This window comes from Paenibacillus sp. GD4, assembly GCF_030846225.1.
Taxonomy (GTDB): domain Bacteria; phylum Bacillota; class Bacilli; order Paenibacillales; family NBRC-103111; genus Paenibacillus_G; species Paenibacillus_G silviterrae.
In genome coordinates this window covers 2,185,989-2,241,475 of record NZ_JAVCYK010000001.1, presented here as the reverse complement: position 1 = coordinate 2,241,475, position 55,487 = coordinate 2,185,989, and the positions used below count along the sequence as shown (strand labels likewise).

Sequence of the window (55,487 nt, the reverse complement as noted above, 5' to 3'; positions counted from 1 at the left end):
CGACATTCACGGCGGCGGACAGGATTTGACGTTCCCGCATCATGAATGCGAGATTGCCCAGTCGGAATGTACGACCGGCCATCCGTTGGCCAACTACTGGATGCATAACGGCTTCGTCAACATCAACAATGAGAAAATGTCGAAGTCGCTGGGCAACGGGGTGAACGTAAACCAGCTGCTGAAGACGATTAGCCCTCAGATCATTCGTTATTTCATGTTATCCGGTCATTATCGGAATCCGCTGAACTTCAGCGACGACGCTGTTGAGCAGGCGAAGGGAAGTCTGCAGCGCATTGAGAACTGTTTAGCCGGGCTGAAGCATCGCTTGGCGGGAGCTGAAGCGGGAGAGGCGGAGCCCGCGGTGCAGGCTGCCGTTACAGGGGTCAAAGAGCAATTCGAACAGAAGATGAACGACGATTTCAATACGCCGGATGCGATTACGGCCGTGTTCGAGCTTGTGAATGCGGCAAACCAATACATGGCGCAAGACACCGTGACTGCAGGCTCTCTGCAGCTGCTGCTTGATCAGTTTGCTGCGATGGATCGGGTATTGGGCATACTAGCGCAAGAAGAGCCAGCGCTCTTGGACGAAGAAATCGAGCAGCTGATAATCGAACGTACGGAGGCACGAAAATCCAAAAACTGGGCTCGTGCGGACGAAATTCGGGATTTGCTTACCGAAAAGGGAATACTGCTGGAGGATACTCCTCAAGGCATTCGTTGGCGGAGAAAATAATGAAAAGTGATAACACGGCATTTCCGCCGCTGGACGGCAATCTGTTTGCTTTTCCCCCTTCCAAGGACCCAAAGCTTCTGAACCCGATCGTTCTAGCCTACTTGGGGGACGCCATCTATGAAGTGTTTGTTCGCCAATACGTCATCGGGCAGCCCAATCACCGCCCGAATCATCTGCACCGCGAGTCTACGCAGTTCGTCTCTGCAAAGGCGCAGGCTCGCGCTTTGGCCGAGTGGCTCCCAAGGCTCACTGAGGAGGAGCTTGACATCGTGAAGCGGGGGCGCAACGCCAAATCCGGCACGACCGCCAAGAATGCGGATGTGCTGGAATACCGGCATAGCACGGCCTTTGAATGCTTGCTGGGCTACTTATACTACACAAAGCAATGGGAGCGGCTCCAAGGGCTGATGCTGCTTTCCCTAGAAAAGCACAATTCGAAAGAAAATCAATGAATCTATAAAGGAGGAGTGTTGTTTCATGGATGAGCAAGAAGTGCTGGCTGGAAAGCACTCCGTGCTGGAAGCGCTGCGTTCCGGACGGAGCATCAACAAGATATGGATTGCCGAGCAGGCTCAGAAGCAGCTGACCCAGCCTATTATCGCCGAGGCCAAGCAGAACGGAGTCATCGTTCAGTTCGCCGATAAAAGGAAGCTGGATCAGATGGCTGCAGGCGTCCAGCATCAGGGCGTGGTTGCCCAAGTGGCGCCGCAAGCGTACGTGGAAGTGGACGACATTCTTGCCCGCGCCGCGGAGCGGGGAGAACAGCCGTTTATTCTCATTCTCGACGAGATCGAAGATCCGCACAACCTGGGATCCATTCTCCGGTCGGCCGATTGCACGGGAGTTCACGGCGTGATTATCCCGAAGCGGCGCTCGGTCGGATTAACGGCTACGGTATCCAAAACGTCGGCTGGGGCCGTCGAATATGTCCCTGTTGCCAGGGTGACGAATATTTCCCAGACCATAGAAGAGCTGAAAGAAAAGGGTGTATGGGTAGCCGGAGCGGATGTTGGGGCAACGCAGCCGATTTATGAGACGAATCTGAATTTGCCGCTCGCCATCGTTATCGGCAATGAGGCGAAAGGAATGGGGCGATTGATCAAGGAAAGATGCGACTTTCTGCTCAAGCTGCCCATGTTCGGGAAGATTAACTCCCTGAACGCTTCCGTTGCCGCATCCGTATTTATGTACGAGGTCGTGCGACAACGAATGGCCGCCCGATAGGGCGGCAGATTCCCTCGATGATTCAGGAAATTCTAATCGTAGACGGCTATAACATTATCGGCGCGTGGCCCGAGCTTCAGCGGCTGAAGGAGCTCAGTCTCGAGGAGGCCCGGGATCGGCTTATCGACATTATGGCGGAGTATCAGTCTTTTTCGGGGATGAAGGTTATCGTGGTCTTCGATGCGTACTACGTGCCCGGGCTCGGCAAGAAGTATTTGCAGCGGAAGCTATCGGTCTACTATACCAAGGAGAAAGAGACGGCCGACGAATTGATAGAGCGCTTGGTTACCGAGAATATCGGCCGCCGCAAACAAATTTACGTGGCGACGAACGACATGACGGAGCAGCATGTCATTTTCGGCAAGGGGGCGGCGAGGCTACCGTCCGGAGAACTGCTGGTGAAGGTCCGTCAATCCAGGCAGGAGATCAGGCAGCGAATTCACGAGAACAAAAATGTGCGCCCCGGTGCGGTGGAAGGCAGGCTGAAAGAGGACGTTCGCGACCTGCTCGAAAAATGGCGCAGAGGGCGGTAGAACGCTGTCAAATGTAGCTTTTGCTAGCGGAAATCCGGTTGACGATAATAGATTACATAATGTATACTAATCCTATCTTTTCAAGAGTAGGGCCGGAGGGATTGTGGTGAGTGTCGACGTCAAAGAGTTGAGAATGTACGAATACGACCTCAAGGCCGACGAAGATCTTGTCGAAGCGGTCCGGGACGGTAACAGCGAAGCGCTCGAATACTTGATCAACAAGTACAGAAACTTTGTTCGTGCCAAGGCGCGTTCCTATTTTCTGATAGGCGCCGACAGAGAAGATATCGTGCAAGAAGGCATGATTGGCTTATACAAGTCCATCCGAGATTTCCGCGGCGACAAGCTCGCCTCCTTCAAGGCGTTCGCAGAGCTCTGTATCACACGCCAAATCATCACGGCCATCAAAACGGCTACTCGCCAGAAGCATATTCCTTTGAATTCCTATGTGTCGTTGGACAAGCCGATTTATGACGAGGATTCCGACCGGACATTGCTTGATGTCATTTGCGGATCCCGCGTTTCCGACCCTGAAGAGCTCATCATTAATCAAGAGGAGTTCAGCGGGTTAGAAGATAAGATGGGCGAAATTCTAAGCGATCTGGAGCGAAGAGTGTTGATGCTGTATCTGGACGGGCGCTCCTATCAGGAGATTGCTGTCGATCTGGACCGTCATGTCAAGTCGATTGATAACGCGCTTCAGCGGGTTAAGCGTAAGCTCGAGAAATATTTGGAAGTAAGAGACGCATAGTTTGGGCACCGTTGCTTGATGCAAGGTGCTTTTTTTGTGGGATGGAGTTCGAGATCCTCTTTGTCTGGGTTTAGAGGCGCAGTTTATGGTGAATACTGGAGAAAATGAGGCTTGAGGCGGCTCCTTGTTAATCTCTTTTCCTTGACATGGTGTTACGCGTGTGCTAAAGTGTTCAGGTAGCCTTAATCCGCGAGGCGTTTTTTTTGCTGATCGTTTAAGGTTGTAAATCTTAAGGCTAGACGTAGGAGGTGTACATCATGCGGGTAATTATCACGTTAGCGTGCACAAACTGCAAGCAAAGAAACTACGCAACTACCAAAAATAAGCGTAACCATCCAGACCGCATGGAGTTGAAGAAATTCTGTCGGTTCTGCAATGAGCAAACCGCTCATCGCGAAACCCGCTAAGTTTTTGGAGGTGTAGTTGTGTCCTTTTTGGCTAGAGTTAAGCAGGGATTCGGCAACACATTTTCCTTTTTTGCGGACAGCTGGTCCGAATTGAAAAAAGTAAAATGGCCTACGCGCAAGGAGCTGACAAGCTACACGCTGGTGGTGCTTTTTACAGTCGTCTTTGTGACGGTGTACTTCTACGTTCTGGACTTGGGTATTTCTGAGCTGATTCGCCTCGTGTTCGAATAATTTAAGTGTCGGGTGGCGAACGTATGGAAATGGAGAAAAGATGGTACGTCGTACATACCTATTCCGGGTATGAGAATAAAGTAAAGGCGAACTTGGAAAAGCGCGTCGAATCCATGGATATGAAGGACAAGATCTTTCGCGTGCTGGTTCCCATGGAAGAAGAGCTTGTGAATAAAGACGGCAAGAAGAAGACGGTGATGCGCAAGGTGTATCCCGGCTATGTTCTGGTGGAGATGATCCAAACGGACGATTCTTGGTATGTCGTGCGGAATACGCCTGGGGTGACGGGCTTTGTTGGTTCAACCGGTTCCGGTTCGAAGCCGACGGCTTTGCTGCCTGAGGAAGTAGAAGCGATTCTCAAGCACATGGGCATGGAAGAGCCGAAGCCGAAGATCGACTTCGAGCTCAAGGATAGTGTGCGTGTGAAAGTCGGACCTTTTGCCAATTTTGTCGGATCCGTGGAAGAAATTCTGGTCGACAAGAGCAAACTCAAGGTTCACGTCAACATGTTCGGGCGGGAGACTCCTCTGGAGCTCGACTACCACCAGGTAGAGAAGCTTTAGTCGATAGAACCCGGCCATACTACGTACGAGGAGGTGTCACACAATGGCAAAAAAGGTTATCAAAATGGTAAAGCTGCAGGTTCCTGCAGGGAAAGCGAATCCAGCGCCGCCAATCGGTCCTGCACTTGGTCAAGCAGGGGTTAACATCATGGCATTCTGTAAGGAGTTCAACGCTCGTACAGCAGACCAGGCTGGTTTGATCATTCCTGTTGTAATCTCGGTGTTCGAGGATCGTTCTTTCACGTTCGAAACAAAAACACCTCCAGCGGCTGTATTGCTTCGTGTAGCTGCCGGTATCGAAAAAGGTTCTGGCGAGCCTAACAAGAAGAAGGTTGCAACCGTAAAGCGTTCGAAAGTTCGCGAAATCGCTGAGCAAAAAATGCCTGACCTGAACGCTGCATCCGTAGAGGCTGCTATGCGTATGGTTGAAGGTACAGCTCGCAGCATGGGCGTAGTGATCGAAGACTAATTCGAGATCTCGTCCTAAGATTCCGACGGCCGGTCCACCGGAGTAGGAACACACAGTGGGAGGATATTCCGCTAATACCACATAGGAGGAAAAGTGAATGCCGAAACACGGTAAGAAATACGTAGAAGCTGCCAAGCTGATCAACCCAGAGACTTTCTATGAGCCTGCTGAAGCGATCGCATTGGTTAAGCAAGCTGCTCGCGCGAAATTCGACGAGACAGTAGAAGTAGCAGTACGTTTGGGCGTAGACCCTCGTAAACAAGACCAGGCTGTTCGTGGCGTTGTTGTATTGCCGCACGGTACTGGTAAAACTCAACGTGTTCTTGTATTTGCTAAAGGCGACAAAGCCAAAGAAGCGGAAGCAGCCGGTGCTGATTTCGTAGGCGATCAAGACATGATTAACAAGATCCAGCAAGGCTGGTTCGAATTCGACGTTTGCGTAGCGACACCTGATATGATGAGTGAAGTAGGTAAGCTGGGTCGAATCCTGGGTGGTAAGGGCTTGATGCCTAACCCTAAAGCCGGTACGGTTACGTTTGACGTAGCTAAGGCTGTTCAGGAGATCAAAGCAGGTAAGATCGAATACCGTCTGGATAAAGCGGGTCAAATCCACGCTCCGATCGGTAAGGTATCTTTCGATGCTGAGAAGCTTGCTGAAAACTTCAAGGCGCTTGTGGATGCACTGAACCGTGCGAAGCCGGCTGCTGCGAAGGGTGTATACCTCAAGAACATTGCGGTATCGTCCACTATGGGTCCTGCAGCTCGCGTAAACGTACAAACCTTTAGATAAGCTGCGTTTGCAGCGTGGAATAGCTTGGCAGTTGACTTTCCGAAGTCGCCATGCTAATCTAACTAAGGTTCTGACAAACGAATATAACTTACCGAAGACAGCAGGTGCTTCGCAAGAAGCTTAATCTCCTGCCGAGGTGTTATGATATAAGATCGTATTTCTTTGCTTAATTGCGAGAATTCGTGTATCATCATGCCTTCGCCGAGTCTGCGAAGGCATTTTGCTTTTTGTGGAGGCAGAATGCCTAGCGGACCGTGAACTCGAGCGGATCATGTACAAGGGTCTGGTAAGTTTTTCAGTAGGGTTAAACGTAAGTATTTTTGAATTGTAGGAGGTGCAAGAATGGCAAACGCGAAAATCATCGAGCAGAAATCTCAACAAGTTGCGGAAGTAATGGAGAAGCTGAAAGACAGCTCCTGCACAATCGTAACTGACTATCGCGGTCTTAACGTAGCTCAAGTTACTGAGCTCCGTAAGCAGCTTCGCGAAGCAGGCGTTGAATTCCAGGTTCTGAAGAACACTCTGGTACGCCGTGCAACAGCGGGTGCTGAATTGTCTGAGCTTGACGAGTACTTGAGCGGTCCAACCGCCATTGCTTTCAGTAAGGACGATATCGTAACTCCAGCCAAAATCTTGACGGACTTCGCTAAGAAGAACGACAAGCTGGAAGTAAAAGCTGGCGTTGTTGAAGGTCGAGTTGTTGATTACAGCCAAATCAAAGCACTGGCAGATCTGCCTTCCCGCGAAGGTCTCCTGTCCATGTTGCTCAGCGTGCTTCAAGCTCCTATGCGCAACTTCGCCCTTGCGGTTAAGGCTGTTGCAGAGAAGAACGAAGGCGGCGCTCAAGAAGCCTAATCGCTTCGAACGGGTAAGTTAAAACTAATCTATTACTATATTGGAGGTTCAACCATGAGCAAAGAGCAAATCTTGGAAGCCATTAAAGGCATGACTGTATTGGAACTGAACGATCTCGTTAAAGCAATCGAAGAAGAATTCGGCGTAACTGCAGCAGCTCCAGTAGCTGTAGTAGCTGGCGGCGGCGCTGCTGAAGCAGCTGCTGAGCAAACAGAATTCGACGTAATCTTGAACAACGCTGGTGCTTCCAAAATCAACGTTATCAAGGTTGTTCGCGAAATCACTGGTCTTGGTCTGAAAGAAGCAAAAGACCTGGTTGACGGCGCACCGAAGCCTTTGAAAGAAAAAATCGGCAAAGAAGAAGCAGAATCCATCAAAGCAAAGCTGGAAGAAGCTGGCGCTTCCGTAGAAGTGAAGTAATTCAAGCCTCAACCGCCCCTTGTAGAGCTAACCCTCTCCAAGGGGTTTTGCTTTAAGACCGAAATTGAGGAGGTGATCTAGTGTCGGAGCACTATTATTCGTCTAAGCCTTCGACGGCGCATGACATTCATACGATCGAAGAGACTCTTCGTGGCAAACGCTTCACCTTTCAGACGGACGCGGGTGTCTTCTCCAAGAAGGGAATCGATTTCGGATCAAAGCTCTTAATTGACACCGTAACTTTAGAGCCTAATGCGAAAGTGCTGGATGTGGGATGCGGCTATGGGCCTATCGGCATTTCCTTAGCGACATTAGTCCCCCAAGGTCATGTAACGATGGTCGATATCAACGAGCGGGCTATTGCTCTAGCCAAAGACAATGCAGCGCGTAATCGCGTAACCCACGTTCGGGTTCTTCAGAGTGATACGCTGAATGAAGTGATGGATGAAACCTTTGATGCGGTCGTGACGAATCCCCCGATTCGTGCGGGTAAGGAAATCGTTCATCGAATTTTTGAGCAGGCGAGCAAGGTTTTGGTGGAAGGCGGCAGCCTATGGGTCGTGATTCAGAAAAAACAAGGCGCACCGTCAGCCTTCGCCAAGATGGAGACGCTGTTCTCTTCTGTGGAGGAAGTAGATAAGGACAAGGGCTATCGAATTCTCAAAGCAACCAAATAAATTGCAAGGAATATATCGTTTGTCTAAAGGGCCTTGTATTTGGTGTGGAATGAAGATAAACGATATATTCCTTACATGGAATTATCCTTGACTTGATTTTTTATATATGGTATTATCATATAATGTCAGTATAAACAATGGGATATTTGTCTTTAGTTTGCTAAAATGTCAAGAATTATTTTCATACCCAGGGTGAATAAAAATTTAACTTATTACGTATAATGTTTAAATTTTAAGTAAACCCTACCAAGTATGGAGAAAATTGCGGTGACATGAAATTTCGTCTAACCATGCGGCGCGGAAGCTTCCTTATGAAGAAATACTTCGGCGGTCCTACCTTACGAAGACTTCGGTTAGGGGCTTTTATTTTGTTCTATTGAGTAGACACGAGGGGTGAATCTAAGTTGGCGGGTCATCTTGTTCAATTAGGTCGACGTAAGCGCAGGTCATATGCTCGGATTCATGAGGTTTTGGAGGTTCCGAACCTGATTGAAATCCAACAGAAATCATATCAGTGGTTTCTTGATGAAGGATTGCGTGAAATGTTTCAGGATATTTCCCCGATACAGGATTTTACGGGGAATTTAGTGCTGGAATTCATCGACTATAGCTTAGGAGAGCCTAAGTATTCGGTAGACGAATCCAAAGAGCGTGACGTCACGTTTGCCGCACCGCTTCGAGTAAAGGTACGGTTGATTAATAAGGAAACCGGCGAGGTTAAAGAGCAAGAGGTCTTCATGGGAGACTTCCCTCTGATGACGGAAACCGGAACATTCATTATCAACGGCGCCGAACGGGTTATCGTCAGTCAGCTGGTTCGTTCTCCAAGTGTATACTTCAGCACGAAGGTTGATAAGAACGGAAAGAAAACATATACCGCTACCGTCATTCCAAATCGCGGTGCATGGCTCGAGCTCGAAACGGATGCGAAGGATATCATCTATGTAAGGATCGACCGTACACGCAAAATTCCGGTAACCGTATTGCTGCGTGCTCTCGGTTTCGGTACGGATGCAGAAATCATAGATTTGCTGGGTGATGACGAGTACATTCGCAACACCCTGGATAAGGATAACACGGACTCTACGGATAAGGCTCTTATTGAGATTTACGAGCGTCTTCGTCCGGGTGAGCCTCCTACGCTGGATAACGCGCGCAGCCTGCTTGTTGCCCGTTTCTTCGATCCGAAGCGCTATGATTTGGCAAATGTAGGTCGTTACAAGATTAATAAGAAGCTTCATATCAAGAATCGTTTGTTCAATCAACGCCTGGCTGAGACGCTAGTAAATCCGGAGACGGGTGAAATTCTAGCGGAAGCCGGACAATTGATTGACCGTCGTTTGTTAGATGAGATTCTGCCGCATTTGGAAGATAACGTAGGCTTTAAGGAGTACGCTGTTGTCAACGGCGTTACGGAGTCCGATCGTATTCCGCTGCAGAGCATCAATGTATATTCGCCTCTGGAAGACGGCAAGATCGTCAAGGTGACGGCGAACGGGAAGATTGATAAGTCGGTCAAGCATATTACGCCTGCTGACATTATCGCTTCTATCAATTACTTTATTAACTTGTTGCACGGAATCGGCAATACCGATGATATCGACCACTTGGGTAACCGTCGTCTTCGTTCCGTAGGGGAACTGCTTCAGAACCAGTTCCGTATCGGTTTGTCCCGGATGGAGCGCGTGGTACGCGAGCGGATGTCGATCCAAGATGCCAATGTCATTACGCCTCAGGCTTTGATTAATATTCGTCCGGTTATCGCTTCGATCAAGGAGTTCTTCGGAAGCTCCCAGCTGTCGCAGTTTATGGATCAGACGAACCCGCTTGCCGAGCTTACGCATAAGCGTCGTTTGTCGGCACTCGGACCCGGTGGTTTGACGAGAGAGCGCGCAGGCTTCGAAGTCCGCGACGTTCACCACTCCCACTATGGCCGTATGTGTCCAATCGAGACGCCGGAAGGTCCGAACATCGGTTTGATCAACTCCTTGTCGACATTCGCGCGGATTAACGAGTATGGCTTCATCGAAGCCCCATATCGTTGGGTTGATCCTAAGACGGGCCGTGTTACGGATCAGATTGCTTACCTCACAGCGGATGAAGAGGATAACTACGTTGTGGCTCAGGCGAACGCCGAGCTCGACGAAGAAGGCCGCTTCAAGAACGATACCGTTATCGTTCGTTATAAGGATGATAACCTCGTTTTACCTAAGGATCGCGTTGACTACATGGACGTATCGCCTAAACAGGTTGTGTCCGTTGCAACAGCGCTCATTCCGTTCCTGGAGAATGACGATTCCAACCGTGCGCTCATGGGTTCCAACATGCAGCGGCAGGCCGTACCATTGCTAATCCCTAAGGCACCTCTCGTAGGTACCGGTATGGAGCATAAATCGGCTAAGGATTCGGGTGTTTGTATCGTCTCCAAGGTGAACGGCTTCGTAGAACGCGTCTCGGCGAATGAGATTTGGGTTCGTCGCCAGGATATGGTCGACGGCAAGCTTGTAACCGGCGATCTGGTGAAGCATAAGCTTCATAAGTTTATGCGCTCCAACCAAGGTACTTGCATCAACCAGCGTCCGATTTGCCGCAAGGGCGAGCAAGTTCGCGTCGGTGATATTTTAGCCGACGGTCCATCCACGGAGATGGGTGAATTGGCACTTGGACGTAACGTCGTCGTTGCCTTTATGACTTGGGAAGGCTACAACTACGAGGATGCGATCCTGCTTAGCGAAAAGCTTGTGAAGGAAGATGTGTACACTTCCATTCACATTGAAGAATATGAGTCCGAAGCGCGGGATACCAAGCTGGGGCCGGAAGAAATTACACGCGACATCCCGAACGTAGGGGAAGATGCGCTGAAAAACCTCGACGAGCGCGGTATTATCCGTGTGGGTGCGGAGATTGCCGCCGGCGACATCCTTGTCGGTAAGGTAACGCCGAAAGGGGTAACCGAGCTGACGGCGGAAGAGCGTTTGCTCCATGCGATTTTCGGTGAGAAAGCACGTGAAGTACGTGATACCTCCCTGCGTGTGCCTCACGGTACCGACGGTATCGTTGTTGACGTGAAGGTGTTCACTCGTGAGAATGGCGATGAGCTGCCTCCGGGTGTAAACCAGCTCGTTCGTGTCTACATCGCTCAGAAGCGGAAAATTTCTGAAGGCGATAAAATGGCCGGACGTCATGGTAACAAAGGGGTTATCGCACGCATCCTGGCGGAAGAGGACATGCCGTTCCTGCCGGATGGCACACCTGTACAGGTTGTATTGAACCCGCTTGGGGTTCCTTCCCGGATGAACATCGGTCAGGTGCTTGAGCTTCACTTAGGTATGGCAGCGAAATATTTGGGTATTCACACGGCAACCCCGGTATTTGACGGTGCGCGTGAATATGACGTGTTTGATACCATGGAAGAAGCCGGTATGCAGCGTAACGGGAAGACCCTCTTGTACGACGGTCGTACAGGAGAACCGTTTGAACGCGAAGTTACCGTCGGCGTTATGTATATGATTAAGCTGGCGCACATGGTTGACGATAAGATCCATGCCCGTTCTACTGGTCCTTACTCGCTTGTTACGCAGCAGCCGCTGGGTGGTAAGGCGCAGTTCGGCGGTCAGCGCTTCGGTGAGATGGAGGTATGGGCGCTTGAAGCCTATGGTGCCGCTTATACACTTCAAGAGATCTTGACCGTCAAGTCTGACGACGTCGTAGGGCGCGTGAAGACTTATGAATCGATTGTCAAAGGTGAGAACGTTCCTGAGCCGGGCGTTCCGGAATCCTTCAAAGTTTTGATCAAAGAGCTTCAAAGCTTGGGTATGGACGTCAAGATCCTGACCGAGAACGAAGAAGAGATCGAAATGAAGGAAGCGGACGATGATGATGAGGTAACAAGCGATAAGCTGAACCTTAATCTCGAAGGCGCGGAAATGGGTGTAGAATAACTTTTTACATGCTTGTTACACCACAAATGAGGAGGGTTGCTCCTTCATGGACGTCAACAACTTTGAATTTATGAAAATCGGCTTGGCCTCTCCGGATAAGATCCGATCGTGGTCCCGAGGTGAAGTAAAAAAGCCGGAGACGATTAACTACAGAACGCTGAAGCCGGAAAAAGAAGGCTTGTTCTGCGAGAAAATTTTCGGACCGACCAAGGACTGGGAGTGCCATTGCGGTAAATATAAACGTGTACGTTATAAAGGCGTTGTCTGCGATCGCTGCGGCGTCGAAGTAACTCGTCAAAAGGTGCGTCGTGAGCGGATGGGTCACATCGAGCTCGCGGCCCCTGTATCGCATATTTGGTACTTCAAAGGAATTCCGAGCCGTATGGGTCTTGCACTCGATATGTCTCCCCGTTCCTTGGAAGAAATCATTTACTTCGCTTCCTACGTAGTGACGGATCCAGGGGATACGCCTCTGGAGAAGAAGCAATTGCTCTCGGAGAAGGAATACCGCAGCTATCGTGAGAAGTACGGTTATGCTTTCCAAGCCGGTATGGGCGCCGAAGCAGTCAAGAAGCTCCTTATGGATATCGACATTGAGAAGGAAGTCGATATGCTCAAAGAAGAGCTAAAGACAGCGCAAGGTCAGCGTCGTAACCGTGCGATCAAGCGTTTGGAGGTAATGGAGGCGTTCCGGAACTCCAAAAACTTGCCTGAGTGGATGGTATTGGATGTGCTTCCGGTCATCCCGCCGGAGCTTCGTCCGATGGTTCAGCTCGATGGCGGCCGTTTCGCCACCTCCGACTTGAACGATCTGTACCGCCGCGTAATCAACCGGAACAACCGTCTGAAGCGACTGCTTGATCTCGGCGCACCGGACATCATTGTTCAGAACGAGAAGCGGATGCTGCAGGAAGCGGTCGACGCCTTGATCGACAACGGTCGTCGCGGCCGTCCTGTTACCGGACCGGGTAACCGTCCGCTGAAGTCCCTCAGCCATATGCTGAAGGGTAAGCAGGGTCGTTTCCGTCAAAACCTTCTCGGTAAGCGTGTTGACTACTCCGGCCGTTCCGTTATCGTAGTAGGACCGAGCCTGAAGATGTATCAATGCGGTCTGCCGAAGGAAATGGCGCTCGAACTATTCAAGCCTTTCGTAATGAAGGAGCTTGTGAATAAAGGCTTGGCCCACAACATCAAGAGTGCGAAGCGCAAAGTAGAACGCGTTAGCCCTGAGGTTTGGGACGTTCTTGAAGAAGTAATTAAGGAGCATCCGGTTCTTCTGAACCGTGCCCCCACATTGCACAGACTCGGGATTCAGGCGTTTGAGCCGATTCTCGTTGAAGGTCGTGCGATCAAGCTGCATCCGCTCGTATGTACAGCGTATAACGCTGACTTCGACGGGGACCAGATGGCCGTTCACGTACCATTGTCTGCGGAAGCGCAAGCGGAAGCACGAATTCTGATGCTTGCAGCAGGCAATATCTTGAACCCTAAGGACGGAAAGCCGGTTGTTACTCCGTCTCAGGATATGGTTCTCGGTAGCTTTTACTTGACGATGGACAGCAAGACAGCTAAGGGAGCAGGAACGATTCTTCGTACCGTTCATGAAGCCGTATCCTTGTACCATCGCGGAGATGCATCCCTGCACGCGCGTGTTGCCATTCCGGCAAAAGCTTTGGGTAAAACCAGCTTTACTCCGGAGCAGCAGGAAGCGATGCTCGTAACAACGATCGGTAAGATTATCTTTAATGAAATTTATCCGGCCGATTTCCCATTCATCAACGAGCCTACAAAGCAAAATCTGTTGAACGGCATTCCTGACACCTTCTTTGTATTCGAGAAGGGCGGAGACATCCGCAAGAAGTTTGAGGAACTACCTGAGCAGAAGGCAGTAGGTAAGGATTACCTGGGGACGATCATTGCTGAGTGCTTCCGTCGTTATCACACGACGCAGACATCCATTATTTTGGATAACATTAAACAGCTCGGCTTCACCTATTCAACCCGTGCGGGAATTTCGATCGCCGTTGCCGACGTTACGGTACCGGAAGAGAAGGAACGCATCTTGGGAGAATCGGAAGAGAAGGTTCGTGTGGTTACGAATCAATATCGCCGTGGTCTCATTACGGACGACGAGCGTTATGATCGCGTAATTGCCATCTGGAGTAAAGCGAAGGATGAAATCACGGATATCCTGATGAAATCCTTGGATAAATACAATTCCATCATGATGATGGTGGAATCCAAAGCACGGGGTAACAAATCGCAGATCACCCAGCTGGGCGGTATGCGGGGTCTTATGGCTAACCCATCCGGTAGAATTATCGAGTTGCCGATCAAATCGAACTTCCGTGAAGGTCTGACGGTATTGGAGTACTTTATCTCCACGCACGGCGCCCGGAAAGGTTTGGCGGATACGGCGCTTCGTACGGCGGACTCCGGTTACTTGACTCGTCGTCTCGTAGACGTTGCTCAAGACGTAATCGTTCGTGACGAAGATTGCGGTACGGATAAAGGCTTTATTGTTAGCCGTATTCAGGATGGCAAGGAAGTTATTGAGGATCTGTATGACCGTATTGAAGGACGCTATTCGTTCGAGACAATCCGTCATCCGCAGACCGGTGAAGTTATTGTGTCCAGAAACGAGCTAATTACATCTGGAATTGCAGATGCAATTGTTGACGCCGATATTCAAAAGCTGCAAATCCGTTCTGTTCTCAGCTGCCGCACGCGCCATGGCGTATGTAAGAAATGCTACGGACGTAACTTGGCTACAGGCCAGCATGTAGAGATCGGAGAAGCGGTCGGTATCATCGCAGCCCAGTCCATCGGGGAACCGGGAACTCAGCTCACGATGCGTACGTTCCATACCGGTGGTGTTGCCGGAGATGATATTACGCAAGGTCTTCCGCGGATTCAGGAGCTTTTCGAAGCTCGGAATCCGAAAGGGCAAGCGATCATCACCGAAATCGACGGTGTGGTTAAAGATATCCGTGAAGCGAAAGAGCGCCGCGAAATTGAAGTTAGCGGTGAAGCGGAATCCAAGGTATATTCCGTACCTTACGGCTCCCGCGTTCGTGTGACGGTCGGCCAGAACGTAGAGGCGGGCGACGAGCTCACCGAAGGTTCCATCGACCCGAAAGAAATGCTGCGTATCAAGGGGATCCGCGGCGTGCAGAACTATATCCTACAGGAAGTTCAGCGCGTATACCGGAACCAGGGCGTAGAAATCAACGATAAGCACGTTGAGGTTATGATTCGTCAAATGCTGCGGAAGATCCGTATTGTGGATGCGGGGAATACTACTTTGCTTCCAGGATCGTTCGTTGATATTCATGAATATGAAGAAGCGAACAAGGTGGCGCTCTTTGCTGGAGAAGAGCCAGCAGTCGCTAAGCCTGTGCTTCTCGGTATTACCAAAGCTTCTCTCGAGACGGACTCCTTCCTGTCTGCAGCGTCCTTCCAAGAGACGACCCGCGTTCTTACGGATGCGGCGATCAAAGGTAAGGTTGACCAGTTGCTAGGTTTGAAAGAGAATGTTATTATCGGTAAGCTGATTCCTGCGGGTACTGGGATGTCGAGATATCGCAACATCCGTATCACCAACCCAAATGAGGATGAGACGGAAGCGGTTGAGAACGAAGTGGAAGCTGTAACCGTAGAGTAATGATGGGAACTGCTGGTCTTCATGTGAATTTCCAAATAAATTCTTTGTGAAGACCAGCTTCCTTCCTTGACACTGCTTTTTCTAAGTGCTAATATATCAAAGTGTGCCATTTTATATGAATCACCTGTCCCTCTGAAAGGATGTTTCTATGTCTTATGAAGAAGTGAAACAGGCGGCTAATATAATTACCGGCACGAAGCAGGCAACCAAAATCGTGGAGCTAGGCAAGGCCACGGAAGTGTTTGTTGCGAAAGATGCAGATCCGCGAATTACGATAAAGATGGTTAACCTCTGCAAGAAGATGGGGGTTAAAGTAACATACGTGGAATCCATGAAAATGCTAGGTAAAGCGTGTGGAATTGAAGTAGGCGCTGCTATGGCGGCGGTAGTGAATGAATGAAGTCATCATGTTTTTGTCGTGAAAACTTGTTCTGAGTCTTGGCGGCAAAAACTTTTCCTTTGTTCATTTACGATTCGCCTGGATCTGTGGGCTTGGAATCAGAAAGGACTTATTTCTTAGAAGGAGGTGGCCACATGCCAACAATTAACCAGCTCGTTCGTAAAGGACGTCAAGCAAAAGTTGTAAAATCCAAATCCCCCGCTCTGCAAAAAGGCTTCAACGCCTTGAAGAGAGAAGCAACGGATTTGAGCGCTCCTCAAAAGCGTGGTGTATGTACTCGTGTAGGTACAATGACGCCGAAGAAACCGAACTCCGCTCTTCGTAAATATGCGCGTGTTCGTTTGACTAACCGTGTTGAGGTAACTGCTTATATCCCGGGTATCGGACACAACCTGCAGGAGCACAGCGTAGTGCTGATCCGCGGCGGTCGTGTTAAGGACCTTCCAGGGGTTCGTTACCACATCGTTCGTGGTGCGCTTGATACCGCAGGCGTGAACAACCGTAAGCAAGCTCGTTCCAAGTACGGCGCTAAGCGTCCGAAAGTGAAGAAGTAATAAACTAGAATGACAGAATGAATTTTTTGAGAAAGGGGGATAACTATGCCTCGTAAAGGTCCAGTTACTCGCAGAGACGTATTGCCAGATCCAATTTATAATAGCAAATTGGTTACCCGTTTGATCAACAGAATGATGCTTGATGGTAAAAGAGGTACTGCACAACGCATCCTTTATAATGCCTTCAACCTGATTCAAGAGCGTACGGGTAAAGAACCAATGGAAGTGTTCGAAACAGCGATTAAGAACATCATGCCTGTTCTTGAAGTTAAAGCTCGCCGTGTTGGGGGTGCTAACTACCAAGTACCAGTAGAAGTTCGCGCTGAGCGCCGCACTACTTTGGGACTTCGTTGGCTTGTAAACTACTCCCGCCTGCGCGGTGAGAAGACGATGGAAGAAAGACTTGCTCAAGAAATCATCGACGCAAGCAACAACACTGGCGCATCGGTTAAGAAGCGTGAAGACACACACAAAATGGCAGAAGCCAACAAAGCGTTTGCGCACTATCGTTGGTAGAATCCAAATTCAAATTCCTAAGTGTAGGAAGGAGATTTCCTGATGGCAAGAGAGTTTTCTCTGAAGGATACACGTAACATCGGGATCATGGCGCATATCGATGCCGGTAAGACAACTACTACTGAGCGCATTCTGTTCTACACAGGCCGCGTGCACAAAATCGGTGAAGTTCACGAGGGTGCTGCGACAATGGACTGGATGGAGCAGGAGCAAGAGCGTGGAATCACTATCACGTCCGCTGCTACTACAGCTCAGTGGAAGGGTCACCGTATCAATATTATCGACACCCCGGGTCACGTTGACTTCACAGTTGAGGTTGAGCGTTCCCTCCGCGTACTTGACGGCGCCGTAGGCGTATTCAGTGCGAAAGAAGGCGTTGAGCCTCAGTCCGAGACCGTTTGGAGACAAGCGGACCGCTACGGCGTACCTCGGATCGCTTACGTTAACAAAATGGATATCATCGGTGCGGATTACCTTCAGGTAATCGAGTCGATGCGCGAGAAGCTCGGTGCTAACGCGGTAGCTATTCAGCTGCCTATCGGTGCAGAGAATGACTTCAAAGGCGTAGTAGATATCGTTGAGCGTAAAGCATATGTTTACAAAGACGACCTGGGTAAAGACCCTGAGGAAGTCGAAATCCCTGCTGATCTCAAAGACAAGGTTGAAGAGCTTCGCCTTGAACTAGTAGAGAAAGTAGCGGAACTGGACGAAGAGCTTATGATGAAGTATCTGGAAGGCGAAGAGCTTTCCATCGAAGAAATCAAGAGCGGTCTTCGTAAAGGTGTAGTTAGCGTTAAGATCTTCCCAGTTATCTGCGGATCCTCTTACCGTAACAAGGGCGTTCAAATGATGTTGGATGCCGTACTAGACTACTTGCCTTCTCCAATCGATGTTCCTGATATCAAAGGAACACTCGATGATGGTACAGAAGTTGTACGGAAATCTGCTGATAATGAGCCGTTCTCTGCACTTGCTTTCAAGATCATGACGGATCCGTTTGTTGGTAAGCTGACATTCTTCCGCGTATATTCCGGCGTTCTGAACTCCGGTTCTTACGTTCTGAATGGAACCAAAGGCAAGCGTGAGCGTATTGGTCGTATTCTCCAAATGCATGCCAACAGCCGTCAAGAAATCACTGAAGTTTATGCTGGTGATATTGCAGCTGCCGTTGGTTTGAAGGATACTGTTACAGGGGACACACTCTGTGATGAGAAGCATCCGGTAATCCTGGAATCGATGAACTTCCCTGAGCCGGTTATCCAGCTCGCGGTTGAGCCGAAGACCAAAGCAGACCAAGATAAGATGGGCGTTGCTTTGTCCAAGCTTTCTGAGGAAGATCCGACATTCCGTGCACATACAGATGAAGAAACAGGCCAAACGATCATCGCTGGTATGGGTGAGCTTCACCTTGAGATTATCGTTGACCGTATGCTTCGTGAATTCAAGGTAGAAACCAACGTGGGTAAACCACAGGTAGCATACCGCGAAACATTCAAGCAAGCGGCTAAGGTTGAAGGTAAGTTCGTACGCCAATCCGGTGGCCGTGGTCAATACGGACATTGTTGGGTTGAGTTCGAACCTCTTGAGCCAGGCACAGGATTCCAATTCGAGAGCAAGGTTGTGGGTGGATCGATTCCTCGTGAATTTATCGCACCAATCCAAGCTGGTATCGAAGAATCCATGAAAAATGGTGTTTATGCAGGCTTCCCGCTTGTTGACATCAAAGCCGTGGTTGTTGACGGTTCCTACCATGATGTAGACTCCAGTGAAATGGCATTTAAGATCGCCGGTTCTATGGCGCTTAAGGCAGCAGCTGAGAAGTGTAAACCGGTTCTCCTTGAGCCGATCATGAAAGTAGAAGTAACCGTTCCGGAAGAATACATGGGCGATGTTATGGGCGACCTGAACTCCCGCCGCGGCCGTATCGAAGGTATGGACGCCAAGTTCGGTGCACAAATCATCCGCGCTAAGGTACCTCTTTCCGAAATGTTCGGATACTCCACGACGCTTCGTTCCCGTACGCAAGGTCGCGGTGTGTACTCCATGGAAATTTCTCATTATGAGGAAGTGCCTAAGTCGATTGCTGAAGAAATCGTGGCAAAAAACAAAGGCGCCTAATATAAAATTGTTACTTTGAGGAGGCATTCTATCTCATGGCAAAAGCGAAATTTGAACGCAATAAGCCGCACGTTAACATCGGTACTATCGGTCACGTTGACCATGGTAAAACAACTTTGACTGCGGCAATCACAACAGTTCTTTCCAAAAAATACGGCGGTGCTGCTGTAGCATTCGACCAAATCGACAAAGCTCCAGAAGAGCGCGAGCGCGGTATCACTATCTCCACTGCTCACGTTGAATACGAAACTCCTAACCGTCACTACGCACACGTTGACTGCCCAGGTCACGCCGACTACGTTAAGAACATGATTACTGGTGCAGCTCAAATGGACGGAGCGATCCTGGTTGTATCCGCAGCTGACGGCCCAATGCCACAGACTCGCGAGCACATCCTGCTCTCCCGTCAGGTAGGCGTACCTTACATCGTTGTATTCTTGAACAAGTGCGACATGGTTGAAGACGAAGAGTTGCTTGAACTGGTTGAAATGGAAGTTCGCGACCTGCTGAACGAATACGAGTTCCCAGGCGACGACACTCCAATCGTTCGCGGCGCTGCTCGTGAAGCACTTCAAAACCCAGATGGTCCTTGGGCTGACAAGATCGTTGAGCTGTTCGAGCACATCGATACTTACATCCCAACTCCAGAGCGCGACACTGACAAGCCTTTCTTGATGCCGGTAGAGGACGTGTTCACGATCACTGGTCGTGGTACCGTTGCTACAGGTCGCGTAGAGCGCGGTGTTGTTAAAGTTGGTGACGAAGTTGAAATTATCGGTCTTCAAGAAGAAACTCGCAAATCCGTATGTACGGGTGTTGAGATGTTCCGTAAACTGCTTGACTCCGCTCAAGCTGGTGACAACATCGGCGCATTGCTTCGCGGTGTAGACCGTAAAGATATCGAGCGTGGACAAGTTATTGCGAAGCCAGGTTCCGTTAAGCCTCACACTAACTTCACAGCTCAAATCTACGTTCTGACTAAAGAAGAGGGTGGCCGTCACAAGCCTTTCTTCACTGGCTACCGTCCTCAGTTCTACTTCCGTACAACTGACGTTACTGGTATCATCAACCTGCCAGAAGGTACTGAAATGGTTATGCCTGGAGATAACATCTCCGTTACTGTAGAACTGATCTCCCCAATCGCGATCGAAGAAGGTACTCGCTTCGCGATTCGTGAAGGCGGACGTACAGTAGGCGCAGGCGCAGTTGCTACAATCCAGAAGTAATTCGCCAACCTATATAATAGAAGAAACCCTTCACTTCGGTGGGGGGTTTTTCCTTTGTTTTTTAAAGTTTCTTCTATTATAATAAGTAAGTATTTTTCTTAGGCGAATGCATGAAAAAAAACTTGCATTATGTTTTCATTTTTTATATAATAGTGAACGTTGGTCTGTGACGTTGCGATGATGTGAGAGGTTGCTGACACACCCGGCCCCTTTGCCATAGGGGCGGCGTCAGGAGATTTTCACGGAGTATGTCCGATACTAAATTGGGCGATAGAAGGAGGGAATACTATGGCAAAGCAAAAGATTCGTATTCGTTTGAAGGCTTATGATCACAGAGTTCTGGATCAGTCCGCTGAGAAGATTGTGGAAACAGCCAAGCGTTCCGGGGCAGGAGTATCTGGTCCGATTCCGCTTCCGACTGAGAAGCAAATCATCACGATCCTGCGTGCGGTTCACAAGTATAAGGACTCGCGCGAGCAGTTCGAGATGCGCACACATAAGCGTTTGATCGATATCGTGAATCCTACACCACAAACCGTAGACGCTTTGATGCGTTTGGATCTGCCATCCGGTGTGGATATTGAGATCAAACTGTAATAGATAGTAACAGCTCGTTAAATACAATGCATGAGAGGAAAAGAGGTGTCAACGATGACTAAAGGTATCTTAGGTAAGAAGCTTGGAATGACTCAAGTGTTCACTCCGGAAGGATTGGTTGTACCGGTTACTGTAATTCTGGCTGGTCCTAACACTGTATTCCAGAAGAAGGACTTGGAGAACGACGGGTACGAAGCGATCCAAATCGGTTTTGACGATAAGAAAGAGCAAAGAGCGAATAAACCTGAGTTGGGCCATGCGAAGAAAGCAGGCGCAACACCTAAGCGCTACGTTAAAGAAATTCGCGGCATTCAAATCGGTGACTACGAGGTAGGTCAGGAGCTTAAAGCTGACATCTTCACAGCAGGCGAATTCGTTGACGTAACAGGCGTTTCCAAGGGTAAAGGGTTCCAAGGCGTAATTAAGAGACATAACCAATCCAGAGGTCCAATGACTCACGGTTCGCGTTACCACCGCGGTCCAGGTTCCATGGGTTCCATCCAAGCGAACCGCGTGCCGAAAGGTAAGAACCTGCCAGGACATATGGGTAAAGAAACAGTTACATTGCAGAACCTCGAAGTTATTCGTGTGGATGCAGAACGCAACGTAATTCTTGTAAAAGGCTCCATTCCGGGTCCTAAGAACAGCTACGTTACGGTTAAATCTTCGGTGAAAGCCTAAGAAAGCGAGAAAGGAGGATTAACAGATGCCAAAAGTAGCATTATATAACGTTAGTGGTGCCCAGGTTGGCGAAGTGGAATTGTCTGATTCCGTATTCGGTATCGAGCCGCACGTTCATGTATTGAACGAAGCAGTTTTGATGCAGCGTGCTTCCCTTCGTGCAGGTACTCATAAAACTAAAGGTCGTTCCGAAGTTCGCGGCGGTGGCCGTAAGCCTTGGAAGCAAAAAGGTACGGGTCGTGCGCGTCAAGGTAGTATCCGTGCTCCTCAATGGAAGGGTGGCGGAACCGTATTTGGTCCGACTCCGCGCAGCTATTCTTACAAGCTGCCTAAGAAAGTTCGTCGTTTGGCGATCAAATCTGCTTTGTCTTCTAAGGTAGTTGCTAGCAATATCATCGTATTGGATCAGCTGACTATGGCAGCTCCTAAGACGAAAGAATTCGCTGCAATCCTGGGTAACCTGAAGGTTGCAAGCAAAGCTTTGGTTGTAACAGCTTCGTATGAAGAGAATGTAGCATTGTCTGCACGCAACATTCCTGGTGTGAAGTTCGTAGTTGCTGACGGTATCAACGTTCTGGACGTAATGGTTCATGACAAGTTGATCATCACTAAGGACGCGGTGCAAAAGGTAGAGGAGGTGTTTGCGTAATGAAAAACCCTCGCGACATTATTAAGCGCCCGGTTATCACTGAACGTACTAGCGAAATGATGGCTGAGAAGAAATATGTTTTCGAAGTCGACATGCGCTCGAATAAAACGGAAATCAAGCAAGCGATTGAGTCCATTTTCAAAGTGAAGGTTACTGATGTTAATACTTTGAGAATGCCTGCGAAGCCGAAGCGTTATGGCCGTTACTCCGGTTATACTTCCGAGTGGAAGAAAGCTATCGTGAAGCTTAGCGCAGACAGCAAAGAATTGGAATTCTTTGAATCGGTTTAATAGAAACTTTTGAAGTAAGGAGGGAATCCACGTGCCAGTAAAAAAATATAAACCAACGTCTCCTGCAAGACGTGCGATGTCGGTTTCTACATTCGAAGAAATCACAACATCCACACCGGAGAAATCGCTTCTTGCGCCTCTTAGCAAGAAAGCAGGCCGTAACAACCAAGGTAAAATCACGGTTCGTCATCAAGGCGGCGGTCACAAGCGTAAATACCGTATTATCGACTTCAAGCGGAACAAGGATGGAATACCAGGACGCGTTGCTACGATCGAATACGATCCGAACCGTTCGGCTAACATCGCTTTGATTCACTACGTGGACGGTGAGAAGCGTTATATCCTCGCTCCTAAAGGACTGAAGGTAGACGATCAAGTCGTTTCCGGGCCAACTGCCGACATCAAAATCGGTAACGCACTTCCGATGGAGAATATCCCGGTAGGTACAGTTATCCACAACATCGAGCTGAAGCCAGGCAAAGGCGGACAATTGGTTCGTGCAGCCGGTACAGAAGCTCAGCTTCTCGGTAAAGAAGAAACTTACGTAACCGTTCGTTTATCTTCCGGTGAAGTTCGCAAGATCCTGAAGGTTTGCCGCGCTACCATCGGTTCTGTAGGTAACGAAGACTACGAACTCGTAAAAATCGGTAAAGCTGGCCGCTCCCGCTGGTTGGGTCAACGTCCAGAAGTTCGCGGTTCCGTAATGAACCCTAACGATCACCCTCACGGTGGTGGTGAAGGCCGTTCGCCAATCGGACGCAAATCTCCTATGTCTCCATGGGGCAAGCCTACCCTTGGTTACAAGACACGGAAGAAAAACAAGCACTCCAACAAGTACATCGTTCGTCGTCGTACGAAGTAATATAACCACTCGTTTTAACGAAGGGAGGAAATACGCATGGGTCGCAGTTTGAAAAAGGGTCCTTTTATCGATGGTTACCTTTTGAAAAAAGTGGAAGACATGAATGAAGCAAGCAAGAAGCAAGTGATCAAGACTTGGTCTCGCCGCTCGACGATTTTCCCGCAATTCATCGGTCACACTTTTGCGGTTTATGATGGCAAGAAGCATGTACCTGTATATGTAACCGAAGATATGGTCGGACATAAGCTGGGTGAATTTGCTCCAACCCGTACTTACAAAGGTCACACTGATTCCGATAAGAAGACGGGCAAGCGATAAGATTGATTTCGATCGAATAGATTCAGCGTAAATGAAAGGAGGTACATCCATGCAACAAGCAAAAGCTATTGCAAGATATGTTCGTATCGCTCCTCGTAAAGCTCAACTCGTGGTTGATTTGATCCGCGGTAAGCAAGTAGGTGAAGCGATCGCCATCCTGCGCCACACTCCGAAGTCCGCTTCTCCGATTATCGAGAAGGTTCTGAACTCCGCGATTGCGAACGCAGAGCATAACTACTCTTTGGACGTAAACAACTTGGTCATTTCCCAGGCTTTCGTTGATCAAGGTCCGACTCTTAAGAGATTCCGTCCTCGCGCTATGGGTCGTGCGAGCCGCATCAATAAACGTACCAGCCACATCACATTAGTGGTATCTGAGAAATAAGGAGGGATAACGTGTGGGTCAAAAAGTAAACCCGGTAGGTCTTCGGATCGGTATCATCCGTGACTGGGAATCCAAATGGTACGCAGGTAAAGATTTCGGCGATCTTCTGATGGAAGACGTTAAAATCCGTGAGTACCTTAAGCAAAAGCTGAAAGACTCTGCTGTTTCTAAGTTTGAAATCGAGCGTGCAGCAAATCGCGTTAACGTAACTATCCATACAGCGAAGCCTGGTATGGTAATCGGTAAAGGCGGTTCCGAGGTAGAAGTGATTCGCGCCTACCTGACAAAGCTGACGAACGGCAAAAAGGTTCACATCAACATCCAAGAAATCAAAAGCCCTGATCTTGACGCTGTCCTCGTTGCAGAAAGCATTGCTCAGCAGCTGGAGCGCCGCGTATCTTTCCGTCGCGCACTGAAGCAAGCAATCCAAAGAACGATGAGAGCCGGAGCAAAGGGTATCAAGACATCGACAAGCGGTCGTCTGGGCGGTGCGGAAATCGCCAGAACGGAAGGATACAGCGAAGGTACGGTACCTCTTCATACATTGCGTGCGGACATCGACTATGGTACAGCAGAAGCTCATACCACATATGGTCGTATCGGCGTAAAAGTATGGATCTATCGTGGCGAAGTTCTTCCGGCGGCTAAGAAAAAGGCTGTTACGGAAGGAGGCAACTAATCATGTTAGTTCCAAAACGTGTAAAACATCGTAAAGAGCACCGCGGCAACATGCGCGGTAACGCAAAAGGCGGCGCTGAAGTACATTTCGGTGAATACGGTCTGCAGGCTCTGGAGCCGGCATGGGTTACCAACCGTCAGATCGAAGCTGCTCGTATCGCCATGACTCGTTACATCAAGCGTGGTGGTAAGGTATGGATCAAGATTTTCCCTGCCAAGCCAATCACTCAAAAGCCGCTTGAAGTCCGGATGGGTAGCGGTAAAGGTAACGTTGAAAAATGGGTTGCTGTTGTTAAGCCAGGTAAGGTTCTGTTCGAGCTTGCCGGCGTTAGCGAAGAAATTGCTCGCGAAGCAATGCGTCTTGCCTCCCACAAGCTTCCTATCAAGACGAAGTTTGTGAAAAGAGAAGAAGTAGGCGGTGAAGCAAATGAAGGCTAGTGAATTCCGCAACTTAACCACTGCTGAGATTGAACAAAAAATCAACGGATTTAAAGAGCAGCTCTTTAACCTCCGTTTCCAATTGGCTACTGGCCAGCTCGACAACCCGGTTCAAATTCGTGAGGTTCGTAAAGAAATCGCTCGCGCTAAGACCGTTTTGCGTGAAAGAGAATTGGGTATCACTAGTTAATTAGAGAGGAGGATCTCCGATGGCTGAACGCAACGAGCGTAAAACGCAAGTGGGCAAAGTCGTAAGCGACAAGATGGACAAAACCATCGTTGTAGCTGTAGAGACCTACAAGATGCACAGCTTGTACCACAAGCGTATTAAGTACACTAAGAAATTCAAAGCTCATGATGAGAACAATGAAGCGAAAATCGGCGACGTTGTAAGAATCATGGAAACTCGCCCGCTCTCCAAGGATAAGAACTGGAGATTGGTTGAGGTCGTAGAAAAAGCGGTTATCGTTTAATATAAGCAGCGTGAACCAATTCCGGAAGGAGGGAATACACAATGATTCAACCATTTACTCGACTGGCTGTGGCTGACAACTCTGGCGCGAAGCAACTGATGTGTATCCGTGTGTTGGGTGGTACGGGTCGTCGTACAGCTAACATTGGTGATTTGATCGTTTGTTCCGTGAAAGAAGCAACACCAGGTGGCGTTGTCAAAAAGGGTGATGTAGTTAAGGCGGTTGTTGTTCGCACAAGACGCGGATCGCGCCGTAAGGACGGATCTTACATCACTTTCGACGAGAATGCAGCAGTTGTCGTTAAGGAAGATAAGAGCCCGCGCGGCACTCGTATCTTCGGACCTGTTGCTCGTGAGCTTCGTGACAGAGACTTCATGAAGATCGTTTCTCTGGCTCCGGAAGTAATCTAATCAAGCGTTCAGTTCTCTCGTGAAAAGAGGTGTAAATCAAAATGCCAAAGCAACCAAAGAAACTTGAGTCCCATAACAATAAATTGCACGTGAAGAAAGATGACTCCGTTCTTGTGATCACTGGTAAAGACAAAGGCAAGAAAGGCCGCATTCTGGCAGCTTATCCTCGTCAAAACCGTGTACTGGTTGAAGGAGTGAACATGATCAAGAAGCACTCCAAGCCGACACAACAAAACCCTCAGGGTGGAATCATTGAGCAAGAAGCTCCAATCCATGTATCTAACGTTATGCTGGTTGACCCTAAGACTGGTGGACCAACTCGTGTAGGTTACAAAGTATTGGATAACGGCAAGAAAGTTCGCGTAGCGAAAAAATCCGGTGAAGTCATCGATTAATCGACTTAGGTAAGAAAGGAGGTCCTTGATTCATGGCAGCAAGAATGAAAGATCGTTTCTTGAACGAAATCACTCCTGCTTTGATGCAGAAGTTCAACTACACTTCTGTTATGCAGGTTCCGAAAATTGAGAAGGTTGTTATCAACATGGGTGTTGGTGAAGCAGTTTCCAACTCCAAGGTGCTGGATACAGCCGTTAACGATTTGCAGCTGATCGCTGGTCAAAAGCCGGTTATCACTAAAGCAAAGAAATCCATCGCAGGCTTCAAGCTTCGTGAAAATATGCCGATCGGTGTGAAGGTAACTCTTCGCGGCGACCGTATGTATCACTTCCTTGATAAATTATTCAACGTAGCTCTTCCACGTGTACGTGACTTCCGCGGTGTATCGACCAAAGCATTCGACGGTCGCGGTAACTATACACTGGGTCTGAAAGAGCAGTTGATCTTCCCAGAGATCGAGTACGATAAAGTGGATAAAGTGCGCGGTATGGATATCGTTATCGTAACAACGGCAAAAACGGACGAAGAGTCCCGTGAATTACTAAACCAATTAGGAATGCCGTTCGTGAAGTAATGACAGCGGCATTATCGGAGGTGAATAGGTAAGTGGCAAAAACTTCGATGAAGATTAAGCAGCAGCGTGCTCCCAAGTTCAAGGTTCAAGCTTATACGCGCTGTGAACGCTGTGGTCGTCCGCATTCCGTACTACGGAAATTCAAAATTTGCAGAATTTGTTTCCGCGAATTAGCATACAAAGGCCAGATCCCTGGCGTGAAAAAAGCTAGCTGGTAAAACCCAAAGTTTCGGGAAGGAGGTTTACACACATGGTTATGTCCGATCCAATTGCAGATATGCTTACACGCATCCGCAATGCTAATGTTGTTCGTCATGAGACTGTAGAAATCCCAGCTTCGAAGATCAAGCGCGAAATCGCTGAGATCCTGAAGAAGGAAGGCTTCATCCGTGACGCTGAATATATCGAAGACAACAAGCAAGGTATCATCCGCTTGTTCCTGAAATATGGCCCGAACCAAGAGCGCGTTATTTCCGGTCTGAAAAGAATCAGTAAGCCGGGATTGCGCGTGTACACGAAGAGCCAGGAGATCCCTCGCGTTCTCGGTGGCCTCGGTATCGCGATCATCTCTACGTCCAAGGGCGTAATGACCGATAAAGAAGCTCGTCAATCCAAATCCGGCGGAGAAGTTGTCTGCTACGTTTGGTAATACCCATTTTCAAATGAACGGAGGTGCAACACATGTCCCGTATTGGTCGCAAACCAATTGCAATTCCTAGCGGAGTTAACGTCTCCCTTGATAATACAGTGATCACAGTGAAAGGACCGAAGGGTTCTTTGACTCGCGAGCTGCACAAAGATATGAAAATTACGGTTGAAGGTGAAGTTCTGAACGTAGAACGTCCATCCGACAATAAGCTGCATCGTTCCTTGCACGGTACTACTCGCAGTGTGGTTCAAAACATGGTTAGCGGTGTAACGGAAGGTTTCGTTAAGAACCTTGAACTGGTTGGTGTAGGTTACCGTGCGAACAAGACTGGCAATAAGCTGGTTTTGAACGTTGGTTACTCCCACCCTGTAGAAATCGAGCCGGCTACTGGCATCGAGTTCGAAGTTCCTTCTAACACTAAGATTATCGTTAGAGGTATCGATAAGGAGCTTGTAGGCGCAACAGCTGCAAAAATCCGTTCCGTTCGTGAACCTGAGCCGTATAAAGGTAAAGGTATTAAATACGAAGGCGAGCGCATTCTTCGTAAAGAAGGTAAAGCTGGTAAGAAGAAATAAGGTAGCTTAAGGTGTTAAGCTAAACCCATTTCTCATCCGAATCGAAAGGAGTGACCCTCGAATGATTACTAAAGGCGATAAGAACAAAGCTCGTCTGAAAAGACATCTTCGCGTTCGTAAGAAAATTCAAGGAACGACTGAGCGTCCACGCCTCAACATTTTCCGTTCCTCTAAGCATATGTATGCTCAACTGATCGACGATGTAAAAGGTGTAACGATCGCTGCCGCTTCGACTCAGGACAAAGAACTGAGAGAGAACATCGGCAATGGCGGTAACGTTGAAGCCGCGACGAAAGTCGGCGCATTGATCGCTGAGCGTGCTAAGAAAGCCGGTGTGGTTTCTGTTGTTTTTGACCGCGGCGGATACCTGTACCATGGACGTGTTAAAGCTCTTGCTGACGCTGCTCGTGAAGCAGGTCTGGAATTCTAATCAAATTTACAAACAAGGAGGTAAAGGACTTGCGTATTGATCCCAATACTTTAGAGCTATCTGAAAAAGTGGTTAATATTAACCGCGTAGCGAAAGTAGTTAAAGGCGGTCGTCGTTTCAGCTTTAGCGCACTCGTAGTCGTGGGTGACGGTAAGGGCTGGGTAGGCGCTGGTATCGGTAAAGCTTCCGAGGTTCCTGATGCGATTCGCAAAGGCATCGAAGATGCGAAGAAAAACTTGATCCATGTTCCTATCGTAGGAACAACGATTCCTCACTTGGTCATTGGCCACTTTGGCGCTGGTGAAGTTCTTCTGAAGCCAGCTTCCAAGGGTACTGGCGTTATTGCCGGCGGACCTGTTCGCGCCGTGCTTGAACTTGCCGGTGTAGGCGATATTTTGACGAAGTCCCTTGGTTCTTCCAATTCCATGAATATGGTTAATGCTACCCTCGAAGGCTTGCAGCGTCTGAAGCGTGTTGAAGAAGTTGCTAAGCTTCGCGGCAAAACCGTAGAAGAACTTTTAGGTTAGGAGGGATACCATGGCTAAGCAATTGCAAATTACGCTCAAGCGCAGCCTGATCGGTCGTCCTGAAACGCAACGTAAAACTGTTGCCGCTCTTGGCCTTCGCAAACTGCATCAAACGGTTGCTCAACCTGATAATGCTGCTATTCGCGGTATGGTGAATCAGGTTATTCATCTGATCGAAGTGAAAGAAATCGAAGCATAAATCGCTTGATAAAAAGACTAGAGGAGGTGCAAACGATGAAATTGCATGAACTTTCTTCTGCACCAGGATCCCGTCACTCCCGTAAGCGCGTTGGTCGTGGTACTGGTAGCGGCATGGGTAAGACAGCAACTCGCGGTCACAAGGGTCAAAACGCTCGCTCCGGCGGTGGCGTTCGTCCTGGTTTCGAGGGTGGTCAAAACCCGCTTTATCGTCGCTTGCCGAAGCGTGGATTCAACAACCCATTCCGTGTGGAATATGCTGTTGTCAACGTTGAGGATTTGAACAAGTTCGCGGCAGGTACGGAAGTAACTCCAGAGGTTCTTGTTGAGTCCGGTATCGTAAAAAATACTTTGGACGGCATCAAGATTCTGGGTAACGGTGAAATCACGGTTAAGCTTAGCGTGAAAGCCAACAAATTCTCCCAATCTGCGGTAGAGAAAATCCAGGCTGCCGGCGGTCAAACCGAGGTGATTTAATGTTCCGTACCATATCCAATATTATGAGAGTAGACGATCTCCGGAAACGGATCATTTTCACCCTACTGGTTCTGATCGTCTACAGAATTGGTGCTTTTATTCCGGTACCTAACATCAACACAGATATACTTAAAATGCAAGACCAGGCAAACTCAAGCGATGTGTTTGGTTTGCTTAATACTTTCTCCGGTGGCGCCTTGTTTCAGTTCTCCATCTTTGCAATGGGGATCATGCCTTACATTACGGCCTCGATTATAGTTCAGCTATTGTCGATGGACGTAATCCCGGCATTTACACAGTGGGCCAAAGAAGGAGAAGTCGGTCGCAAGAAGTTAGCGCAGATTACTCGTTACGGCACGATCGTTCTTGGAATTATCCAAGCATTCGGTCTGGCGATCGGATTTAATAACATCTATAACGGATTGGTTATTAATCCAACGGTTACAACGTATGCTTTGATTGCTATCGTTTTAACGGCGGGTACTGCTTTTCTGATGTGGTTAGGGGAACAAATCACCGAGAACGGCATTGGAAATGGTATTTCCATTATCATCTTTGCGGGGATCGTGGCTGCCATTCCAACAGGCATTCAACACATCTATCAATCTCAGTTTACGGATGCCGGGGATGCGCTCTTCCTGAATATTATCAAGGTCGTCATTATTGCGATCGTGATCGTGGCGTTAATCGTTGGGGTTATCTTCGTACAGCAAGGTATTCGTAAAATACCGGTGCAGTACGCTAAACGAGTGGTAGGACGCAAGATGTTCGGCGGACAATCTACGCACATTCCTTTGAAGGTCAATGCGGCTGGAGTTATCCCTGTTATCTTTGCCTTATCGCTTCTGGTATTCCCACCGACGATCGCCAGCTTCTGGAGAGGGAATCCTGTTGCCGATTGGATTATTACGAACTTGAACTATACGCATCCTCTAGGTATGACCTTGTATGTCCTGCTCATTATCGGCTTCACTTTCTTCTATACCTTTGTTCAGATGAATCCTGAGCAAATGGCGGATCAAATGAAGAAGAACGGCGGTTACATCCCAGGTATTCGCCCGGGTAAGACAACATCGGTTTATTTAACCAGAGTGATGACCAGAATTACATTATCAGGAGCTCTTTTCTTGGCCGCGATCTCGATCATTCCAATGCTTTTCAGCAAATTGGCTGGATTGCCGGCATCGGTTAGTATCGGTGGAACTTCCTTGCTGATCGTAATCGGTGTTGGATTGGAAACGATGAAAACCATCGAAAGCCAATTGATCAAGCGTCACTACAAAGGGTTTATCAATAAATAGCAGATAGGTTCTGATAGTCGTTTCAAGCTATCGGCACCTATTGTGCTGTTAGCATCGAAAGATGCGATGGGGAGGAAGTCACGGTGAATATCATCTTTATGGGGCCTCCCGGAGCAGGGAAAGGTACCCAGGCGGAGAGAATCATTAACGAATTTCAGATTCCTCATATTTCGACAGGCGATGCATTTCGTCTGGCGATGAAGCAAGAGACGCCGCTTGGTGTTGAAGCGAAAAAGTATGTGGATCAAGGCTTGCTCGTACCTGATGAGATTACGGTCGGAATCGTTCGTGAGCGACTTCAGCAGCCGGATTGCAGTAAAGGATTCCTGCTCGATGGGTTCCCGAGAACGATTTCCCAAGCGGAGGCGCTTGATGAGATTGTAACTTCGATGGGAACGGCTATCGAACATGTGGTTAACTTGAAAGTAGATCGTGATTTGCTGCTTGCACGTTTAACAGGTCGTCGGATTTGTAAGTCCTGTGGAGCTACGTATCATATCTTGTTTAACCCCCCTGCACGTGACAATGTTTGCGACAAATGTTCTGGTGAGCTGTACCAGCGTTCGGATGACACCGAAGAAAAAGTAGGTACTCGTTTGGATGAGTACATCAACAAAACGGCACCATTGCTTGAGTATTATCGTAACAAGGGAATATTGCGTGAGGTTAACGGTGAGCAAGAGATTAATACGGTTACTGCACAAATCAGTTCACTATTGCGAGGGCAAGCGTAATGATCATTTGTAAGTCTGCTGCTGAATTGGAGCTTATGAGAGAGGCGGGCCGGATTGTAGCCGAAACGCATCGACTCATGAAGGAAGCTGTTCAGCCCGATATTACAACCAAAGAGCTCGATCAAATCGCAGAAGACTATATTCGCAGTCAAGGCGCAATCCCATCTTTTAAAGGCTACAACGGTTTTCCTGGAAGTATCTGTGCTTCAGTCAATGATGAATTGGTTCACGGTATACCCAGCGGACGAAAGCTTAAAGATGGTGACATCATTAGTATCGACATCGGTGCTCAATTTCGAGGATATCATGGGGACTCGGCTTGGACCTACGCGGTAGGTAACGTATCGGATACGGCACTGAAGCTCCTGGAAGTGACGGAACGGTCTTTATTCGCAGGACTTGCCGAAGCGAAGCCGGACGCAAGGCTCTACACGATTTCTCATGCGATTCAAAAATGCATTGAAGATGAAGGATTTTCGGTTGTACGAGAGTATGTGGGTCACGGAATCGGAACGAAGCTGCACGAAGAGCCGCAAATTCCGAATTACGGGATCGCAGGCAGAGGACCGCGGCTTAAGCCCGGTATGGTGTTAGCGATTGAGCCGATGGTCAACGTAGGAGAACGGTATGTCCGGACCCTCGAGGATGATTGGACGGTCGTCACAGTGGATGGCACACTGTGCGCTCATTTCGAGCACACTATAGCGATTACGTCCGACGGTTATGAAATTCTAACGCTCCCAAGAGCGTAGGAAGCATGATGTCAACGACACAAGCTCCTCAAATCGGACAAATCGTAAAGGTGAATCGGGGAATTGGTTCCGGTATGTATGCTGTCATAATCAATGTCGTAGACCAACGATTTGTATGGATTGCCGACGGCTGCAAACGGAAGTTCGATAAGCCTAAAAAGAAAAATCTGCTTCATCTGGAGCTCCTGCCGGTGATTAGCTCCTACGTGAGAGAAAGCCTGCTGGAGACCGGTCGTGTCACCAACGGAAAACTGCGGGATCTACTTATGAAGTATGCGAACAATTCACAACTGGAAGCACAAGAGAAAGGAGAATGACTGTGGCCAAAGAAGATGTAATTGAAGTTGAAGGTACAGTGATTGAACCTCTTCCGAATGCAATGTTTAAGGTAGAACTGGAGAACGGTCATAAGATACTTGCTCACGTATCCGGTAAAATCAGAATGCACTTTATTCGTATCCTTCCGGGGGATAAAGTGACAGTGGAGCTCTCGCCCTATGATTTGACCAGAGGCCGTATAACCTATCGTTTTAAATAAATCGGATCTAAGCTTACGAAGATAGTTTGCCCCAGGTAGACTAGAGGAGGGAAACACCATGAAGGTAAGACCATCGGTCAAGCCGATTTGCGAAAAATGCAAAGTCATTCGCCGCAAAGGTAACGTTATGGTAATCTGTGAAAACCCGAAGCATAAACAAAAACAAGGTTAAGGAGGTGCTTGCATAAATGGCACGTATTGCTGGTGTAGACTTGCCTCGTGACAAGCGCGTAATCATTGCGCTCACTTACATTTTTGGTATCGGCAACACAACGGCTCAAAAGATCATCGCTCAAACAGGGATCAGCGAGAACACTCGTGTTCGCGATCTGACAGAGGATGAAGTAAGCAAAATCCGTGATGTAATCGACAAAACCCTCAAGGTGGAAGGCGATCTTCGTCGTGAGATTTCCCTGAACATCAAGCGTTTGATCGAGATCGGCTGCTATCGTGGCGTTCGTCATCGTCGCGGCTTGCCTGTTCGTGGTCAACGTACTAAAACTAATGCTCGTACACGTAAAGGTCCTCGTCGTACGGTAGCTAACAAGAAGAAATAGTAAAGGGGGGAACAATTAAATGGCTAAACCTAAAAAAGTCGTTCGTACGAAACGTCGTGACCGGAAAAATATTGACTCTGGAGTGGCTCATATCCGCTCTACGTTCAACAATACGATCGTTACGATCACAGATCCTCATGGCAACGCAATCTCCTGGGCAAGCGCCGGAAACCTTGGCTTCAAGGGCTCCCGTAAGAGCACTCCGTTCGCTGCGCAGATGGCTGCTGAATCCGCTGCAAAAGCTGCAATGGAGCATGGCATGAAGGCTGTTGAAGTTATGGTTAAAGGACCGGGCGCAGGCCGCGAGGCAGCAATCCGTTCTCTTCAAGCAGCAGGTTTGGAAGTAAACCTGATTAAAGACGTGACTCCGATTCCTCATAACGGTTGCCGTCCTCCAAAACGCCGTCGTGTCTAATTAGGATTGCTAAGCTAGGTGGTATAAATATCCAAAAAGTGTGAATACTATTTGGATGGGAATACTACGCGTTTTATACGTCTTAAGTTATCCAGAGGGAAACGACGTTTGAAGGAGGGTTCTACCCATGATCGAAATCGAAAAGCCGAAAATAGAAACCGTAACTCTTAGTGAAGATGGCAGCTACGGCAAATTTGTCGTAGAGCCATTGGAGAGAGGCTACGGGACTACGCTTGGAAACTCGCTTCGCCGCATTCTGCTGTCATCTCTGCCGGGCGCTGCTGTAACGTCCGTGCAGATTGACGGCGTTTTGCATGAGTTCTCGACCGTTCCGGGTGTGATGGAAGACGTTACGGAGATTATCCTGAACCTGAAGGGACTGTCCCTTAAGATTCACTCCGACGAAGAGAAAGTGTTGGAGATTGATGCTGAGGGTGAAGGTGCTGTCGTAGCTGGAGATATCCGCGGGGATAGCGATGTAGAGATTCTGAATCCGGATCTGCATATTGCTACTTTGTCGTCAGATGCCCGGCTCCACATGAGAATTCATGCAAACCGGGGTCGCGGCTATGTACAGGCGGATAAGAATAAGAAGGAAGATCAGCCTATCGGCGTCATCCCGATCGATTCGATCTACACTCCAATCACCCGTGTCAACTACAGCGTCGAAAACACTCGCGTCGGCCAGGTGACCAACTATGACAAACTCACCCTCGAAGTCTGGACCGATGGAAGTATTCGTCCTGAAGAAGCGGTAAGCTTGGGCGCTAAAATCCTAACGGAGCATTTGATGCTGTTCGTTGGCTTGACTGACGAAGCGAAGGATGCAGAAATTATGGTGGAGAAGGAAGAGGACAAGAAGGAGAAGGTTCTCGAGATGACTATCGAGGAGCTGGATCTTTCCGTTCGTTCTTATAACTGCCTGAAGCGTGCCGGCATTAACACGGTACAAGAATTGATTACGAAAACCGAAGAAGACATGATGAAGGTTCGTAACTTGGGTCGCAAATCTCTCGAAGAAGTACAAGAAAAGCTCGAAGAGCTTGGCTTGGGACTTCGGATGGAAGACTAGGCCTCCTAGCTACGCTTCCTCATGATCAAGCAGAAGGAGGTTTGCAAACATGGCAGCATATAGAAAGCTGAACCGTGATTCCAGCTCGCGTAAAGCGTTGTTCCGCGATCTGGTAACGGATCTGTTCATACATGAGCGCATTCAAACAACCGAAGCAAAGGCGAAAGAATTGCGCTCCATCGCAGAAAAACTCATCACACTCGCAAAGCGCGGAGATCTCCACGCTCGTCGTCAAGTAGCTTCCTTCGTTCGTCGTGAAGCTGCTAACGAAAACCAAGATGCGATTCAAAAGCTGTTTTCCGATTTGGCTCCTCGCTACGCTGAGCGCCAAGGCGGTTACACACGCATTTTGAAGCTGGGCCCTCGTCGCGGCGACGCAGCGCCTATGGTATACTTGGAGCTAGTTGATCGAGCTTAAGAAGAACGGGGAAAGGGTGGACGGAATCGTTAGATTCCGATGAAGCCCTTTTTTTTGTAATTTTTTATCCGAAGCTCTATCTTTGGTTCGTATTCACTGCGGGGACTTTCTATTTAGCTAGGGGATACAGTGGTTTACCTAAGGCATGGAGGCAAGCCGTGAGAAATATTTGCATGACGGTAAGCTATGACGGAACGGCGTATAACGGCTTTCAAGTTCAACCGGGTCTGAATACGATTCAGGGCCATTTGGAACACTCGATCAAACTACTGACGGGTGAGGACTTGAAAATTACGGCATCCGGAAGAACGGATGCGGGAGTACATGCCCGTTACCAGGTGTTTAATTTTATCACGCAATCCCAGATTCCCTTGAAGAATTGGTGTTTAGCAGTGAACACCAGACTTCCTGACGATATCCGCGTATGGAGTGCGAAGGAGGTTCCTCTCGAATTTCATTCAAGACGTTCGGCCAAGAGGAAAACGTATCGTTACACCATTCGTCACGGCAGATACCCGAATCTGTTTCTCCGGCATCTGGAATATCATCACTATGCTCCTTTGGATGTAGAGGCGATGAGAGAGGGGCTGCAGCACCTCGTAGGCGAGCATGATTTCACCTCGTACTGTTCCCCCCTTACCGCACCGGAAAAAACAAGAATCAGGACCATCTACGAGGCGAGGATTGAATGTGAGCCTGTAGATCCGGCATGGAATTCTTATGCTATGCATATCTATTTGACCGGTAACGGTTTTTTATACAATATGGTGCGTATTATCGTTGGTACGTTGCTTCAAGTCGGGCAGGGGAAACGCTCCAGTGAGGAGATGCGAACGATTCTGGAGGGGAAGAGCCGCAAGCTGGCCGGACCGACTGCAGTTGCTCATGGTTTAATGCTATGGGAAGTATTTTACGATGAGGAAGCAATAAGTCCTTGAAAAGTCCAGAATAATGTAGTAAAATATCACTTGGTGTTTCTTGATCGGCTATCCCACGGCCCCGGGTCTTGAAACCGAACTGTATCAACTATTATGAACCATGATCGATATAGATTTAGGAGGAACATATTTCATGCGTACCACATACATGGCGAAGCCAAATGAAGTAGAGCGCAAATGGTACATCATCGATGCTACCGATAAGACCCTGGGCCGTCTGGCAAGTGAAGCGGCAAGCATTATCCGCGGCAAGCATAAGCCACAATTCACTCCGCACGTTGATGCAGGTGATTTTGTAATCATCATCAATGCAGAGAAGATTCATCTGACTGGTAAGAAACTGCAACAGAAGAAGTACTACAACCACTCCCTGTACTCGGGCGGTCTGAAAGTAACTACAGCTCAGGATATGATCAAGAACAAGCCTGAGCGTGTTCTGGAGCATGCGATCCATGGTATGCTTCCAAAAAATCGTCTCGGTAACGCTCTGAAGACGAAGTTGAAAGTATATGCAGGCGCTGAGCATCCGCATCAAGCACAACAACCAGAAGTTTGGGAACTTCGCGGTTAAAATAAAGGGAGGACTGTTTTGTGGCACAAGTACAATATTATGGCACTGGTCGTCGTAAGCACTCGGTAGCACGCGTTCGTTTGGTACCGGGCGAAGGCCGTATCGTTATCAATAAGCGTGAGTTGGATGAGTATTTTGGTTTGGAAACACTGAAGCTGATCGTAAAGCAACCATTAGCGTTGACTGAAACTATTGGCAAATATGATGTACTGGTTATCGCTCATGGTGGCGGTATTTCCGGACAAGCTGGAGCAATCCGTCATGGGATCTCCCGCGCACTCTTGAAGGCTGACCCGGAATTCCGCGGTTCCTTGAAGCGCGCAGGCTTCCTGACGCGTGACCCACGGATGAAGGAGCGTAAGAAGTACGGCTTGAAAGCCGCTCGTCGTGCGCCTCAGTTCTCCAAGCGTTAATTTTTCGATACCAGAAGAAACCTTCTTGCCTATATGGCGGGAAGGTTTTTTATTTTTGAAAAAAATCATAGTCACCTTTTCAAATGTTGAGAAATACAATAGGGTAGTGCCTATGAGAAAAATTTGATTTGACAAAAAGTAGCCACCGACTATAATTTATACTAATACAAACAAATCACATGATCATACTTGGATTTATTTTATAGGAGGCCTAATTCCATTATGAATTTATTTGAAAAGGAAAAGTTAATTAACACAGCCGCTGAGGAATTTGAAACCAAGAGTCCGCAGGAGCTAATTGCTTGGGCCGTAGAGAAATTCCCTAATATCACATTGGCTTGCAGCTTTGGTGCTGAAGATGTGGTGCTCGTTGATATGCTGCAGAAGATCAGCCCGAAGACGGATATTTTTTATCTCGATACGAACGTTCACTTTCAAGAAACCTATGAGACACGTGACCGACTTCAGCAGCATTATGGCGTTGAGTTCGTCCAAGTGCTCCCTAAGATCACTTTGGAAGAGCAGGCAAGTCAATTCGGTGACGAGCTGTGGAAATCCAATCCGAACCAATGCTGTAACATTCGGAAGGTAGATCCTTTGACGGACATTTTAAAAAATTATGATGCTTGGATTACAGGTATCCGCAGGGATCAAGCGCCTACTCGCGCCAATGCGAAGAAGGTTGAATACGATGTAAAGTTCGGGCTTGTCAAGTTCAACCCGATTGCCGACTGGACTTCGGAAGATGTATGGAACTATATCCGAAATAATAACATCATCTATAACCCACTTCATGATAACCACTACCCTAGCATCGGCTGCTCCCATTGCACTCGCCAAGTAATGCCTGGTGAGGACCCAAGAGCAGGACGTTGGTCCGGTCACGAGAAAACGGAATGCGGTCTTCATAAATAAGCGAAAGCTATATGGAGGGGTAAGTGAAATGGCAGAAACCATTCTTCCGCATGGCGGAACATTAATCAATCGGGTTGCTGAAGGAGCTCAGAGAGAACAGCTTCTTGAGCAAGCCAAGAGCTTATATCAGCTGAAGATTAATGCTTGGACGATCTCCGACTTGGATTTGATCGGCGTTGGTGCCTTTTCCCCACTTACTGGCTTCCTAGGTGAAGAAGATTATCGCTCGGTAGTAGAACGTATGCGTCTTGCTAACGGCACAGTATGGAGTATTCCCATTACTTTAGCTGTTGAAGCTGATGTTGCCTCTAAGCTTCAGGAGGGGCAGCAAGTGGCTCTTGTAGGCGAGAACGACGGCGTTGTGTATGGTATTATCGACGTACAGAGCATCTACCAAATTGACCAAAAGAACGAAGCAGTGAAAGTATTTAAAACAGACAATGAGACCCACCCGGGAGTACAGAAGTTGTTTACGAGACCATCGACGTATGTAGGCGGACCGATTCAGGTGCTGAACCGGCCCAAGCCGGAGAAATTCGAGGATTTCTACTTCGACCCTGCCAAGACAAGGGAGATCTTTTCAGCTAAGGGCTGGAAAAGAGTTGTAGGCTTCCAAACAAGGAATCCGGTACACCGCGCTCATGAATATATTCAGAAATGCGCTATGGAAATTGTGGACGCCCTCTTCCTTAATCCGCTGGTAGGGGAAACCAAATCGGATGATATCTCCGCGGACGTACGGATGCGCAGCTATTTGGTCCTGCTTGAGAATTACTATCCGAAGGATAGAGTGTTCCTGGGAGTGTTTCCCGCGGCAATGCGTTATGCAGGTCCGCGGGAGGCGATTTTCCATGCCATGGTACGTAAAAACTACGGCTGCACCCACTTTATTGTGGGCCGGGATCATGCAGGTGTAGGCGACTACTACGGAACATATGAGGCACAAGAGATCTTTAGCAACTTTACAAGCGACGAGCTCGGAATTACACCGCTTTTCTTCGAGCATAGCTTCTTCTGCACCAAATGCGGGAATATGGCCTCCAGCAAAACTTGCCCGCACGACAAAGCGGATCATATGCATCTCTCCGGTACGAAGGTAAGAGCTTTGTTGCGTAACGGCCAATGCCCGCCGCCTGAATTCACTCGTCCGGAAGTGGCCAAGGTGCTGATCGAGGGCATGAAGGAACCTGAGTACCACGTATAAGCACTAAGGTATAATTGTCCACCCTGTCCCATATAGATGAGTATTGACTCTATGGGATGTGAGGTGGATTTTTTCATGTTCGGAAGGAAGAAAAGGGTCGTCGTCTGGTTAACGGCTCACAGCGGTTTAAAGCTGGCTATGTCAGCTATGCTGATAGCCTTAATGGTATTCATGTTTACGTACGAGCTGCCTGCAACGAAAACTTGGACCTATTGGACGATGCCGCTCTCCGGCAAGACGATTGCGCTGGATGCGGGTCATGGCGGCCCTGACGGGGGCGCATCAAGCAAGGATGGAGTCATTGAAAAGGACATTAATCTTGCCATTACGCTGCATCTGAGAGACTATCTGCAGCAGGCCGGGGCCATGGTTGTCCTCACCAGAGAAGAGGATAAGGATTTGGCCGACCCGAATACGAAGGGATATAGCAAACGAAAGACGGAGGATCTGCTAAAGCGGGCGGAATTTATTAATCAGAAAAAGGCCGATTTGTTCTTGAGCATTCACATGAACGCGATCCCTTCCAGCAAATGGTCCGGCGCACAGACGTTCTATACCTCCAACCATAAAGACAATCGAACCTTGGCCACACTAGTTCAGGAGGAAATAAAGCGCAATTTGAAAAATACGGACCGGCTCGCGAAACCGTTGGACAATGGAATGTACCTGTTGAAAACCCTTCAAATGCCGAGCACTTTAATCGAGGTCGGTTTCCTTTCCAATCCTGAGGAGTCAAGACTGCTAAGAGACCCTGCGTACCAAAAGAAGGTAGCTGCCTCCATCTATCAGGGGATCTTGCGATACTACTCAGGCGAGAAGGTTAGCGAAAGTTAATTTTGTGGTATAATACTCCTCAGGAATGAGTACATACAATGGCTGAGGTGACGGTGTGGTTACAAGAGAGCAATTATTAGAAGCAATCGGACATATTCAAGATATCGAATTTGGCGTTCCGCTAACTGCATTGTACTTGGTGCGTGACATCATGGTGAAAGGGGATCATGTGTCCGCGACCGTTATCCTTTCAAAGGACGATGAGAATTATAAAAATCAATTGCACCACGATATTACGAATGCCTTCCTAGAGGTGGGCGCCGGCAATGTACATCTTCGGTTTCGGGTGATGTCGGATTACGAGCGGAATGAAGCGGCTAAGAGAAAACAAGAGGTAACGAGCGAACCTGCACCTGCAGCGAAAGCACAGTCCATTCTGGACCCGGGATCCGGTGTTTCCTTCATCGCCATAGCAAGCGGTAAGGGCGGAGTAGGGAAGTCGACGGTTACTGTAAATTTAGCCGTGGCTTTAGCCCGGCTGGGCAAAAAGGTCGGTTTGGTGGACGCGGATATTTACGGTTTCAGCGTACCGGATATGATGGGGATCGAAGGGCGTCCGAATGTGGTAGAAAATCGGATTATCCCTGTTGAGCGCTTTGGTGTCAAAGTAATTTCCATGGGCTTCTTCGTCGAAGAGAATACCCCTGTCATATGGCGTGGACCTATGCTGGGCAAAATGCTCCGCAACTTCTTCAACGAAGTGGAATGGGGAGAGCTGGATTATTTGCTGCTTGACCTGCCGCCGGGTACCGGTGATGTGGCATTAGACGTGCACCAGATGATTCCGCAGAGTAAGGAGATTATTGTTACGACACCTCATGCGACGGCTGCTTTCGTAGCCGCCAGAGCAGGCGCTATGGCACTCCATACCGACCATGAAATTCTAGGGGTAGTAGAGAATATGGCTTATTATTCCTGCTCCTCCTGCGGCAATAAGGATTATATCTTCGGCCGCGGCGGCGGCGCTAAACTGGCGGAAGAGCTGCATTCCCAGCTATTAGCGCAAATTCCTTTAGGCGTACCGGATAACCATGTGTCGGAACCGGATTACAGCCCATCTGTTTATAAAGCGGATAGTGCTACGGGACAGATTTACTTGGATATGGCACGTCAAGTTATTGAAAAAGCATAGCTCATAAAAAAGGACTGGCTCGGGGCCAGTCCTTTTTTTCATGAGCTTAAGAAGATTCCTCTTTCTTCTTTTTCTCGTCTCCACCGCCATCGCCGCCACTATCGGATCCGCCGCTGGAGCCGCCACCTTGGCTTCCTCCGCCACCGCCTTGGCCTCCGCCACCTTGACCTCCACCGCTTTGACCGCCGCCGCCGCCCTGGCCTTCACTGCCGCCACCTTGACCGCCGCCGCCCTGGTCACCGCCTTGGCCACCGCCTTGGCCGCTTTGCATAGATTTCGGCTTGGATTCATTCTCTAAGACCTTCTTCATCAGGTTCATCATTTCAACCCGGAAGAGAGGGCTTTGTAACGATTCCTGAATAGCCGTTTGCATTTGTTGTTTGTACTGCGGACTCTTCATCGTGTCAAGCAGCATGGCTTGAAACTCCGCACCCTTCATAGCATTTAATAATTGCACTTGGTATTCAGGATCCTTCATCAAATCCTTTTGCAGCTGCTTCGTTTCCTTTTGGATCGCCTTGGCGAATTGACCGGCGAACAGTGGATCTGTGATCATGTTGTTCAAAAACTTTGTACTGTTCGTATCCACCAGCACATCTTTTACTGCAAGCTGAAGCTGCCTTGTATCACCTGCTGATAACATTTGTATTTTTGTATTGTTCCTGGTGTTGGCATCTTGAATGGCCTTGATCCCGTCTTCTGTCTTAAGAATATCGAGTACCATTGATTTGGTTTCCTTATAGCCGCCGGCACCATTGGTCGTTGAGGCTTGAGTGTCGGAGCCGCAGGCAGTCATAAGACACACCATTGCAAACGCAGGCACAAGTCTGACCCATTTGGCTTTCATCAGAACAAGGCTCCTTTCCTTCTGTTTGTACTTAGTATGGATTAAGAGGACTTGTTTCAATCAAGCCTATATTGGCTTTTTCAGGTGAAGGTTGGTACAATTAAGTGTTGATAAACGAGTCTATGGGGGTACATAAAGTGACATTGCGTAAATGGTTTTATTTGTTCTGGACAACGTTGGTTATCGGTTCCATAGCTGCGTTAGCGGCAGGGCTACTATTACAGGCAACTGATCAAAGTATGACACTGGCCGGCAAGGAAATAGGGTTTAACATGATTAACATGCTGCTGGCCGGAGCTACCATAAGTGTGTTAAGCCAGATGGGCTTTTTTGCTTATTTGATCGTCCGCTTTATTATGATGGGAATGATCAGGAACAAGCTGACCTGGGATTTAATCCAGTTGATACTGGTAGGGATTGTGTTAGTTGACTTGGTGTACTTCCGCTACACTGGCTCTACCGGGCAAGAAGGCTGGGCCATCTTTCTAGTGCTTCCAGTTACTTTAGTAGTCCTGTCTTGGATCGTTGCCGCCCGAAAGGTAAAAATAACGAATAAATCGGCTTGGATTCCGACATTTTTCTTTCTTGTGTTTGTAACGGCATTGGAAGCTTTGCCGTCCATCCGTTTAAACAACGCAGCCTCCACCTTTTTTATGCTGGTCCCCTTATATCTTTGCAACGTATGGCAAATTTTAATCCTTACGAAAATTGTAGAAACCAAAAAAGAGCCGGTGTAACGGCTCTTCACTTTTTACGTATATAGTTTCAATGGATTCGTTTCATGGTTTGATCTTCAACGGGAGGCTTGTTATCCACTGTGGTCTGCTTCATAAGCTCACTAACGGAAACAAACTCATAGCCTTTAGCGCGGAGCTCATCGATAATTCTAGGGAGAGCCTCGTGCGTCTGCTTGGACGAATCGCTGGCATGCATCAGAATGATGTCCCCGGGATGAGCCTTAGATACGACACGATTGACAATAGTATCGACACCCTTGTTCAGCCAATCCTGCGAATCGGTATCCCACTGCACAACGGTATAATTCAGCTCGTTAGCGATACGAAGCACGCGCTTGTCGAAATCTCCATTCGGAAGTCGAATGAGGTTAGGTGCTTTTCCGGTAACCTCACCGAGGATCTGATGGGCCGTCTGAATTTGCGTGCGGATTTCCTCATCGGTCAGGCTGCTGTAATTCACATGTTTGTGTCCGTGGCTGCCGATTTCCCAACCGCCCTGGGTTATTTTGCTTACAATGTCCGGATGGCTCTTGCTCCAAGGAGAAGATAAGAAGAAGGTCGCCTTGGATACTTTCTTATCCTGAAGCACTTTAAGAATGGGCTCTGTGCGCTTCTCACCCCAACTGATATCGAAGGTCAGAGCCACCAATTTTTTATCGGTCGGTATACTGTAGATGGCGGCAGGAGTGCTTGGGGAGAACACAGTGACATTCTCTCTCTCGGAATACACGATACCAATGGCGAATACAAAGGCTACGACAATGATGAGGGCTTGTTTAAGTTTTTTTCCGTTCATTACATAAAAATAATTCACGTTCCCTGTCCTCCTTATGCCTAACGTCAAGAAAGGCTTGTTTTCATTATCTGATACTAAAATGTATGCTCGTACCATCAACATATGCTCACTTATTTAGAAGGGGGAACGGCCGACAATGAATTTATCCGCTGCATTAGCGCAACTGAAGGTTATGAAGCATTACTTAATTGCATCCGCACTTGTATTTGTGATCGGGATTGTATTGGGAGCGACCAGTTCCGAGCAATTTCAGGCATTTCTCGACGCACAGCTCGCAGCTCTTAAACAAATTTCGAAGGCAGTAGAAGAAACGGAGCAGCCGCAATGGACACTGTTTTGGGTCATATTTTGGAACAATGCGTCGAAATCACTACTAATTATCGCGCTTGGGGTTTTTATAGGTATTTTTCCCCTTTTCTTTCTAATCGGGAACGGGCTTCTTTTGGGATATATCGGGGCAGTCAGTGTTAAGCAGGATTCCTTATGGGCGCTGATCAAAGGGATCGTTCCCCACGGCATTTTGGAAATTCCGGCGATTATCGTGGCCAGTGCGTTAGGGCTGAGACTGGGTCTCTTGATCCTCAAAAATCTATTCGCGTTAGTAAGCCCGGCACGTTCTTCCAAGTCGAGGGAGCAGCTGAGGGTATTTATGAAGTCCTTGGTTCCTTTAGCCATAATGCTTGTCGTCATCTTATTTTTAGCGGCTGTAATTGAAAGCACCGTTACCCTCTGGCTTGTTAAGGGTTAAAAAAATCTTCCTACACAGACTAATAAAATATCCAAAATCTGTGCATAACAGTAAGGCATAACACTGATTTGGATGAATAAGGCATGCATAAAAGCCCAGAATTTACTGAAACCATGAACAACGAGCTTTGATGGTATGCCTTTTTTGTTGTCTGTTAAGATGAAGATTTGGTTATTGAAAGGGGCCGCCAAAGGGATGATTGGTTTTCTATTTAATGAGCGTGAGTGCAGAGAGCTTGATTACGTGCTTCGCAAGGAATTGGACGAAATGCTCTTTGATCTTAACGATAAAAGAATCGATACCGACATAAAAACAGCGATTGAGTCCCGTTACAAGGTAATCTTCCGTATGTACGCACGACTTGCTTCGCCTAAGGAAATCTCGAGATATGCAAGAAATCGAATGCAACATTAAAGATTCTTTATCGAGGGCTTGACTTTTAAGATTGGTTTGTGATAAATTATTTTTCGTTCGCTAAACGGACAAGCATTCGCAAGGATGCTTGACTCATTTCCAAGTATTTCTTTAAAAAAAAGTACTTGCAATTATATAGGCGAATGTGATATATTAATAAAGTCGCCGCTGAAACGGTTGACAACAAACGACAGTAATTGCCCTTTGAAAACTGAACAACGAGAGAGTGAAAATAAAACGAATCTTCGGATTCGTGCTAGCTTTGAATGAGCAAGTCGAACTTTACTTTGTTGGAGAGTTTGATCCTGGCTCAGGACGAACGCTGGCGGCGTGCCTAATACATGCAAGTCGAGCGAGGGTCTTCGGACCCTAGCGGCGGACGGGTGAGTAACACGTAGGCAACCTGCCTGTAAGACTGGGATAACTACCGGAAACGGTAGCTAAGACCGGATAGATGGCTTCTTCGCATGGAGGAGCTTGGAAACACGGCGCAAGCTGTGGCTTACAGATGGGCCTGCGGCGCATTAGCTAGTTGGTGAGGTAACGGCTCACCAAGGCGACGATGCGTAGCCGACCTGAGAGGGTGATCGGCCACACTGGGACTGAGACACGGCCCAGACTCCTACGGGAGGCAGCAGTAGGGAATCTTCCGCAATGGACGAAAGTCTGACGGAGCAACGCCGCGTGAGTGATGAAGGTTTTCGGATCGTAAAGCTCTGTTGCCAGGGAAGAACGTTCCGGGGAGTAACTGCCCTGGAAATGACGGTACCTGAGAAGAAAGCCCCGGCTAACTACGTGCCAGCAGCCGCGGTAATACGTAGGGGGCAAGCGTTGTCCGGAATTATTGGGCGTAAAGCGCGCGCAGGCGGTCTTTTAAGTTTGGTGTTTAAGCCCAGGGCTCAACCCTGGTTCGCACTGAAAACTGGGAGACTTGAGTGCAGGAGAGGAAAGTGGAATTCCACGTGTAGCGGTGAAATGCGTAGAGATGTGGAGGAACACCAGTGGCGAAGGCGACTTTCTGGACTGTAACTGACGCTGAGGCGCGAAAGCGTGGGGAGCAAACAGGATTAGATACCCTGGTAGTCCACGCCGTAAACGATGAGTGCTAGGTGTTAGGGGTTTCGATACCCTTGGTGCCGAAGTAAACACAGTAAGCACTCCGCCTGGGGAGTACGCTCGCAAGAGTGAAACTCAAAGGAATTGACGGGGACCCGCACAAGCAGTGGAGTATGTGGTTTAATTCGAAGCAACGCGAAGAACCTTACCAGGTCTTGACATCCCTCTGAATGTCCTAGAGATAGGGCAGGCCTTCGGGACAGAGGAGACAGGTGGTGCATGGTTGTCGTCAGCTCGTGTCGTGAGATGTTGGGTTAAGTCCCGCAACGAGCGCAACCCTTGATTTCAGTTGCCAGCATTGAGTTGGGCACTCTGAAGTGACTGCCGGTGACAAACCGGAGGAAGGTGGGGATGACGTCAAATCATCATGCCCCTTATGACCTGGGCTACACACGTACTACAATGGCCGGTACAACGGGCAGCGAAGGAGCGATCCGGAGCGAATCCTTAGAAGCCGGTCTCAGTTCGGATTGCAGGCTGCAACTCGCCTGCATGAAGTCGGAATTGCTAGTAATCGCGGATCAGCATGCCGCGGTGAATACGTTCCCGGGTCTTGTACACACCGCCCGTCACACCACGAGAGTTTACAACACCCGAAGTCGGTGGGGTAACCGCAAGGAGCCAGCCGCCGAAGGTGGGGTAGATGATTGGGGTGAAGTCGTAACAAGGTAGCCGTATCGGAAGGTGCGGCTGGATCACCTCCTTTCTATGGAGTCCATGATGGCTGCAGGCCATCGGACATAAACTCACTCTCCTCGTTGTTCAGTTTTGAAAGGTGCAATGCCTTTCAAAACTCTTGTTCCTTGAAAACTGGATATCGAAACAAAGCAAAATGTCGAAACATCTATACGATGTGATGATTGAGCGCATGCGAGATCATCGATCTTTTAGCTGCTAGTGAGAATGTCTTGAGTTTGGAGTGACTTTGTGCGTAGCGCAACGGAACGGAGAACCAAGATCATTCGAACGATTGGTTAAGCTAATAAGAGCACACGGAGGATGCCTAGGCACCAGGAGCCGAAGAAGGACGTGGCGAACGACGAAATGCCTCGGGGAGCCGTAAGCAGGCTTTGATCCGGGGATGTCCGAATGGGGGAACCCGCGTGAGGTAATACTCACGTACCACACAGTGAATACATAGCTGTGTAGGAGGCAGACGAGGGGAACTGAAACATCTAAGTACCCTCAGGAAAAGAAAACAAAAGTGATTCCGTCAGTAGCGGCGAGCGAAAGCGGAACAGCCCAAACCAAGGGGCTTGCCCCTTGGGGTTGTAGGACGTCAATGTGAGTGCAGGTTGGTAGGCGAACAGGTCTGGAAAGGCCGGCCAAAGTGGGTAACAGCCCCGTAACCGAAAGCAACCGAGACTCTAGACGGATCCTGAGTACGGCGGGACACGTGAAACCCCGTCGGAATCCGGCAGGACCATCTGCCAAGGCTAAATACTCCCTGGTGACCGATAGTGAAGCAGTACCGTGAGGGAAAGGTGAAAAGAACCGCGGGAGCGGAGTGAAAAAGAACCTGAAACCGTGTGCTTACAAGAAGTCAGAGCTCGTTAATGAGTGATGGCGTGCCTTTTGTAGAATGAACCGGCGAGTTACGTTTACGCGCAAGGTTAAGGTGAGAAGCCGGAGCCGCAGCGAAAGCGAGTCTGAATAGGGCGAATAAGTACGTAGACGTAGACCCGAAACCGTGTGATCTACCCCTGTCCAGGGTGAAGGTGCGGTAACACGCACTGGAGGCCCGAACCCACGAATGTTGAAAAATTCGGGGATGAGGTGGGGGTAGCGGAGAAATTCCAATCGAACTCGGAGATAGCTGGTTCTCCCCGAAATAGCTTTAGGGCTAGCCTCGGGTGATGAGTCGCGGAGGTAAAGCACTGATTGGGTGCGGGGCCCGCCAAGGGTTACCAAGTCCAGTCAAACTCTGAATGCCGCAGACTTTAACCCGGGAGTCAGACAGTGAGTGCTAAGATCCATTGTCAAGAGGGAAACAGCCCAGATCATCAGCTAAGGTCCCCAAGTGTGTGTTAAGTGGGAAAGGATGTGGAGTTGCAAAGACAACCAGGATGTTGGCTTAGAAGCAGCCACCATTGAAAGAGTGCGTAATAGCTCACTGGTCGAGTGACTCTGCGCCGAAAATGTAACGGGGCTAAACACACCACCGAAGCTATGAGTCCAATTATGGGCAGTAGGGGAGCGTTGTAACAGCGGTGAAGGTTGATCGTGAGGACAGCTGGAGCGGTTACAAGTGAGAATGCCGGTATGAGTAACGAAAAGACAAGTGAGAATCTTGTCCGCCGTAAGCCTAAGGGTTCCTGAGGAAGGTTCGTCCGCTCAGGGTAAGTCGGGACCTAAGGCGAGGCCGAAAGGCGTAGTCGAAGGACAACAGGTTGAAATTCCTGTACCACCGTGAACCGTTATGAGCAATGGGGTGACGCAGAAGGATAGTGACGCGGACTGATGGATGTCCGTCCAAGCAGCGAGGCTGGTTAGTAGGCAAATCCGCTAACCGTAAGGCTGGGCTGTGATGGGGAGCGAAATTCAAGTAGCGAAGGTCATGAGTTCAAGCTGCCAAGAAAAGCCTCTAGCCAGGGAGAAGGTGCCCGTACCGCAAACCGACACAGGTAGGCGAGCAGAGCATGCTAAGGCGCTCGGAAGAACTCTCGTTAAGGAACTCGGCAAAATGACCCCGTAACTTCGGGAGAAGGGGTGCCTCGGTAGGGTGAATAGCCCGAGGGGGCCGCAGTGAAAAGGCCCAAGCGACTGTTTAGCAAAAACACAGGTCTGTGCGAAGCCGCAAGGCGAAGTATACGGGCTGACGCCTGCCCGGTGCTGGAAGGTTAAGGGGAGCGGTTAGGAGCAATCCGAAGCTGTGAACCGAAGCCCCAGTAAACGGCGGCCGTAACTATAACGGTCCTAAGGTAGCGAAATTCCTTGTCAGGTAAATTCTGACCCGCACGAATGGCGTAACGACTTGGGCGCTGTCTCGACGAGAGATCCGGTGAAATTTTAATACCTGTGAAGATGCAGGTTACCCGCGACAAGACGGAAAGACCCCATGGAGCTTTACTGCAGCTTGATATTGGACTTTGGTACGATCTGTACAGGATAGGTGGGAGCCTAGGAAGCCGGAGCGCCAGCTTCGGTGGAGGCGCCGTTGGGATACCACCCTGATCGTATCGGAGTTCTAACCTGGCACCCTGATCGGGTGCGGGGACAGTGTCAGGTAGGCAGTTTGACTGGGGCGGTCGCCTCCTAAAGAGTAACGGAGGCGCCCCAAGGTTCCCTCAGAATGGTTGGAAATCATTCGAAGAGTGCAAAGGCATAAGGGAGCTTGACTGCGAGACAAACAGGTCGAGCAGGGACGAAAGTCGGGCTTAGTGATCCGGTGGTACCGAATGGAAGGGCCATCGCTCAACGGATAAAAGCTACCCTGGGGATAACAGGCTTATCTCCCCCAAGAGTCCACATCGACGGGGAGGTTTGGCACCTCGATGTCGGCTCATCGCATCCTGGGGCTGAAGTAGGTCCCAAGGGTTGGGCTGTTCGCCCATTAAAGCGGTACGCGAGCTGGGTTCAGAACGTCGTGAGACAGTTCGGTCCCTATCTGTCGCGGGCGTAGGAAATTTGAGAGGAGCTGTCCTTAGTACGAGAGGACCGGGATGGACGTACCGCTGGTGTACCAGTTGTCTCGCCAGAGGCACGGCTGGATAGCCAAGTACGGAAGGGATAAGCGCTGAAAGCATCTAAGCGTGAAGCCCCCCTCAAGATGAGATTTCCCAGTATGTAAGACCCCTTGTAGACGACGAGGTAGATAGGTTCGGGGTGGAAGCGCGGCAACGTGTGGAGCTGACGAATACTAATCGGTCGAGGGCTTATCCTATAAAGCATATGACATTTGCTGAAGTTTCGAATCCAGTTTTCAAGGCGCAAGCCTTGATGGATAATTTCTAACGAAAAATCCGGTTTGGTGATGATGGCGGAAGGGAACCACGCGTACCCATACCGAACACGACCGTTAAGCCTTCCAGCGTCGATGGTACTTGGACCGAAGGGTCCTGGGAGAGTAGAACGTCGCCAAGCATTATTCCCTGATAGCTCAGTTGGTAGAGCACTCGACTGTTAATCGAGTTGTCACAGGTTCGAGTCCTGTTCGGGGAGCTTGCTTCCATAGCTCAGTAGGTAGAGTGCATCCATGGTAAGGATGAGGTCACCGGTTCGATCCCGGTTGGAAGCTTTTCGGCCCGTTGGTCAAGGGGTTAAGACACCTCCCTTTCACGGAGGTAACAGGGGTTCGAATCCCCTACGGGTCATAGCAACACCCTTTAATGAGAACCCATGGGTTCGTCGGAGCATAAGCTTCGATAGCGATACTTCGCAGTCTCATCACGCAGTGATGAGTATCCCCTACGGGTCATAGCAATACTTGGAGGCTTAGCTCAGCTGGGAGAGCATCTGCCTTACAAGCAGAGGGTCGGCGGTTCGATCCCGTCAGCCTCCACCATATGCCGCTGTAGCTCAATTGGTAGAGCAACTGACTTGTAATCAGTAGGTTGGGGGTTCAAGTCCTCTCGGCGGCACCAGTATTGTTGGGGATTAGCCAAGCGGTAAGGCAACGGACTTTGACTCCGTCATGCCTAGGTTCGAATCCTAGATCCCCAGCCATGCTTCAAGAGCCATTAGCTCAGTCGGTAGAGCACCTGACTTTTAATCAGGGTGTCGTAGGTTCGAGTCCTACATGGCTCACCAGTTTCATAATGCGGAAGTGGCTCAGTGGTAGAGCATCGCCTTGCCAAGGCGAGGGTCGCGGGTTCGAGTCCCGTCTTCCGCTCCATAACATATGTGCCCTTAGCTCAGCCGGATAGAGCGTTTGACTACGAATCAAAAGGTCGGGAGTTCGAATCTCTCAGGGCACGCCATTACAGCTTCATACTTTATACTACGGGACGTAGCTCAGCTTGGTAGAGCACCTGGTTTGGGACCAGGGGGTCGCATGTTCAAATCGTGTCGTCCCGACCATCGTCTGCGGGTGTAGTTCAATGGTAGAACTCCAGCCTTCCAAGCTGGTAGCGTGGGTTCGATTCCCATCACCCGCTTATCGTAAGCTCTTATGTCAGTTATTGGCATAGGGGCTTTTTTCATTTCGGGGTTTCGCTAGGGGATAAATTGGATAAATATAGGCAGGAGAATTTAAAGACACCAAATCTGGCAATTATTTTTGTAAACAATTTTGCACTTCAACGTGAAAAAGGACTACATCGTTCCGCCAGGATGTGTTAAAATACTCATTATGATTAGTAAGGATGGAGGAAAACCATGTCGGATTCAGTCACAATTTTAAACAAAAACAATTCGAACAATTTGTTGCGCAGGGATGTTCGGTTTTTGGGCCATATCCTCGGCGAGGTTTTGGTTCATCAAGGCGGCAACGAGCTGCTTGTCATCGTAGAGAAAATAAGAGAGATGAGCAAAACGCTTCGTGCCCAATTCACACCTGAGCTGTTTGCAGAATTTAAGGAAACGATTAATGCATTAGCACCCGAAATTCGTCACCAGGTGATTCGGGCTTTTGCCGTATATTTTCAGCTTATCAATATTGCCGAGCAAAATCACCGGATTCGCCGTAAACGCGACTATGAACGCACTGCCGGAGAGAATGTGCAGCCGGGCTCAATCGAGGATATCATTCGCGGTCTGAAGGCGCAAAATATTCCTGCAGATGAGGTTCAGGAGATTCTGCAAGGTATTTCCCTGGAGCTGGTCATGACAGCTCACCCAACGGAAGCGACGCGCCGTGCCGTACTGGACATTCATCAACGTATCGCGAAAGATGTAATGGAGCTGGATAATCCGAGCTTGACCTTCCGTGAAAGAGAACAGCTTCGGGAGAAGCTGCTTGGCGAAGTCATTACGCTATGGCAAACGGATGAGCTTCGTGACCGTAAACCAACCGTTATCGATGAAGTACGTAACGGGATGTACTATTTTGACGAGACCCTGTTTGATGTTCTGCCTGAGGTATACCAAGAGCTTGAGCGCTGCCTCAGTAAGTACTATCCGGAGCAATCCTGGCATGTGCCGGTGTTCCTGAAGTTCGGTTCGTGGATCGGCGGCGACCGTGACGGTAATCCTTCGGTAACCTCCAACATCACTTGGGAGACACTCTCCATGCAGCGGAAGCTGGCGATCAGCAAGTACGCTGAGCTTCTGCAGGAGTTGCTTGGACACATGAGCTTCAGCAAGAATATCGTTGAAGTTACTCCGGAGCTGCTGGAATCAATTCAAAAGGACCGCGATAGCATCGATCTTCGTACGGATGAGTGGCGCAATGAGAAGGAACCTTACCGCATTAAAGTGAAATACATGATCGAAAAGATCAACAATGCGGATAACGCGAGCCTTGCTAATAACCGTAAGTACAATAATCCGAATGAACTGATTGAGGACTTGAAAATCATTGAACGCAGCCTGCGCAATCATTATGCGGATTTTATCGCCGATTCCTATGTTACGAAGCTGATACGTCAGGTCGAGCTATTCGGCTTCCATCTGGCCAGCCTGGACGTAAGACAGCATAGTAAAGAGCATGAAGCAGCCATGACAGAGATTCTTGCCAAAATGAGTCTTTGCGAAAACTATTCAGCCTTGTCCGAAGAAGAGAAGGTACAACTGCTGACAGAGGTTCTGAATGAACCGCGTCCGATCACTTCGCCTTACATGCAATACTCTGATTCTACGAAGGAAACTCTTGATGTATATCGCGTCATTCAAAGGGCACAGCAGGAGTTCGGACGGAATTGTATTTCGACCTACCTGATTTCCATGACTCAAGCGGCAAGCGATTTGCTGGAGGTACTCGTATTCGGCAAAGAAGCCGGTTTATACTTGCACAATCCAGATGGATCGATCACTTGCACGCTTCAATCTGTTCCTTTGTTTGAAACGATTGACGACCTGCATGCCGCACCGGAGATCATGACCACACTGTATCAGATCCCGGCATACCGGAACAGCCTTGTCAGCACGAATCATCTGCAAGAGATCATGCTTGGCTATTCGGACAGTAACAAGGACGGCGGCGTGATCACAGCGAATTGGGAGCTGCGCGTAGCGCTTCGCAGCATAACGGCTGCAGCGAAGAAATTCGGCGTGAAGCTGAAGTTCTTCCATGGTCGCGGAGGAGCTTTAGGACGCGGGGGCATGCCTCTGAATCGCAGTATTATGGCTCAGCCGGCTGATACGATTGGCGGCGGCATTAAGATTACCGAGCAAGGGGAAGTCTTGTCCTCGCGTTACTCCATGAAGGGGATTGCATACCGCAGCTTGGAGCAAGCGACATCGGCTTTGATCACCAGCGCGCTTAGCGCCCGGAATCCTCAGGTTGACCCTTCCGAGCCGGCTTGGGATGCCATTATGCGTGATATTTCCGAGAAAGCGCAGCAGAAGTATCAGGATTTGATTTTCCGGGACGAGGACTTCCTGACGTTCTTCAAAGAATCGACGCCGCTGCCGGAGATCGGCGAGCTGAACATCGGCTCCCGCCCTTCCAAGCGTAAGAACAGTGACCGTTTCGAGGATCTGCGAGCAATTCCATGGGTATTCGCCTGGACACAAAGCCGCTATCTGCTTCCGGCATGGTATGCAGCGGGTACGGGCCTTTACAGCTACTATCAGAACAACCCTGAGAATCTCAACGTATTGAAGGATATGTATCAGAACTGGTCATTCTTCCGTTCGCTGATTGACAATCTGCAGATGGCTCTCGCCAAGGCAGACCTGCTTATCGCGAAAGAATACGGGAATATGATCAAGAATTCCTCGGTTGCTGAACGTATTTTTAACCTGATTCAGGAAGAATATGACCGTACCTCGCAGCTGATTCTTCAGATTACCGGACAGCAGGAAATTCTCGATAACGTACCGGTCATTCAAGAATCCATTCGTCTGCGTAACCCATACGTTGATCCGCTTAGCTACATGCAGGTACAGCTGCTTACAGAGCTTAGAGGACTTCGTGAGCAAGGAGACGACGATGCTCTTCTGCTCCGGGAGGTTCTGCTGACCATTAACGGAATTGCTGCAGGTCTCCGGAACACCGGTTGATTTCAGCGGTTAGTAATAACTATGTATAAACCGGGTATCTCGCTAAAACAGGGGATGCCCGGTTTTCTTTTTTGATTCTTTGGTATCTCCTTGGAGCACACTATGTTATACATCAGGCCGAGTGCCGCATGCAGGATTGAAACCAAAACAGCTATAAAGCCGTAGGAATGTTTAAAATGGAAATAGCCAGTATAGGTATGGAAATGCCTTGACCGCGGCAGACCGGTAATTTTCTTCCGCATGAGTATGTACAGATGGGGTAATGGTTTGGTATGCTCTTACTATTGGCAGGAGTTGTGCTAGCTGAAAGTGAAGCGGCATCCTGACGAATCCGCACCTTATCCCATAAGGTTGTAGCGGATCTTGGAGGTAGATGGGTGATTTCGATGGACACCAGGCTCGCCAAACTAGCCAGAAGCGGTGACCGCGCCGCTTTTGAAGAATTGGTGGAGCTGTATAAGGATAAGATTTATCATTTGGCATACCGGATGCTGCATAACCGCCATGAGGCGGAGGAGATCGTGCAAGAGACGTTCATGCGCGTATATACGAATCTGGACCGGTATGATGAACAGCAGAAGTTCTCGACCTGGATCTACCGCATCGGGACAAACCTGTGTATTGACCGGCTGCGGAAGAAGAAGGCGAGCTACTCGCTGGATGCGGAGCTGAGCGACGGCGAAGGGGGAGACTGGTACGCTACCCTAGCGAGCCAGGATGCTGGGCCTGAGGATCAGGTTACACTATCTGAAACGCAGCAGCAGATCCGGGATTCGATCGAAACCTTGCCGGAGAAATATAAGGCGATCGTAATATTGCGGTACCTTCAGGATTTCTCCTTACAGGAAATTAGCGATACGCTGTCTATGCCTGTGACGACGATTAAAACGCGCTTACACCGGGGACGTGAATTTTTACGGAAAAAGTTGGAGGCTATTTTGTAGTGGAAAAATTGCATTCCGTTGAAACATTCGCCCGAATCAATCGTATGGTAATACACAAGTGTAATTTGACAGAAGAAAGGAGGGGCTCATGATGAATTGTAGAGAAGCCCTCCCGATGCTGCATCAATATTTAGACGGTGATTTAGAGGGTCAAGAGAAGAAGGCTCTAAAGGAGCATCTCCTTGCTTGCATGGATTGCCGCAGACGGCTGCAGCAGCTGGAGAAGGTAGAGGCTTTGGTACAAGCATGGCCATCACCGCAGGTCCCGGAAGGATTGACGGAGCGCATCATGAGCGCACTGCCTCC

At 48.9% G+C, this 55,487-nt stretch carries 66 protein-coding genes, 11 tRNA genes, 3 rRNA genes and 1 other annotated feature (2 of these 81 cut by a window edge); of the genes, 78 read left to right on the top strand and 2 right to left on the bottom strand.

Annotation, left to right across the window (positions count from 1 at the left end; genetic code table 11):
• The 58 genes from cysS to RAC89_RS10250 form a co-directional block, all read left to right on the top strand.
• Positions 1-736, top strand: the 3' portion of a protein-coding gene (gene cysS, locus RAC89_RS10535; RefSeq protein WP_306613401.1) for a cysteine--tRNA ligase. Its footprint begins 662 nt before the window's first position; 736 of the gene's 1,398 nt are visible here — the last part of the coding sequence; its start codon lies off the left edge, out of view; its stop codon occupies positions 734-736.
• Positions 736-1,188 carry a Mini-ribonuclease 3 gene (locus RAC89_RS10530; protein ID WP_306613400.1) on the top strand — a complete coding sequence of 151 codons (453 nt, stop codon included), beginning with the start codon at positions 736-738 and terminating at the stop codon, positions 1,186-1,188. The genes cysS and RAC89_RS10530 overlap by 1 nt, the downstream gene beginning before the upstream one ends.
• Before the next feature lie 25 nt (positions 1,189-1,213).
• The gene (gene rlmB / locus RAC89_RS10525) at positions 1,214-1,960 is read left to right on the top strand and encodes a 23S rRNA (guanosine(2251)-2'-O)-methyltransferase RlmB (RefSeq protein WP_284642746.1); all 747 of its coding nucleotides are present in this window, start codon (positions 1,214-1,216) and stop codon (positions 1,958-1,960) included.
• A 17-nt stretch (positions 1,961-1,977) separates the two neighbouring features.
• Positions 1,978-2,493, top strand: a complete 516-nt coding sequence (locus RAC89_RS10520) for an NYN domain-containing protein (RefSeq protein WP_284642744.1) — start codon at positions 1,978-1,980, stop codon at positions 2,491-2,493.
• Positions 2,494-2,599: 106 nt separating this feature from the next.
• Positions 2,600-3,244 carry an RNA polymerase sporulation sigma factor SigH gene (gene sigH / locus RAC89_RS10515; RefSeq protein WP_284642743.1) on the top strand — a complete coding sequence of 215 codons (645 nt, stop codon included), beginning with the start codon at positions 2,600-2,602 and terminating at the stop codon, positions 3,242-3,244.
• 257 nt (positions 3,245-3,501) lie between these two features.
• Positions 3,502-3,651 carry a 50S ribosomal protein L33 gene (gene rpmG, locus RAC89_RS10510; RefSeq protein ID WP_284642742.1) on the top strand — a complete coding sequence of 50 codons (150 nt, stop codon included), beginning with the start codon at positions 3,502-3,504 and terminating at the stop codon, positions 3,649-3,651.
• Between the two features lie 18 nt (positions 3,652-3,669).
• A complete protein-coding gene (gene secE / locus RAC89_RS10505; protein ID WP_284642741.1) occupies positions 3,670-3,882 on the top strand; it encodes a preprotein translocase subunit SecE in 213 nt (70 codons plus the stop codon).
• Positions 3,883-3,911: 29 nt separating this feature from the next.
• Positions 3,912-4,445 carry a transcription termination/antitermination protein NusG gene (gene nusG / locus RAC89_RS10500; RefSeq protein ID WP_306616082.1) on the top strand — a complete coding sequence of 178 codons (534 nt, stop codon included), beginning with the start codon at positions 3,912-3,914 and terminating at the stop codon, positions 4,443-4,445.
• Positions 4,446-4,488: 43 nt separating this feature from the next.
• A complete protein-coding gene (gene rplK / locus RAC89_RS10495) occupies positions 4,489-4,914 on the top strand; it encodes a 50S ribosomal protein L11 (RefSeq protein WP_284642740.1) in 426 nt (141 codons plus the stop codon).
• Between the two features lie 97 nt (positions 4,915-5,011).
• On the top strand, positions 5,012-5,704 hold the full coding sequence (gene rplA, locus RAC89_RS10490; protein ID WP_306613399.1) for a 50S ribosomal protein L1: 693 nt from the start codon (positions 5,012-5,014) through the stop codon (positions 5,702-5,704).
• 73 nt (positions 5,705-5,777) lie between these two features.
• Positions 5,778-5,938, top strand: a sequence feature (ribosomal protein L10 leader region).
• Between the two features lie 108 nt (positions 5,939-6,046).
• Positions 6,047-6,559, top strand: a complete 513-nt coding sequence (gene rplJ, locus RAC89_RS10485; protein ID WP_306613398.1) for a 50S ribosomal protein L10 — start codon at positions 6,047-6,049, stop codon at positions 6,557-6,559.
• 54 nt (positions 6,560-6,613) lie between these two features.
• Positions 6,614-6,979, top strand: a complete 366-nt coding sequence (gene rplL / locus RAC89_RS10480; protein ID WP_306613397.1) for a 50S ribosomal protein L7/L12 — start codon at positions 6,614-6,616, stop codon at positions 6,977-6,979.
• 80 nt (positions 6,980-7,059) lie between these two features.
• Positions 7,060-7,656 (top strand): class I SAM-dependent methyltransferase, encoded by a 597-nt coding sequence (locus RAC89_RS10475; RefSeq protein ID WP_306613396.1) that lies wholly within the window; start codon positions 7,060-7,062, stop codon positions 7,654-7,656.
• A 404-nt stretch (positions 7,657-8,060) separates the two neighbouring features.
• The gene (rpoB, locus tag RAC89_RS10470; protein WP_284642733.1) at positions 8,061-11,597 is read left to right on the top strand and encodes a DNA-directed RNA polymerase subunit beta; all 3,537 of its coding nucleotides are present in this window, start codon (positions 8,061-8,063) and stop codon (positions 11,595-11,597) included.
• Positions 11,598-11,643: 46 nt separating this feature from the next.
• Positions 11,644-15,261 carry a DNA-directed RNA polymerase subunit beta' gene (gene rpoC, locus RAC89_RS10465; protein ID WP_306613394.1) on the top strand — a complete coding sequence of 1,206 codons (3,618 nt, stop codon included), beginning with the start codon at positions 11,644-11,646 and terminating at the stop codon, positions 15,259-15,261.
• A gap of 148 nt (positions 15,262-15,409) precedes the next feature.
• Entirely contained in the window at positions 15,410-15,661 is a 252-nt protein-coding gene (locus RAC89_RS10460) for a ribosomal L7Ae/L30e/S12e/Gadd45 family protein (RefSeq protein ID WP_306613392.1), read from the top strand.
• Between the two features lie 134 nt (positions 15,662-15,795).
• The gene (gene rpsL, locus RAC89_RS10455; protein WP_284642729.1) at positions 15,796-16,215 is read left to right on the top strand and encodes a 30S ribosomal protein S12; all 420 of its coding nucleotides are present in this window, start codon (positions 15,796-15,798) and stop codon (positions 16,213-16,215) included.
• A gap of 45 nt (positions 16,216-16,260) precedes the next feature.
• Entirely contained in the window at positions 16,261-16,731 is a 471-nt protein-coding gene (gene rpsG, locus RAC89_RS10450; protein WP_284642728.1) for a 30S ribosomal protein S7, read from the top strand.
• Positions 16,732-16,773: 42 nt separating this feature from the next.
• Positions 16,774-18,849 (top strand): elongation factor G, encoded by a 2,076-nt coding sequence (gene fusA / locus RAC89_RS10445; protein ID WP_306613390.1) that lies wholly within the window; start codon positions 16,774-16,776, stop codon positions 18,847-18,849.
• 35 nt (positions 18,850-18,884) lie between these two features.
• A complete protein-coding gene (tuf, locus tag RAC89_RS10440) occupies positions 18,885-20,075 on the top strand; it encodes an elongation factor Tu (RefSeq protein WP_306613388.1) in 1,191 nt (396 codons plus the stop codon).
• A 288-nt stretch (positions 20,076-20,363) separates the two neighbouring features.
• Positions 20,364-20,672 (top strand): 30S ribosomal protein S10, encoded by a 309-nt coding sequence (gene rpsJ / locus RAC89_RS10435; protein WP_006212922.1) that lies wholly within the window; start codon positions 20,364-20,366, stop codon positions 20,670-20,672.
• A gap of 54 nt (positions 20,673-20,726) precedes the next feature.
• Positions 20,727-21,353: a 50S ribosomal protein L3 gene (gene rplC / locus RAC89_RS10430; RefSeq protein ID WP_306613387.1), complete on the top strand. Its 627-nt coding sequence runs from the start codon at positions 20,727-20,729 to the stop codon at positions 21,351-21,353.
• Between the two features lie 25 nt (positions 21,354-21,378).
• On the top strand, positions 21,379-22,002 hold the full coding sequence (rplD, locus tag RAC89_RS10425) for a 50S ribosomal protein L4 (protein ID WP_284642723.1): 624 nt from the start codon (positions 21,379-21,381) through the stop codon (positions 22,000-22,002).
• Positions 22,002-22,292, top strand: coding sequence for a 50S ribosomal protein L23 (gene rplW / locus RAC89_RS10420; RefSeq protein WP_284642722.1), 291 nt, complete (start codon positions 22,002-22,004; stop codon positions 22,290-22,292). Before rplD ends, rplW begins: the two co-directional genes overlap by 1 nt.
• Before the next feature lie 31 nt (positions 22,293-22,323).
• On the top strand, positions 22,324-23,154 hold the full coding sequence (gene rplB / locus RAC89_RS10415; RefSeq protein ID WP_284642721.1) for a 50S ribosomal protein L2: 831 nt from the start codon (positions 22,324-22,326) through the stop codon (positions 23,152-23,154).
• A 36-nt stretch (positions 23,155-23,190) separates the two neighbouring features.
• Entirely contained in the window at positions 23,191-23,472 is a 282-nt protein-coding gene (gene rpsS / locus RAC89_RS10410; protein ID WP_284642720.1) for a 30S ribosomal protein S19, read from the top strand.
• Between the two features lie 49 nt (positions 23,473-23,521).
• Positions 23,522-23,857: a 50S ribosomal protein L22 gene (gene rplV, locus RAC89_RS10405; protein WP_284642719.1), complete on the top strand. Its 336-nt coding sequence runs from the start codon at positions 23,522-23,524 to the stop codon at positions 23,855-23,857.
• Positions 23,858-23,870: 13 nt separating this feature from the next.
• Complete coding sequence (rpsC, locus tag RAC89_RS10400) at positions 23,871-24,536, top strand: 30S ribosomal protein S3 (protein WP_284642718.1); 666 nt, start codon at positions 23,871-23,873, stop codon at positions 24,534-24,536.
• A 2-nt stretch (positions 24,537-24,538) separates the two neighbouring features.
• Positions 24,539-24,973: a 50S ribosomal protein L16 gene (gene rplP / locus RAC89_RS10395; RefSeq protein WP_284642717.1), complete on the top strand. Its 435-nt coding sequence runs from the start codon at positions 24,539-24,541 to the stop codon at positions 24,971-24,973.
• Positions 24,963-25,163, top strand: a complete 201-nt coding sequence (gene rpmC / locus RAC89_RS10390) for a 50S ribosomal protein L29 (protein WP_284642716.1) — start codon at positions 24,963-24,965, stop codon at positions 25,161-25,163. Before rplP ends, rpmC begins: the two co-directional genes overlap by 11 nt.
• Positions 25,164-25,182: 19 nt before the next feature.
• Entirely contained in the window at positions 25,183-25,446 is a 264-nt protein-coding gene (gene rpsQ / locus RAC89_RS10385) for a 30S ribosomal protein S17 (RefSeq protein ID WP_284642715.1), read from the top strand.
• 41 nt (positions 25,447-25,487) lie between these two features.
• Positions 25,488-25,856: a 50S ribosomal protein L14 gene (gene rplN, locus RAC89_RS10380; RefSeq protein ID WP_284642714.1), complete on the top strand. Its 369-nt coding sequence runs from the start codon at positions 25,488-25,490 to the stop codon at positions 25,854-25,856.
• A 41-nt stretch (positions 25,857-25,897) separates the two neighbouring features.
• Complete coding sequence (rplX, locus tag RAC89_RS10375) at positions 25,898-26,251, top strand: 50S ribosomal protein L24 (RefSeq protein ID WP_284642713.1); 354 nt, start codon at positions 25,898-25,900, stop codon at positions 26,249-26,251.
• Between the two features lie 32 nt (positions 26,252-26,283).
• The gene (gene rplE, locus RAC89_RS10370) at positions 26,284-26,826 is read left to right on the top strand and encodes a 50S ribosomal protein L5 (RefSeq protein WP_284642712.1); all 543 of its coding nucleotides are present in this window, start codon (positions 26,284-26,286) and stop codon (positions 26,824-26,826) included.
• 32 nt (positions 26,827-26,858) lie between these two features.
• On the top strand, positions 26,859-27,044 hold the full coding sequence (locus RAC89_RS10365) for a type Z 30S ribosomal protein S14 (protein ID WP_113022649.1): 186 nt from the start codon (positions 26,859-26,861) through the stop codon (positions 27,042-27,044).
• A gap of 32 nt (positions 27,045-27,076) precedes the next feature.
• Entirely contained in the window at positions 27,077-27,475 is a 399-nt protein-coding gene (gene rpsH / locus RAC89_RS10360; protein WP_284642711.1) for a 30S ribosomal protein S8, read from the top strand.
• Between the two features lie 32 nt (positions 27,476-27,507).
• Positions 27,508-28,050 (top strand): 50S ribosomal protein L6, encoded by a 543-nt coding sequence (gene rplF / locus RAC89_RS10355; RefSeq protein WP_284642710.1) that lies wholly within the window; start codon positions 27,508-27,510, stop codon positions 28,048-28,050.
• Positions 28,051-28,111: 61 nt separating this feature from the next.
• The gene (gene rplR / locus RAC89_RS10350) at positions 28,112-28,480 is read left to right on the top strand and encodes a 50S ribosomal protein L18 (protein WP_284642709.1); all 369 of its coding nucleotides are present in this window, start codon (positions 28,112-28,114) and stop codon (positions 28,478-28,480) included.
• A gap of 29 nt (positions 28,481-28,509) precedes the next feature.
• Positions 28,510-29,007, top strand: coding sequence for a 30S ribosomal protein S5 (rpsE, locus tag RAC89_RS10345; RefSeq protein WP_284642708.1), 498 nt, complete (start codon positions 28,510-28,512; stop codon positions 29,005-29,007).
• A gap of 10 nt (positions 29,008-29,017) precedes the next feature.
• On the top strand, positions 29,018-29,206 hold the full coding sequence (gene rpmD, locus RAC89_RS10340; protein ID WP_284642707.1) for a 50S ribosomal protein L30: 189 nt from the start codon (positions 29,018-29,020) through the stop codon (positions 29,204-29,206).
• Between the two features lie 35 nt (positions 29,207-29,241).
• Entirely contained in the window at positions 29,242-29,682 is a 441-nt protein-coding gene (gene rplO / locus RAC89_RS10335; protein ID WP_284642706.1) for a 50S ribosomal protein L15, read from the top strand.
• A complete protein-coding gene (secY, locus tag RAC89_RS10330) occupies positions 29,682-30,983 on the top strand; it encodes a preprotein translocase subunit SecY (RefSeq protein ID WP_284642705.1) in 1,302 nt (433 codons plus the stop codon). Before rplO ends, secY begins: the two co-directional genes overlap by 1 nt.
• A gap of 83 nt (positions 30,984-31,066) precedes the next feature.
• On the top strand, positions 31,067-31,717 hold the full coding sequence (locus RAC89_RS10325) for an adenylate kinase (protein WP_284642704.1): 651 nt from the start codon (positions 31,067-31,069) through the stop codon (positions 31,715-31,717).
• Positions 31,717-32,469, top strand: a complete 753-nt coding sequence (gene map / locus RAC89_RS10320) for a type I methionyl aminopeptidase (protein ID WP_284642703.1) — start codon at positions 31,717-31,719, stop codon at positions 32,467-32,469. Before RAC89_RS10325 ends, map begins: the two co-directional genes overlap by 1 nt.
• A gap of 8 nt (positions 32,470-32,477) precedes the next feature.
• A complete protein-coding gene (locus RAC89_RS10315; RefSeq protein WP_306616081.1) occupies positions 32,478-32,786 on the top strand; it encodes a KOW domain-containing RNA-binding protein in 309 nt (102 codons plus the stop codon).
• Between the two features lie 2 nt (positions 32,787-32,788).
• A complete protein-coding gene (infA, locus tag RAC89_RS10310) occupies positions 32,789-33,007 on the top strand; it encodes a translation initiation factor IF-1 (RefSeq protein ID WP_009676800.1) in 219 nt (72 codons plus the stop codon).
• Between the two features lie 58 nt (positions 33,008-33,065).
• Entirely contained in the window at positions 33,066-33,179 is a 114-nt protein-coding gene (rpmJ, locus tag RAC89_RS10305) for a 50S ribosomal protein L36 (protein WP_003333770.1), read from the top strand.
• A gap of 16 nt (positions 33,180-33,195) precedes the next feature.
• Positions 33,196-33,564 carry a 30S ribosomal protein S13 gene (rpsM, locus tag RAC89_RS10300; RefSeq protein WP_284642611.1) on the top strand — a complete coding sequence of 123 codons (369 nt, stop codon included), beginning with the start codon at positions 33,196-33,198 and terminating at the stop codon, positions 33,562-33,564.
• A 19-nt stretch (positions 33,565-33,583) separates the two neighbouring features.
• The gene (gene rpsK / locus RAC89_RS10295) at positions 33,584-33,979 is read left to right on the top strand and encodes a 30S ribosomal protein S11 (RefSeq protein ID WP_013921137.1); all 396 of its coding nucleotides are present in this window, start codon (positions 33,584-33,586) and stop codon (positions 33,977-33,979) included.
• A 127-nt stretch (positions 33,980-34,106) separates the two neighbouring features.
• Positions 34,107-35,051, top strand: coding sequence for a DNA-directed RNA polymerase subunit alpha (locus RAC89_RS10290; RefSeq protein ID WP_284642602.1), 945 nt, complete (start codon positions 34,107-34,109; stop codon positions 35,049-35,051).
• A 49-nt stretch (positions 35,052-35,100) separates the two neighbouring features.
• A complete protein-coding gene (gene rplQ / locus RAC89_RS10285; protein ID WP_284642599.1) occupies positions 35,101-35,469 on the top strand; it encodes a 50S ribosomal protein L17 in 369 nt (122 codons plus the stop codon).
• Between the two features lie 158 nt (positions 35,470-35,627).
• A complete protein-coding gene (gene truA / locus RAC89_RS10280; RefSeq protein ID WP_306613377.1) occupies positions 35,628-36,407 on the top strand; it encodes a tRNA pseudouridine(38-40) synthase TruA in 780 nt (259 codons plus the stop codon).
• A gap of 133 nt (positions 36,408-36,540) precedes the next feature.
• Positions 36,541-36,978, top strand: coding sequence for a 50S ribosomal protein L13 (gene rplM / locus RAC89_RS10275; RefSeq protein ID WP_284642595.1), 438 nt, complete (start codon positions 36,541-36,543; stop codon positions 36,976-36,978).
• A 20-nt stretch (positions 36,979-36,998) separates the two neighbouring features.
• Positions 36,999-37,391: a 30S ribosomal protein S9 gene (gene rpsI / locus RAC89_RS10270; RefSeq protein ID WP_284642593.1), complete on the top strand. Its 393-nt coding sequence runs from the start codon at positions 36,999-37,001 to the stop codon at positions 37,389-37,391.
• Positions 37,392-37,613: 222 nt separating this feature from the next.
• The gene (locus RAC89_RS10265; RefSeq protein WP_306613373.1) at positions 37,614-38,306 is read left to right on the top strand and encodes a phosphoadenylyl-sulfate reductase; all 693 of its coding nucleotides are present in this window, start codon (positions 37,614-37,616) and stop codon (positions 38,304-38,306) included.
• A gap of 28 nt (positions 38,307-38,334) precedes the next feature.
• Positions 38,335-39,510, top strand: coding sequence for a sulfate adenylyltransferase (gene sat, locus RAC89_RS10260; protein ID WP_306613371.1), 1,176 nt, complete (start codon positions 38,335-38,337; stop codon positions 39,508-39,510).
• 75 nt (positions 39,511-39,585) lie between these two features.
• A complete protein-coding gene (cwlD, locus tag RAC89_RS10255) occupies positions 39,586-40,344 on the top strand; it encodes an N-acetylmuramoyl-L-alanine amidase CwlD (protein ID WP_306613369.1) in 759 nt (252 codons plus the stop codon).
• Positions 40,345-40,399: 55 nt separating this feature from the next.
• Positions 40,400-41,476, top strand: a complete 1,077-nt coding sequence (locus tag RAC89_RS10250; RefSeq protein WP_306613367.1) for an Mrp/NBP35 family ATP-binding protein — start codon at positions 40,400-40,402, stop codon at positions 41,474-41,476.
• 46 nt (positions 41,477-41,522) lie between these two features.
• On the opposite strand, the gene gerD is transcribed toward RAC89_RS10250, so the two are convergent.
• Complete coding sequence (gene gerD, locus RAC89_RS10245; RefSeq protein WP_306613366.1) at positions 41,523-42,323, bottom strand: spore germination lipoprotein GerD; 801 nt, start codon at positions 42,321-42,323, stop codon at positions 41,523-41,525.
• Between the two features lie 137 nt (positions 42,324-42,460).
• Here gerD and RAC89_RS10240 point away from each other — a divergent pair, with 137 nt between their 5' ends.
• Positions 42,461-43,060 carry a KinB-signaling pathway activation protein gene (locus RAC89_RS10240; RefSeq protein ID WP_306613365.1) on the top strand — a complete coding sequence of 200 codons (600 nt, stop codon included), beginning with the start codon at positions 42,461-42,463 and terminating at the stop codon, positions 43,058-43,060.
• Positions 43,061-43,088: 28 nt separating this feature from the next.
• On the opposite strand, the gene pdaB is transcribed toward RAC89_RS10240, so the two are convergent.
• Positions 43,089-43,874 (bottom strand): polysaccharide deacetylase family sporulation protein PdaB, encoded by a 786-nt coding sequence (gene pdaB / locus RAC89_RS10235; protein WP_306613364.1) that lies wholly within the window; start codon positions 43,872-43,874, stop codon positions 43,089-43,091.
• Positions 43,875-43,992: 118 nt separating this feature from the next.
• Here pdaB and RAC89_RS10230 point away from each other — a divergent pair, with 118 nt between their 5' ends.
• From RAC89_RS10230 to RAC89_RS10140, 19 genes are all read left to right on the top strand, one after another.
• Complete coding sequence (locus RAC89_RS10230) at positions 43,993-44,604, top strand: stage II sporulation protein M (RefSeq protein WP_306613363.1); 612 nt, start codon at positions 43,993-43,995, stop codon at positions 44,602-44,604.
• Between the two features lie 195 nt (positions 44,605-44,799).
• The gene (locus RAC89_RS10225; RefSeq protein ID WP_306616080.1) at positions 44,800-45,018 is read left to right on the top strand and encodes a hypothetical protein; all 219 of its coding nucleotides are present in this window, start codon (positions 44,800-44,802) and stop codon (positions 45,016-45,018) included.
• Between the two features lie 287 nt (positions 45,019-45,305).
• A 16S ribosomal RNA gene (locus RAC89_RS10220) occupies positions 45,306-46,840 on the top strand.
• Between the two features lie 266 nt (positions 46,841-47,106).
• Positions 47,107-50,017, top strand: a 23S ribosomal RNA gene (locus RAC89_RS10215).
• A gap of 83 nt (positions 50,018-50,100) precedes the next feature.
• Positions 50,101-50,217, top strand: a 5S ribosomal RNA gene (rrf, locus tag RAC89_RS10210).
• Together the 16S, 23S and 5S rRNA genes with 11 tRNA genes alongside form the textbook arrangement of a ribosomal RNA operon.
• Positions 50,218-50,222: 5 nt before the next feature.
• Positions 50,223-50,295 (top strand) — tRNA-Asn (locus RAC89_RS10205).
• A 3-nt stretch (positions 50,296-50,298) separates the two neighbouring features.
• Positions 50,299-50,371, top strand: a tRNA-Thr gene (locus RAC89_RS10200).
• A 4-nt stretch (positions 50,372-50,375) separates the two neighbouring features.
• Positions 50,376-50,447, top strand: a tRNA-Glu gene (locus tag RAC89_RS10195).
• A gap of 115 nt (positions 50,448-50,562) precedes the next feature.
• A tRNA-Val gene (locus tag RAC89_RS10190) sits at positions 50,563-50,638 on the top strand.
• A 3-nt stretch (positions 50,639-50,641) separates the two neighbouring features.
• A tRNA-Thr gene (locus RAC89_RS10185) sits at positions 50,642-50,717 on the top strand.
• Positions 50,718-50,724: 7 nt separating this feature from the next.
• Positions 50,725-50,799 (top strand) — tRNA-Gln (locus RAC89_RS10180).
• 8 nt (positions 50,800-50,807) lie between these two features.
• A tRNA-Lys gene (locus tag RAC89_RS10175) sits at positions 50,808-50,883 on the top strand.
• 10 nt (positions 50,884-50,893) lie between these two features.
• Positions 50,894-50,968, top strand: a tRNA-Gly gene (locus tag RAC89_RS10170).
• An 8-nt stretch (positions 50,969-50,976) separates the two neighbouring features.
• A tRNA-Arg gene (locus RAC89_RS10165) sits at positions 50,977-51,053 on the top strand.
• Positions 51,054-51,076: 23 nt separating this feature from the next.
• A tRNA-Pro gene (locus RAC89_RS10160) sits at positions 51,077-51,153 on the top strand.
• Between the two features lie 6 nt (positions 51,154-51,159).
• Positions 51,160-51,230, top strand: a tRNA-Gly gene (locus RAC89_RS10155).
• Between the two features lie 220 nt (positions 51,231-51,450).
• Entirely contained in the window at positions 51,451-54,237 is a 2,787-nt protein-coding gene (ppc, locus tag RAC89_RS10150) for a phosphoenolpyruvate carboxylase (RefSeq protein ID WP_306613361.1), read from the top strand.
• A gap of 386 nt (positions 54,238-54,623) precedes the next feature.
• Complete coding sequence (gene sigW / locus RAC89_RS10145) at positions 54,624-55,181, top strand: RNA polymerase sigma factor SigW (protein WP_373430015.1); 558 nt, start codon at positions 54,624-54,626, stop codon at positions 55,179-55,181.
• Between the two features lie 88 nt (positions 55,182-55,269).
• On the top strand, positions 55,270-55,487 hold the beginning of the coding sequence (locus tag RAC89_RS10140; RefSeq protein ID WP_306613358.1) for a zf-HC2 domain-containing protein. 397 nt of this gene lie beyond the right edge of the window; only the first 218 of its 615 coding nucleotides appear in the window; the start codon lies at positions 55,270-55,272; its stop codon lies off the right edge, out of view.

Bases quoted from the DNA above. Each gene is read 5' to 3' on its own strand.
- RAC89_RS10530 (WP_306613400.1), top strand. From the start codon at position 736: ATGAAAAGTGATAACACGGCATTTCCGCCGCTGGACGGCAATCTGTTT.
- rlmB (WP_284642746.1), top strand. From the start codon at position 1,214: ATGGATGAGCAAGAAGTGCTGGCTGGAAAGCACTCCGTGCTGGAAGCG.
- RAC89_RS10520 (WP_284642744.1), top strand. From the start codon at position 1,978: ATGATTCAGGAAATTCTAATCGTAGACGGCTATAACATTATCGGCGCG.
- rpmG (WP_284642742.1), top strand. From the start codon at position 3,502: ATGCGGGTAATTATCACGTTAGCGTGCACAAACTGCAAGCAAAGAAAC.
- nusG (WP_306616082.1), top strand. From the start codon at position 3,912: ATGGAGAAAAGATGGTACGTCGTACATACCTATTCCGGGTATGAGAAT.
- rplK (WP_284642740.1), top strand. From the start codon at position 4,489: ATGGCAAAAAAGGTTATCAAAATGGTAAAGCTGCAGGTTCCTGCAGGG.
- rplA (WP_306613399.1), top strand. From the start codon at position 5,012: ATGCCGAAACACGGTAAGAAATACGTAGAAGCTGCCAAGCTGATCAAC.
- rplJ (WP_306613398.1), top strand. From the start codon at position 6,047: ATGGCAAACGCGAAAATCATCGAGCAGAAATCTCAACAAGTTGCGGAA.
- rplL (WP_306613397.1), top strand. From the start codon at position 6,614: ATGAGCAAAGAGCAAATCTTGGAAGCCATTAAAGGCATGACTGTATTG.
- rpoC (WP_306613394.1), top strand. From the start codon at position 11,644: ATGGACGTCAACAACTTTGAATTTATGAAAATCGGCTTGGCCTCTCCG.
- RAC89_RS10460 (WP_306613392.1), top strand. From the start codon at position 15,410: ATGTCTTATGAAGAAGTGAAACAGGCGGCTAATATAATTACCGGCACG.
- rpsL (WP_284642729.1), top strand. From the start codon at position 15,796: ATGCCAACAATTAACCAGCTCGTTCGTAAAGGACGTCAAGCAAAAGTT.
- rpsG (WP_284642728.1), top strand. From the start codon at position 16,261: ATGCCTCGTAAAGGTCCAGTTACTCGCAGAGACGTATTGCCAGATCCA.
- fusA (WP_306613390.1), top strand. From the start codon at position 16,774: ATGGCAAGAGAGTTTTCTCTGAAGGATACACGTAACATCGGGATCATG.
- tuf (WP_306613388.1), top strand. From the start codon at position 18,885: ATGGCAAAAGCGAAATTTGAACGCAATAAGCCGCACGTTAACATCGGT.
- rpsJ (WP_006212922.1), top strand. From the start codon at position 20,364: ATGGCAAAGCAAAAGATTCGTATTCGTTTGAAGGCTTATGATCACAGA.
- rplC (WP_306613387.1), top strand. From the start codon at position 20,727: ATGACTAAAGGTATCTTAGGTAAGAAGCTTGGAATGACTCAAGTGTTC.
- rplD (WP_284642723.1), top strand. From the start codon at position 21,379: ATGCCAAAAGTAGCATTATATAACGTTAGTGGTGCCCAGGTTGGCGAA.
- rplW (WP_284642722.1), top strand. From the start codon at position 22,002: ATGAAAAACCCTCGCGACATTATTAAGCGCCCGGTTATCACTGAACGT.
- rpsS (WP_284642720.1), top strand. From the start codon at position 23,191: ATGGGTCGCAGTTTGAAAAAGGGTCCTTTTATCGATGGTTACCTTTTG.
- rplV (WP_284642719.1), top strand. From the start codon at position 23,522: ATGCAACAAGCAAAAGCTATTGCAAGATATGTTCGTATCGCTCCTCGT.
- rplP (WP_284642717.1), top strand. From the start codon at position 24,539: ATGTTAGTTCCAAAACGTGTAAAACATCGTAAAGAGCACCGCGGCAAC.
- rpmC (WP_284642716.1), top strand. From the start codon at position 24,963: ATGAAGGCTAGTGAATTCCGCAACTTAACCACTGCTGAGATTGAACAA.
- rpsQ (WP_284642715.1), top strand. From the start codon at position 25,183: ATGGCTGAACGCAACGAGCGTAAAACGCAAGTGGGCAAAGTCGTAAGC.
- rplN (WP_284642714.1), top strand. From the start codon at position 25,488: ATGATTCAACCATTTACTCGACTGGCTGTGGCTGACAACTCTGGCGCG.
- rplX (WP_284642713.1), top strand. From the start codon at position 25,898: ATGCCAAAGCAACCAAAGAAACTTGAGTCCCATAACAATAAATTGCAC.
- rplE (WP_284642712.1), top strand. From the start codon at position 26,284: ATGGCAGCAAGAATGAAAGATCGTTTCTTGAACGAAATCACTCCTGCT.
- rpsH (WP_284642711.1), top strand. From the start codon at position 27,077: ATGGTTATGTCCGATCCAATTGCAGATATGCTTACACGCATCCGCAAT.
- rplF (WP_284642710.1), top strand. From the start codon at position 27,508: ATGTCCCGTATTGGTCGCAAACCAATTGCAATTCCTAGCGGAGTTAAC.
- rplR (WP_284642709.1), top strand. From the start codon at position 28,112: ATGATTACTAAAGGCGATAAGAACAAAGCTCGTCTGAAAAGACATCTT.
- rpmD (WP_284642707.1), top strand. From the start codon at position 29,018: ATGGCTAAGCAATTGCAAATTACGCTCAAGCGCAGCCTGATCGGTCGT.
- rplO (WP_284642706.1), top strand. From the start codon at position 29,242: ATGAAATTGCATGAACTTTCTTCTGCACCAGGATCCCGTCACTCCCGT.
- secY (WP_284642705.1), top strand. From the start codon at position 29,682: ATGTTCCGTACCATATCCAATATTATGAGAGTAGACGATCTCCGGAAA.
- map (WP_284642703.1), top strand. From the start codon at position 31,717: ATGATCATTTGTAAGTCTGCTGCTGAATTGGAGCTTATGAGAGAGGCG.
- RAC89_RS10315 (WP_306616081.1), top strand. From the start codon at position 32,478: ATGTCAACGACACAAGCTCCTCAAATCGGACAAATCGTAAAGGTGAAT.
- rpmJ (WP_003333770.1), top strand. From the start codon at position 33,066: ATGAAGGTAAGACCATCGGTCAAGCCGATTTGCGAAAAATGCAAAGTC.
- rpsM (WP_284642611.1), top strand. From the start codon at position 33,196: ATGGCACGTATTGCTGGTGTAGACTTGCCTCGTGACAAGCGCGTAATC.
- rpsK (WP_013921137.1), top strand. From the start codon at position 33,584: ATGGCTAAACCTAAAAAAGTCGTTCGTACGAAACGTCGTGACCGGAAA.
- RAC89_RS10290 (WP_284642602.1), top strand. From the start codon at position 34,107: ATGATCGAAATCGAAAAGCCGAAAATAGAAACCGTAACTCTTAGTGAA.
- rplQ (WP_284642599.1), top strand. From the start codon at position 35,101: ATGGCAGCATATAGAAAGCTGAACCGTGATTCCAGCTCGCGTAAAGCG.
- rplM (WP_284642595.1), top strand. From the start codon at position 36,541: ATGCGTACCACATACATGGCGAAGCCAAATGAAGTAGAGCGCAAATGG.
- RAC89_RS10265 (WP_306613373.1), top strand. From the start codon at position 37,614: ATGAATTTATTTGAAAAGGAAAAGTTAATTAACACAGCCGCTGAGGAA.
- sat (WP_306613371.1), top strand. From the start codon at position 38,335: ATGGCAGAAACCATTCTTCCGCATGGCGGAACATTAATCAATCGGGTT.
- cwlD (WP_306613369.1), top strand. From the start codon at position 39,586: ATGTTCGGAAGGAAGAAAAGGGTCGTCGTCTGGTTAACGGCTCACAGC.
- gerD (WP_306613366.1), bottom strand. From the start codon at position 42,323: ATGAAAGCCAAATGGGTCAGACTTGTGCCTGCGTTTGCAATGGTGTGT.
- RAC89_RS10230 (WP_306613363.1), top strand. From the start codon at position 43,993: ATGAATTTATCCGCTGCATTAGCGCAACTGAAGGTTATGAAGCATTAC.
- RAC89_RS10225 (WP_306616080.1), top strand. From the start codon at position 44,800: ATGATTGGTTTTCTATTTAATGAGCGTGAGTGCAGAGAGCTTGATTAC.
- ppc (WP_306613361.1), top strand. From the start codon at position 51,451: ATGTCGGATTCAGTCACAATTTTAAACAAAAACAATTCGAACAATTTG.
- sigW (WP_373430015.1), top strand. From the start codon at position 54,624: ATGGACACCAGGCTCGCCAAACTAGCCAGAAGCGGTGACCGCGCCGCT.